This window comes from Pseudomonas sp. BN606 (genome assembly GCF_029873115.1).
Lineage (GTDB): Bacteria > Pseudomonadota > Gammaproteobacteria > Pseudomonadales > Pseudomonadaceae > Metapseudomonas.
This window is the reverse complement of the sequence record NZ_SSOF01000079.1, coordinates 164,532-220,773: the sequence shown is the minus strand read 5'-3', so window position 1 is coordinate 220,773 and position 56,242 is coordinate 164,532. Positions and strand designations below refer to the sequence as shown.

Annotated in this window: 50 protein-coding genes and 1 pseudogene (1 of these 51 running past the window's edge); 32 read left to right on the top strand and 19 right to left on the bottom strand. The window is 64.8% G+C overall.

Annotated features, from left to right (window positions below; all coding sequences use genetic code 11):
* The first annotated feature begins 18 nt into the window (after positions 1–18).
* From E8E75_RS22215 to E8E75_RS22195, 5 genes are all read left to right on the top strand, one after another.
* A complete protein-coding gene (locus E8E75_RS22215) occupies positions 19–924 on the top strand; it encodes a LysR family transcriptional regulator (protein ID WP_153917561.1) in 906 nt (301 codons plus the stop codon).
* 169 nt (positions 925–1,093) lie between these two features.
* Positions 1,094–2,608, top strand: a complete 1,515-nt coding sequence (locus E8E75_RS22210) for an MFS transporter (RefSeq protein WP_256672765.1) — start codon at positions 1,094–1,096, stop codon at positions 2,606–2,608.
* 12 nt (positions 2,609–2,620) lie between these two features.
* On the top strand, positions 2,621–3,685 hold the full coding sequence (locus tag E8E75_RS22205; RefSeq protein ID WP_120652400.1) for an HlyD family secretion protein: 1,065 nt from the start codon (positions 2,621–2,623) through the stop codon (positions 3,683–3,685).
* A gap of 133 nt (positions 3,686–3,818) precedes the next feature.
* Positions 3,819–7,823 carry an ATP-dependent RNA helicase HrpA gene (gene hrpA, locus E8E75_RS22200; RefSeq protein ID WP_153917564.1) on the top strand — a complete coding sequence of 1,335 codons (4,005 nt, stop codon included), beginning with the start codon at positions 3,819–3,821 and terminating at the stop codon, positions 7,821–7,823.
* Positions 7,823–8,359, top strand: a complete 537-nt coding sequence (locus tag E8E75_RS22195) for a DUF3087 domain-containing protein (protein ID WP_120652396.1) — start codon at positions 7,823–7,825, stop codon at positions 8,357–8,359. The genes hrpA and E8E75_RS22195 overlap by 1 nt, the downstream gene beginning before the upstream one ends.
* A 446-nt stretch (positions 8,360–8,805) precedes the next feature.
* Here the strand turns inward: E8E75_RS22195 and E8E75_RS22190 are convergent, their stop codons facing one another.
* On the bottom strand, positions 8,806–9,756 hold the full coding sequence (locus E8E75_RS22190) for a LysR family transcriptional regulator (protein WP_120652394.1): 951 nt from the start codon (positions 9,754–9,756) through the stop codon (positions 8,806–8,808).
* 178 nt (positions 9,757–9,934) lie between these two features.
* Here E8E75_RS22190 and E8E75_RS22185 point away from each other — a divergent pair, with 178 nt between their 5' ends.
* The 5 genes from E8E75_RS22185 to E8E75_RS22165 all read left to right on the top strand — a co-directional run bounded on the left by E8E75_RS22185 (position 9,935) and on the right by E8E75_RS22165 (position 15,242).
* Positions 9,935–11,443: an efflux transporter outer membrane subunit gene (locus tag E8E75_RS22185; RefSeq protein ID WP_280359790.1), complete on the top strand. Its 1,509-nt coding sequence runs from the start codon at positions 9,935–9,937 to the stop codon at positions 11,441–11,443.
* A gap of 9 nt (positions 11,444–11,452) precedes the next feature.
* Complete coding sequence (locus E8E75_RS22180) at positions 11,453–13,690, top strand: FUSC family protein (RefSeq protein WP_153917568.1); 2,238 nt, start codon at positions 11,453–11,455, stop codon at positions 13,688–13,690.
* Positions 13,680–13,880, top strand: coding sequence for a DUF1656 domain-containing protein (locus tag E8E75_RS22175; protein WP_153917570.1), 201 nt, complete (start codon positions 13,680–13,682; stop codon positions 13,878–13,880). Before E8E75_RS22180 ends, E8E75_RS22175 begins: the two co-directional genes overlap by 11 nt.
* Before the next feature lie 7 nt (positions 13,881–13,887).
* Positions 13,888–14,799: an HlyD family secretion protein gene (locus E8E75_RS22170; RefSeq protein WP_120652386.1), complete on the top strand. Its 912-nt coding sequence runs from the start codon at positions 13,888–13,890 to the stop codon at positions 14,797–14,799.
* A 179-nt stretch (positions 14,800–14,978) separates the two neighbouring features.
* Positions 14,979–15,242, top strand: coding sequence for a DUF2790 domain-containing protein (locus tag E8E75_RS22165; RefSeq protein WP_120652384.1), 264 nt, complete (start codon positions 14,979–14,981; stop codon positions 15,240–15,242).
* Between the two features lie 60 nt (positions 15,243–15,302).
* On the opposite strand, the gene E8E75_RS22160 is transcribed toward E8E75_RS22165, so the two are convergent.
* Positions 15,303–16,091, bottom strand: coding sequence for a helix-turn-helix transcriptional regulator (locus tag E8E75_RS22160; RefSeq protein WP_120652382.1), 789 nt, complete (start codon positions 16,089–16,091; stop codon positions 15,303–15,305).
* A gap of 134 nt (positions 16,092–16,225) precedes the next feature.
* Here E8E75_RS22160 and E8E75_RS22155 point away from each other — a divergent pair, with 134 nt between their 5' ends.
* The 5 genes from E8E75_RS22155 (at position 16,226) to E8E75_RS22135 (ending at position 21,421) form a co-directional block, all read left to right on the top strand.
* Positions 16,226–17,041: a carbon-nitrogen hydrolase family protein gene (locus E8E75_RS22155; RefSeq protein ID WP_120652380.1), complete on the top strand. Its 816-nt coding sequence runs from the start codon at positions 16,226–16,228 to the stop codon at positions 17,039–17,041.
* A gap of 85 nt (positions 17,042–17,126) precedes the next feature.
* Complete coding sequence (locus tag E8E75_RS22150) at positions 17,127–18,449, top strand: APC family permease (protein ID WP_120652378.1); 1,323 nt, start codon at positions 17,127–17,129, stop codon at positions 18,447–18,449.
* Positions 18,450–18,556: 107 nt separating this feature from the next.
* Entirely contained in the window at positions 18,557–18,979 is a 423-nt protein-coding gene (gene hpaR, locus E8E75_RS22145; RefSeq protein WP_120652376.1) for a homoprotocatechuate degradation operon regulator HpaR, read from the top strand.
* Between the two features lie 233 nt (positions 18,980–19,212).
* Positions 19,213–20,382 (top strand): p-hydroxyphenylacetate 3-hydroxylase oxygenase component, encoded by a 1,170-nt coding sequence (locus tag E8E75_RS22140; protein ID WP_153917695.1) that lies wholly within the window; start codon positions 19,213–19,215, stop codon positions 20,380–20,382.
* 100 nt (positions 20,383–20,482) lie between these two features.
* The gene (locus tag E8E75_RS22135; protein ID WP_120652373.1) at positions 20,483–21,421 is read left to right on the top strand and encodes a p-hydroxyphenylacetate 3-hydroxylase reductase component; all 939 of its coding nucleotides are present in this window, start codon (positions 20,483–20,485) and stop codon (positions 21,419–21,421) included.
* 267 nt (positions 21,422–21,688) lie between these two features.
* On the opposite strand, the gene hpaI is transcribed toward E8E75_RS22135, so the two are convergent.
* The 8 genes from hpaI to E8E75_RS22095 all read right to left on the bottom strand — a co-directional run bounded on the left by hpaI (position 21,689) and on the right by E8E75_RS22095 (position 29,125).
* Positions 21,689–22,489, bottom strand: a complete 801-nt coding sequence (gene hpaI / locus E8E75_RS22130; RefSeq protein WP_120652371.1) for a 4-hydroxy-2-oxoheptanedioate aldolase — start codon at positions 22,487–22,489, stop codon at positions 21,689–21,691.
* 112 nt (positions 22,490–22,601) lie between these two features.
* Complete coding sequence (hpaH, locus tag E8E75_RS22125) at positions 22,602–23,405, bottom strand: 2-oxo-hept-4-ene-1,7-dioate hydratase (protein ID WP_153917697.1); 804 nt, start codon at positions 23,403–23,405, stop codon at positions 22,602–22,604.
* Between the two features lie 11 nt (positions 23,406–23,416).
* Positions 23,417–24,727 carry an MFS transporter gene (locus E8E75_RS22120; protein WP_153917699.1) on the bottom strand — a complete coding sequence of 437 codons (1,311 nt, stop codon included), beginning with the start codon at positions 24,725–24,727 and terminating at the stop codon, positions 23,417–23,419.
* Between the two features lie 50 nt (positions 24,728–24,777).
* On the bottom strand, positions 24,778–25,170 hold the full coding sequence (locus E8E75_RS22115) for a 5-carboxymethyl-2-hydroxymuconate Delta-isomerase (RefSeq protein ID WP_120652364.1): 393 nt from the start codon (positions 25,168–25,170) through the stop codon (positions 24,778–24,780).
* A gap of 10 nt (positions 25,171–25,180) precedes the next feature.
* Positions 25,181–26,104: a 3,4-dihydroxyphenylacetate 2,3-dioxygenase gene (hpaD, locus tag E8E75_RS22110; protein WP_120652363.1), complete on the bottom strand. Its 924-nt coding sequence runs from the start codon at positions 26,102–26,104 to the stop codon at positions 25,181–25,183.
* Positions 26,105–26,215: 111 nt separating this feature from the next.
* Positions 26,216–27,676: a 5-carboxymethyl-2-hydroxymuconate semialdehyde dehydrogenase gene (gene hpaE / locus E8E75_RS22105; RefSeq protein ID WP_153918000.1), complete on the bottom strand. Its 1,461-nt coding sequence runs from the start codon at positions 27,674–27,676 to the stop codon at positions 26,216–26,218.
* A 5-nt stretch (positions 27,677–27,681) separates the two neighbouring features.
* Positions 27,682–28,455 carry a fumarylacetoacetate hydrolase family protein gene (locus E8E75_RS22100; RefSeq protein WP_153917701.1) on the bottom strand — a complete coding sequence of 258 codons (774 nt, stop codon included), beginning with the start codon at positions 28,453–28,455 and terminating at the stop codon, positions 27,682–27,684.
* 10 nt (positions 28,456–28,465) lie between these two features.
* On the bottom strand, positions 28,466–29,125 hold the full coding sequence (locus E8E75_RS22095) for a fumarylacetoacetate hydrolase family protein (RefSeq protein WP_153917703.1): 660 nt from the start codon (positions 29,123–29,125) through the stop codon (positions 28,466–28,468).
* A 168-nt stretch (positions 29,126–29,293) separates the two neighbouring features.
* On the opposite strand from E8E75_RS22095, the gene hpaA reads away from it, so the two are divergent.
* Complete coding sequence (gene hpaA, locus E8E75_RS22090) at positions 29,294–30,211, top strand: 4-hydroxyphenylacetate catabolism regulatory protein HpaA (protein ID WP_120652357.1); 918 nt, start codon at positions 29,294–29,296, stop codon at positions 30,209–30,211.
* 195 nt (positions 30,212–30,406) lie between these two features.
* On the opposite strand, the gene E8E75_RS22085 is transcribed toward hpaA, so the two are convergent.
* A complete protein-coding gene (locus E8E75_RS22085) occupies positions 30,407–31,654 on the bottom strand; it encodes an MFS transporter (protein ID WP_120652355.1) in 1,248 nt (415 codons plus the stop codon).
* Positions 31,655–31,920: 266 nt separating this feature from the next.
* Here E8E75_RS22085 and E8E75_RS22080 point away from each other — a divergent pair, with 266 nt between their 5' ends.
* A complete protein-coding gene (locus tag E8E75_RS22080; protein WP_280359785.1) occupies positions 31,921–32,292 on the top strand; it encodes a phage infection protein in 372 nt (123 codons plus the stop codon).
* A gap of 316 nt (positions 32,293–32,608) precedes the next feature.
* Here E8E75_RS22080 and E8E75_RS22075 read toward each other — a convergent pair.
* A pseudogene (locus E8E75_RS22075) lies at positions 32,609–32,770 on the bottom strand (MoaF C-terminal domain-containing protein); the annotation flags it as partial.
* A 132-nt stretch (positions 32,771–32,902) separates the two neighbouring features.
* Here E8E75_RS22075 and E8E75_RS22070 point away from each other — a divergent pair.
* A complete protein-coding gene (locus E8E75_RS22070) occupies positions 32,903–33,679 on the top strand; it encodes an SDR family oxidoreductase (protein WP_153917705.1) in 777 nt (258 codons plus the stop codon).
* Here the strand turns inward: E8E75_RS22070 and E8E75_RS22065 are convergent.
* On the bottom strand, positions 33,633–33,806 hold the full coding sequence (locus E8E75_RS22065) for a hypothetical protein (protein WP_153917707.1): 174 nt from the start codon (positions 33,804–33,806) through the stop codon (positions 33,633–33,635). The genes E8E75_RS22070 and E8E75_RS22065 overlap by 47 nt on opposite strands.
* Before the next feature lie 52 nt (positions 33,807–33,858).
* Entirely contained in the window at positions 33,859–35,196 is a 1,338-nt protein-coding gene (locus E8E75_RS22060) for an aspartate aminotransferase family protein (RefSeq protein ID WP_120652350.1), read from the bottom strand.
* Between the two features lie 332 nt (positions 35,197–35,528).
* Between E8E75_RS22060 and E8E75_RS22055 the strand changes: the two genes are divergently transcribed.
* The 4 genes from E8E75_RS22055 (at position 35,529) to feaR (ending at position 40,309) form a co-directional block, all read left to right on the top strand.
* Complete coding sequence (locus tag E8E75_RS22055) at positions 35,529–37,016, top strand: aldehyde dehydrogenase family protein (RefSeq protein WP_120652348.1); 1,488 nt, start codon at positions 35,529–35,531, stop codon at positions 37,014–37,016.
* Positions 37,017–37,159: 143 nt separating this feature from the next.
* Positions 37,160–38,659 carry an APC family permease gene (locus E8E75_RS22050; protein WP_120652346.1) on the top strand — a complete coding sequence of 500 codons (1,500 nt, stop codon included), beginning with the start codon at positions 37,160–37,162 and terminating at the stop codon, positions 38,657–38,659.
* A complete protein-coding gene (locus E8E75_RS22045; RefSeq protein WP_153917709.1) occupies positions 38,640–39,218 on the top strand; it encodes a DUF3156 family protein in 579 nt (192 codons plus the stop codon). The genes E8E75_RS22050 and E8E75_RS22045 overlap by 20 nt, the downstream gene beginning before the upstream one ends.
* 140 nt (positions 39,219–39,358) lie before the next feature.
* Entirely contained in the window at positions 39,359–40,309 is a 951-nt protein-coding gene (gene feaR, locus E8E75_RS22040; protein ID WP_120652342.1) for a transcriptional regulator FeaR, read from the top strand.
* Between the two features lie 71 nt (positions 40,310–40,380).
* On the opposite strand, the gene cra is transcribed toward feaR, so the two are convergent.
* The gene (cra, locus tag E8E75_RS22035; protein WP_120652341.1) at positions 40,381–41,370 is read right to left on the bottom strand and encodes a catabolite repressor/activator; all 990 of its coding nucleotides are present in this window, start codon (positions 41,368–41,370) and stop codon (positions 40,381–40,383) included.
* 203 nt (positions 41,371–41,573) lie between these two features.
* Between cra and ptsP the strand changes: the two genes are divergently transcribed.
* From ptsP to E8E75_RS22020, 3 genes are read left to right on the top strand one after another with little or no spacing between them, the layout of a single operon-like run.
* A complete protein-coding gene (ptsP, locus tag E8E75_RS22030) occupies positions 41,574–44,435 on the top strand; it encodes a phosphoenolpyruvate--protein phosphotransferase (protein WP_153917711.1) in 2,862 nt (953 codons plus the stop codon).
* Complete coding sequence (gene pfkB / locus E8E75_RS22025) at positions 44,435–45,391, top strand: 1-phosphofructokinase (RefSeq protein ID WP_153917713.1); 957 nt, start codon at positions 44,435–44,437, stop codon at positions 45,389–45,391. The genes ptsP and pfkB overlap by 1 nt, the downstream gene beginning before the upstream one ends.
* Entirely contained in the window at positions 45,388–47,133 is a 1,746-nt protein-coding gene (locus tag E8E75_RS22020; protein ID WP_153917715.1) for a PTS fructose-like transporter subunit IIB, read from the top strand. Before pfkB ends, E8E75_RS22020 begins: the two co-directional genes overlap by 4 nt.
* Before the next feature lie 20 nt (positions 47,134–47,153).
* Here the strand turns inward: E8E75_RS22020 and E8E75_RS22015 are convergent, their stop codons facing one another.
* Positions 47,154–47,474 carry an antibiotic biosynthesis monooxygenase gene (locus E8E75_RS22015; RefSeq protein WP_120652334.1) on the bottom strand — a complete coding sequence of 107 codons (321 nt, stop codon included), beginning with the start codon at positions 47,472–47,474 and terminating at the stop codon, positions 47,154–47,156.
* Positions 47,471–48,169 carry a CTP synthase gene (locus E8E75_RS22010; RefSeq protein WP_153917717.1) on the bottom strand — a complete coding sequence of 233 codons (699 nt, stop codon included), beginning with the start codon at positions 48,167–48,169 and terminating at the stop codon, positions 47,471–47,473. The genes E8E75_RS22015 and E8E75_RS22010 overlap by 4 nt, the downstream gene beginning before the upstream one ends.
* 100 nt (positions 48,170–48,269) lie before the next feature.
* Here E8E75_RS22010 and E8E75_RS22005 point away from each other — a divergent pair, with 100 nt between their 5' ends.
* The 5 genes from E8E75_RS22005 (at position 48,270) to E8E75_RS21985 (ending at position 52,140) form a co-directional block, all read left to right on the top strand.
* Complete coding sequence (locus E8E75_RS22005) at positions 48,270–49,163, top strand: LysR family transcriptional regulator (RefSeq protein ID WP_280359781.1); 894 nt, start codon at positions 48,270–48,272, stop codon at positions 49,161–49,163.
* 62 nt (positions 49,164–49,225) lie between these two features.
* Positions 49,226–49,753: an SRPBCC family protein gene (locus E8E75_RS22000; RefSeq protein WP_120652330.1), complete on the top strand. Its 528-nt coding sequence runs from the start codon at positions 49,226–49,228 to the stop codon at positions 49,751–49,753.
* Positions 49,754–49,943: 190 nt separating this feature from the next.
* Positions 49,944–50,321 (top strand): YciI family protein, encoded by a 378-nt coding sequence (locus E8E75_RS21995; RefSeq protein ID WP_120652328.1) that lies wholly within the window; start codon positions 49,944–49,946, stop codon positions 50,319–50,321.
* Between the two features lie 31 nt (positions 50,322–50,352).
* On the top strand, positions 50,353–51,576 hold the full coding sequence (locus E8E75_RS21990; protein WP_153918004.1) for an RNA polymerase sigma factor: 1,224 nt from the start codon (positions 50,353–50,355) through the stop codon (positions 51,574–51,576).
* Positions 51,577–51,696: 120 nt separating this feature from the next.
* Positions 51,697–52,140, top strand: a complete 444-nt coding sequence (locus tag E8E75_RS21985; RefSeq protein ID WP_153917722.1) for a nuclear transport factor 2 family protein — start codon at positions 51,697–51,699, stop codon at positions 52,138–52,140.
* Between the two features lie 58 nt (positions 52,141–52,198).
* Here the strand turns inward: E8E75_RS21985 and E8E75_RS21980 are convergent, their stop codons facing one another.
* Complete coding sequence (locus tag E8E75_RS21980) at positions 52,199–52,906, bottom strand: glutathione S-transferase family protein (protein WP_153917724.1); 708 nt, start codon at positions 52,904–52,906, stop codon at positions 52,199–52,201.
* Positions 52,907–53,034: 128 nt separating this feature from the next.
* Between E8E75_RS21980 and E8E75_RS21975 the strand changes: the two genes are divergently transcribed.
* On the top strand, positions 53,035–54,003 hold the full coding sequence (locus tag E8E75_RS21975; protein ID WP_153917726.1) for a YafY family protein: 969 nt from the start codon (positions 53,035–53,037) through the stop codon (positions 54,001–54,003).
* Positions 54,004–54,079: 76 nt separating this feature from the next.
* Positions 54,080–54,940, top strand: coding sequence for a LysR family transcriptional regulator (locus E8E75_RS21970; protein WP_120652321.1), 861 nt, complete (start codon positions 54,080–54,082; stop codon positions 54,938–54,940).
* Between the two features lie 157 nt (positions 54,941–55,097).
* Here E8E75_RS21970 and E8E75_RS21965 read toward each other — a convergent pair whose 3' ends face one another.
* A protein-coding gene (locus E8E75_RS21965; RefSeq protein WP_120652319.1) for a CBS domain-containing protein crosses the window boundary here: on the bottom strand, positions 55,098–56,242 show its 3' portion. 22 nt of this gene lie beyond the right edge of the window; the window shows 1,145 of its 1,167 coding nt (coding positions 23–1,167); its start codon lies off the right edge, out of view; the stop codon is at positions 55,098–55,100.

Genomic DNA, 56,242 nt, shown 5'->3' with positions numbered 1-56,242 from the left:
TTTGCGCTGGAGCCGGCAATGTCATTGCCCGACCTCAACCTGCTGGTGGCCCTGGATGTTCTGCTCGACGAGGGCAGCGTGGCCGGCGCCGCACGGCGCATGCACCTGAGTGCGCCGGCCATGAGCCGAACGCTGGCGCGCATTCGCGATGCGGTGGGCGACCCGATCCTGGTGCGTGCCGGGCGCGGCCTGGTGCCTACGCCACGCGCACTGGAACTGCGCGAACAGGTGCGTGAGCTGGTGGAGCAGGCCAGCGGACTTTTCCATGCCCGTGATGTGGACCTTTCGAGTCTTGCGCGACAGTTCAACGTGCGGACTAATGACATCTTCATGGTCTGCTATGGCGGCCGGCTGTTCGAGCTGATGCGCCAGGAAGCGCCCGGCGCGGTGCTGCGCTTCGTTCCGGAGATCGATGGCGACGACGATGCCATGCGCGCCGGCCGCATCGACCTGATCGTCGGCGCTTCCGACAAACTGACGCCCGAGATCAAGTCCCAGGGCCTGTTCGAATGCCGTTTCAACGGCCTGGTGCGCGAGGGGCATCCGATCTTCGACGCACCCATCACAGCGGAGCGCTTTGCCGCCTTCGACCAGATCAGCGTTTCGCGCCGAGGCCTGGCGCGCGGGCCCATCGACCAGGCGCTCGCTGATCGGGGGCTTTCACGCCGAGTCGGGCTGATCTCCCCGAGCTTCTTCTCGGCGGTGCTGGCCCTGCACGATTCCGATCTGATCCTCCCCATGCCCGACCCGGTGATCTCGGTGTGTGAGCGGCTCGGCCTGCCACTGCGCTCGTTTGCGATTCCCTTGCCGCTGGAATCGGTGCGGGTTCGCCAGTCCTGGCATCCGCGTTTCGACAACGATTCAGCCCATCGCTGGCTGCGCCGCCTGATCAAGCGCTGCTGCGAAGAGGGCCTGCGCAGCTAGTGGGGATACGTGCGTATAACGCACTGATTCATTCGCATAATTGCAGTTATCGGCATGGCAGGAGCACAAATAGACTCAGTCTCGTGCCTGCAATCCGGTAACCCGTCATGTCCGTTTACTCCACCTCTCGCGCCGGCGGAAAGGCGTCCAGATGAACGCCTCCCTGGCCATGCCGCTGCCGGTCGCCGGCCCTGTGGCGGCGCCTGTCGCTACTCCCTTCACCCCACGCCTGGTGGTCGGGATGCTCGGCGTCCTGCTGGCTGTCCTGGTCTCCGGCTTCAATGAAAACGTGATCAAGATCGCCCTGGCGGATATCCGCGGCGCCATGGGCATTGGTCGTGACGAAGGGACCTGGCTGGTGGCGCTCTATGCGGCGCCCTCGGTTTGCGCCATGGCCTTCGCGCCCTGGTTCGCGGTGACCTTGTCCCTGCGTCGCTTCACCCTCTGGGCCATCGCCGCCTTCATGCTGCTCGGGCTTTTGAGCCCGCTGGCGCCGAACCTGCAGAGTCTGATGTGGCTGCGCGGCCTGCAGGGGCTCGCCGGCGGAGCCTTGCCGCCGATCCTGATGACCGTGGCGCTGCGCTTCCTCCCCGCCAACATCAAGATCTACGGCCTCGCCAGCTACGCCCTCACCGCGACCTTCGGCCCCAGCCTCGGTACGCCGCTGGCCGCGTTCTGGGTGGAGTTCGTAGGTTGGCGCTGGGCCTTCTGGCAGATCGTTCCAACGAGCTTGCTGGCCATGGCCGCTGTGGCCTGGGGGTTGCCCCAGGACCCGTTGCGCCTGGAGCGTTTCCGTCAGTTCAACTGGCGGGGTCTGGCGCTTGGCTTTCCCGCGCTGTTCATGCTCGTGGTCGGCCTGGTGCAGGGCGAGCGGCTGGACTGGTTCGAGTCGTCTTTGATCCGCGTCCTGCTCGGTGGCGGCAGCGTGTTGCTGGTGTTGTTCCTGCTCAACGAATGGAGGCACCCACTGCCGTTCTTCAAGCTGCAACTGCTCAAGCTGCGCAACCTCAGTTTTGCCCTGTTCACCCTGGGCGGGGTGCTGTTCGTACTGCTGGCGGCAGTGATGATTCCCTCGAACTACCTGGCCCAGGTGCAAGGCTATCGGCCGTTGCAGACCGCGCCGGTCATGCTGGTAGTGGCCTTGCCGCAACTGCTGGCGCTGCCGCTGGTGGCGGCCCTGTGCAACCTGCGCTGGGTCGATTGCCGCTGGGTGCTCGCCTGCGGCCTGGTCATGCTCGCCTGTTCCTGCTGGTTGGGTTCGCAGCTGACATCGGCCTGGATCCGCGACGATTTCTATCTGGTGCAGGCGCTGCAGATCTTCGGCCAGCCGATGGCGGTGCTGCCCTTGCTGATGTTGTCCACAGGCAGCATCAAGCCCACCGACGGACCTTTCGCCTCGGCCTGGTTCAACACGGTCAAGGGATTCGCCGCGGTGCTTGCCGGCGGTGTGCTGGAGGCGCTTGCGACCCTGCGCCTGCATCTCCATTCGACGCAACTGGTCGACCGCCTGGGCAATAACCCGCTGGTCGAGGGAGGCGTTGAAATCGCCCGCCGGCTGCATCTGCAGGCTCTGGTGCTGACATCCGCTGATCTCTATTTCTGCATGTCCGCCGTGGCGGTCGCACTGCTCCTCATCATTCCCTTCGTGCCCACGCGCATCTATCCGCCGCGCGCCCCGACCTGACCGGAGTCGATCATGAACCAATCCCGCATTCTCAAACCCGTTATCCCGGTCGCCCTGCTGGTGGGCGCCGGCCTGCTGGCCTGGGGCACCTGGCACCTGCTGGGCGAAAGCACCGACCAGTACACCAACGACGCCTTCGTTCACGCTGACTTCACCTTGGCGGCACCGAAGGTGCCAGGCTTCATCCGCGAGGTGCTGGTGGAGGACAACCAGATGGTGAAGGCCGGACAGCTGCTCGCTCGCATCGATGACCGCGACTACCGTGCCGCCCTGGAAGGCGCGCGGGCGAAAGTCGCCAGTGCCCAAGCGCAACTGGAAAATGCCGGGGCCACCCTGGAGCGGCAGGATTCGCTGATCGAACAGGCCCAGGCGACGCTGGAGGCTGACCGCGCCGAGCGTGTCTTCGCCCAGCATGAACTGGAGCGCTACCAGAAACTGGTAGGACGTGGTGCCGGCACACTGCAGGCCGCGCAGTTGGCCCGCAGCCGTTTCGACAGCGTGCTGGCGCGACAGGCCGAACACAGCGCCGCGTTGCTCGCCACGCGCAAGCAGACCGACATACTCACTGCCGAACGCGATGCTGCGCAGGCTGCACTGTCCAGCGCCCAGGCGGCATTGCGCCAGGCCGAGCTGGACCTTTCCCATACCGAGCTGCGGGCGCCCATTGATGGCATGGTCGGCCGCCGCGCCGTGCGCGTCGGCGCCTTCGTCAAACCCGGCGATGCGCTGTTGGCGGTGGTGCCGCTGGAGCGTGCCTATGTGGTGGCCAACTTCCAGGAAACCCAGCTCACTCACGTGCGCCCGGGGCAGGAGGTGGAGATCGCGGTGGATACCTTTCCCGGCGAATCCCTGCGTGGCCGTGTGGAAAGCATTGCGCCGGCAACCGGCGTGACCTTCGCCGCCATCGCGCCGGACAACGCCACCGGCAACTTCACCAAGGTGGTGCAACGCATTCCGGTGAAGGTCGTGCTGGATGCCGGTCAGCCCCTGCTTGGCCAGCTGCGCGTGGGAATGTCAGTAGAGGCGAGCATCGATACGCGCAGTGAACCCGAGGCGGTAGCCGAGGTGCCCCTGTAGGAGCGGGCTTGCCCGCGAAGCTTTTGAACGCATCCTTTCGCGAGCAAGCTCGCTCCTACACAGACGCCAGCCCGCTGGGAAATCTGCGACAATTCCGCCCTTGCCGAAAACGACAGCAGAATCAGCGGAACCGATGAGCGAGCAATCTCCCAGCGCCGAACAACTCCTGAAACGCCTCGACCAGGCCATGGGCGCCGACCGCCATCGCCTGCGCCGACAGCTCCACGAGCTGCGCAAGCATCCGGACGACGCCAAGCTGGCGCAGTGGGCCGAGCGCTTCCAGGCTTCCATCGCGCGGGTCGAGGCGCGGCGCGCCAGTGTGCCGGTGATGCGCTACGACGACGCCCTGCCCATTGCCGCCAAACGCGACGAGATCAAGGCGGCGCTGGAAAAGCACCAGGTGCTGGTGATCGCGGGTGAAACCGGCTCGGGCAAGACGACCCAATTGCCGAAGATCTGCCTGGAAATCGGCCGTGGCACCCACGGTCTGATCGGCCACACCCAGCCACGCCGGCTGGCGGCGCGCAGCGTGGCGACACGCGTGGCGGAAGAGATCGGCAGCCCGCTCGGCGAGCTGGTGGGCTACCAGGTGCGTTTCGAGGACCAGTCCAACGAGCGCAGCCTGATCAAGCTGATGACCGACGGCATCCTGCTGGCTGAAACCCAGCATGACCGCTTTCTCGAACGCTACGACACGATCATTGTCGACGAGGCCCACGAGCGCAGCCTGAACATCGACTTCCTCCTTGGCTACCTCAAGACCCTGCTGCCACGCCGCCCGGACCTCAAGCTGATCATCACCTCGGCCACCATCGACCTGGAGCGCTTCTCGAAGCATTTTGGCGATGCCCCGATCATCGAGGTTTCCGGCCGCACCTATCCGGTGGATACCTGGTACCGGCCGCTGGCCGCCGAGGTGGACGAAGACGGCGAAGCACTGTTCGACGACCTGTCCGTGGACCAGGGCATCCTCCGTGCCCTGGACGAGATCACCGCCCATGAACGCGAAGTGGGCAAGCGCCCCGGCGACGTGCTGGTGTTCCTCCCTGGCGAACGGGAAATCCGCGATTGCGCAGAAGTGCTGCGCAAGGCCAACCTCAGGCACACCGAGGTTCTGCCGCTGTACGCGCGGCTGACGCCGGCCGAGCAACAGAAGATTTTTGCCCCCATGCCGGGCCGCAAGATCGTGCTTTCCACCAACGTCGCGGAAACGTCTCTGACGGTACCGGGCATCCGCTATGTGATCGACAGTGGCACCGCGCGCATCAGCCGCTACAGCTATCGCGCCAAGGTCCAGCGCCTGCCGGTGGAAGCGGTGTCCCAGGCCAGCGCGAACCAGCGCAAGGGCCGCTGTGGCCGTGTCGAACCGGGTATCTGCGTGCGGCTGTACAGCGAGGAGGATTTCATCTCCCGCCCGGCCTTCACCGACCCGGAGATCCTGCGCACCAACCTCGCGGCGGTGATCCTGCAGATGCTCCACCTGCGCCTGGGCGATATCGAGGCCTTCCCCTTCATCGAACCGCCGGACGGCAAGGCCATCAAGGACGGCTTCACGCTGCTGCAGGAACTCTCGGCGGTGAACCGCGAGTGCCAGCTCACGCCCATCGGCCGCCAGTTGGCGCGCCTGCCCATCGACCCGCGCCTCGGTCGCATGGTGCTGGAAGGCGTTCGCCAGGGCAGCCTGGACGAAGTGCTGGTGATCACGGCCGCGCTGTCGGTGCAGGACCCGCGTGAACGCCCCCTGGAGCGCCAGCAGGCCGCCGACCAGGCGCATGCCCAGTGGAAGGATGTGGACTCCGATTTCGCTGCCCTTATCAACCTCTGGCGCGGCTTCGAGGAACAGCGCCAGGCGCTGGGCTCCAAAGCCCTGCGCACCTGGTGCCGGAAGAATTTCCTCAACTACCTGCGCCTGCGCGAATGGCGTGACGCCCACCGCCAGCTGGTGCTGATCTGCCGTGAGCTGAAGCTCTTCCCCGAGGCCGGCAGGAGCCAGCTTGCTGGCGAATCTGGCAAGGCGCGGAAGGATTCCGCCGTTCGCCAGCAAGGGGGCTCCCACAAGGAGGAGACGCCCGAACGCAGCATCGACTACGCCAAGGTGCACAAGGCGATTCTCTGCGGCCTGCTGAGCCAGATCGGCCAGAAGACCGAGGACGGCGACTACCTGGGCGCCCGCCAACGGCGTTTCTGGATCCACCCCGGTACCGCAATCGCGAAGAAGCGCCCGCAGTGGATCATGGCCGCCGAACTGGTGGAAACCACCAAGCTGTTCGCGCGCATGGTGGCCAAGATCGAACCGGACTGGCTGGAGCCACTGGCCGGTCATCTGGTGAAGAAGAATCACCTGGAGCCCCATTGGGAGAAACGTCGCGGACAGGTCGTGGCCTTCGAGCAGATCACCCTCTACGGCCTGATCATCGTTGGCCGTCGCGCTGTGCACTACGGCCCGGTGGACCCGGAGGTCTCCCGCGAGTTGTTCATTCGCGAAGGCCTGGTACGTGGCGAGATCAACAGCAAGGCGAAGTGCCTGACCGCCAACCGCCAATTGCTGGAGCGGCTGGACGAACTGGAAGCCAAGGCACGCCGCCGCGACATCCTTGCCGACGAAGAAACCCTCTTCGCCTATTACGCGGCGCGCCTACCGGCAGACCTCTACCAGACGGCCAGCTTTGATAGCTGGTATGAGCGCGAGCGGGCGAAGAATCCGAACCTGCTGATCATGCGCGAAGAAGACGTGCTGGCCCGCGAAGCCAGTGAAGTCACCGCCGCGCAGTACCCGGACAAACTACGTCTGGGCGAACTGGAACTGCCGCTGTCCTACCACTTCGAGCCCGGCCACGTCCGTGACGGCGTGACCCTGCGCGTGCCCGCGCCGCTTCTGCCGCAGCTGCCGCCGGAGCGCCTTGAGTGGTTGGTGCCCGGCCTGCTGGAAACCAAGTGCGTGGCGCTGGTGCGCAACCTGCCCAAGGCCATCCGCAAGAACTTCGTGCCGGTGCCGGACTTCGTGAAAGCGGCCTTGGCCAAATTGGTGTTCGCCCAAGGCTCGTTGCCGGAAGCGCTCGGCCGTGAGCTGCAGCGGATGACCGGTGCTCGCGTGCCGGAAGAGGCCTGGGTCGAGGCGGCTGCCCAGCTGGAAGGCCACCTGAAGATGAACCTCGAAGTGGTGGACGCCCGCGGCAAGTTCCTTGGTGAAGGCCGTGAACTGGCCGAGATCACCGCGCGCTTCGCCGAAGCCAGCCAGGCTGCCCTGGCCATTCCGCAGGCGCAGAAGGAACAGAAGCCGGTGGAAGCCAAGGGCTTCGCCCAGGTCGCGGAGAAAACCCAGCAAAAGGTCGCCGGTCTTTCCATGACGGTGTACCCGGCACTGGTAGAGGAGGGCGGCACCGTCAAGGAAAGCCGCTTCCCGACCCAGGCCGAAGCCGAGTGGCAGCATCGCCGCGCACTGCAGCGCCTATTGCTGCAGCAGCTCGGCGAAAGCGCCAAGTTCCTCCGTGGCAAGCTGCCGGGTCTTACCGAACTTGGCCTGCTGTACCGCGACATGGGACGTGTCGACGCGCTGGTGGAGGACATCCTCCTGGCCAGTCTGGACAGCTGCATCCTCGATGGCGAAGCCAACCTGCCCCGTGATGGCGCGGCCCTGGCCTCGCTCGCCGAGAAGAAACGCGGCGCCTGGGCCGAGCACGCCGAGCGGCTGGCGCGACTGACTCTGGACATCCTCAAGCTCTGGCATGCCCTGCAGAAGCGTTTCAAGGGCCGGATCGACCTGGCGCAGGCAGTGGCGCTCAACGACATCAAGGCGCAACTGGGTAATCTCGTCTATCCGGGCTTCGTTCGCGAAACCCCGGCGGAGTGGCTGAAGGAACTGCCGCGTTACCTCAAGGCCATCGAGCAGCGCTTCGACAAGATTGCCGCACAACTGCAACGTGACCGTGTCTGGTCCGGCGAGTTGGCTGGCTACTGGGAGCAGTACCAGGCCCGCCTGGCCAAGCACGCCCAGGAGGGTAAGCGTGATCCCGAGCTGGTGCTCTATCGCTGGATGCTGGAGGAATACCGCGTATCGCTGTTCGCCCAGCAGTTGGGCACGAAGATGGCGGTATCCGATAAGCGTCTTAATAAACAGTGGAGCCAGGTAGAAGCGTGATGAGCGAGCCCTTCGAAATACGTCCGATGATCCCCGAGCAATATCGCCAGCAGACCCGGCGCATCACCCTGGTCATCGCAGGCCTGTTCATTGCCCTGGCGCTGCTGTTGTCCACTTTTTGCGTGCAGGTGTTTGGTACGCCTGGTGGCGACAATTTCCGCTGGAACCTGATTGGTGTGCTGGCCGGCCTGGCGCTCACCGTCGCCTTCGTGCGCCTTCAGCTCTGGCCACGCCCGTGGATGGCTCCGGCCGTCTACGGCTGGCAGCTCAAGCGCAATCTGATGCGCGTGACCAATGTCATGCACAAGGTCAAGGCAGGGGTGGCGGCCGGCGATCCGGCAGCGATGAAGCTGCTGCGCTTCTACCACCTGGGCCTGACACAGATGCACCAACTGGATGGCAACAGCGCCGACCTCAGCCACCATGTGCACGAGATCGACCGGCACCGAGAAGCGATGGAAGTGCAAGGACTGCCGGTGGAGCAGAACCGCCTCGATCCGGTCTGGCTGGAAGCGGTGAAGGGGTACGGCAAGTAGTTTCCAGAACCCGCTGAGCCAAGCTGCTGACCGAATTCTGCGGATATTTTTGGTTTCGCCTTCCCAGGTAAGTCCCTTTTCCAAACGTTGAAAAGGAAGCAAAAAACTTGCCCCTGCATTCGGCCCCGGCTTCGCCGGGGTTCCCTCCCTTCATCGTTGCGCCGGGGGCGCGGTGCGAGGGGGCATCCATGGCCCCACTCGCCTCTCGCGGCATCCATGCCGCTCGTCCTCCTCTGCAACGATTCCGCTCGGCCTGCTGAAGGGGCGGAGTCGCTGCCCCGCCTCTGTTGCTCACTATCAGGCACGTTTCGGCTTCAGGATGGCAAGGGCCTCGCTAGCGCGAGTCACCCTTCGCCTGGCTGCGGGAGAGGGGGCGGGCCGCGTTCGGAAGAGGGTTTCCTCAGGCTGGCGCAGATTGGCAATCGCTAACGCTGACAGGGCCGTCGCTAACGCACCCCCAATCGCAAGCTGTACTCCGCCACCGCCTTCTCGTCCGCCGCGACCCGCTCCGGCAGGAACTCGCGAAGGAACTCGACCCAGGTACGGATCTTCGCATCGAGGAACTGTCGCGACGGATAGAGCGCGTAGATGCCGAGGGGGAAGAGGCTGTGGTTGGGCAGCACGCGGACGAGGCTACCGTCCTTCAGGCCGCTGATGGCCGAGTACACCGGCACCACGCCCACACCTATCCCGGCCCTGATGGCTTCGGTCATGGCATCGGCCGTATTCACCTGGAAGGGCGTCTGGTTGACGCTGACCATCTCCTGTCCGTCGGGGCCTTCGAACAGCCACTTGTCCAGGGACATCACATTGTTAACCAGGCGCAGGCAGCGGTGCTTCGACAGCTCCGAAGGCATGCGCGGCGCCCCATGCTTCTCGATGTAGCCGGGGGAAGCGCAAAGCACGCTGTAGGTGGTGCCGAGCTGCTTGGAAATGAAGCCCGAGTCCGGCAGCTCCTGGGCGATCACCACGGAGATGTCGTACCCCTCGTCGAGGATATCGGTGGTGCGGTTGGCCAGGGTCAGGTCGAAGCTCACGTCCGGGTACTTCTCGCTGTATCCGGCGATCGCCTTGATCAGGTAGTGCTGACCGATGCCGGTCATGGCATGTACCTTCAGGTTGCCCACCGGGCGCGCATGGGCCTCGCTGGCCTCGGCCTCGGCTTCTTCGATGTAGCCAAGGATCTGTTCGCAGCGCAGCAGGTAGCGCTGACCGGCCTCGGTCAGGGCGATGCGGCGTGTAGTGCGGTGCAGCAGGCGCGTGCGCAGGTGGGTTTCGAGAGTGGCGACTGCGCGGGAGATGTATGAGGTCGTGAGATCCATGCGCTGGGCAGCGGCGGTGAAGCTGCCGGTTTCCGCCACACAGACGAAGGCGCGCATGTTGAAGAGGATGTCCATGGAGGGTCCTGGCCCGGAAGGGAGGCAAATTTTGTCACGAAGTATGTCCCCGGATTATGGCTGATTCAGTACACAATCCTTCATCTATCCGTCGCCTTATCCTTCACCCTGGCTGCCCCTAGAATCGCCGCCGATCCAGGCCCTGTCCCTGGCTACCCAGCATTCAGGATATGCCGCAGTGCACCGCAATCCTTGGTCCGGTTTCGCCCGCGCCAGTCTGTTCGCCGCCATTTCGTTCCTCTCCGCTTGTATCGATAGTCAGGGCATAGCGCCCCAGGCAGAACGCCTGGATGCTGCCCAACTGGACCCCGGCTCGGCCATTCGGCGCGCCGAGCGTGACGCCGCCTGGCCCGACACCCAATGGTGGCGCGCCTATGGCGACCCGCAGCTGGACGCCTGGATGGAGCAGGCGCTTGCCGGCAGCCCCAGCCTGGCCATTGCCGCTGCCCGTGTGCGCAAGGCCCGGGCGCTGGCCGGGGTGGTGGAGTCCGCTGAACAGCCCCAGGTCGCCTTCGATACCAATCTGCAGCGCAAGCGCTGGCCGGCTGACAACTTCTATGGTCCCGGCGATCTTGCCCGCAGCACCAGCTGGAACAACGCCAGCCTGCTGGGCTTCTCCTACGACCTCGACCTCTGGGGCCGCGAGCGTAGCCGCAGTCACCAGGCGCTGGACCGGGCCCGAATGGCGGTGGCCGAAGGGCGCCTGGCGGCGCTGGAGCTTCAGGGCAACCTGATGCGCAGCTACGTCCGCCTGGCCCTCTTGCATGCGCAACAGGACATAGCCCAGGCCGCTATTGCACAGCAGGAACAAATCCTGCGGTTGGCCGAACAGCGCCTGCGCGACGGTATCGGCACCCGCCTGGAAGTCAGTCGTGCCGAAGCGCCATTGCCGGAGTCCCACCGGCAGATTGACGCCCTGGATGAATCCATCGACCTTGCCCGCAACCAGCTTGCCGCCCTGGCCGGCAAGGGGCCGGGGGAGGGCGAGCACCTGCAGCGTCCGACGCTCGATCTGCAACAGCTGCCCGGCCTTCCCGCGCAACTGCCGCTGGAACTACTCGGTCGTCGACCGGACCTGGTCGCCAGCCGCTGGCAGGTGGCGGCGCAGGCGCGCGGCATCGAGGTCGCCAAGGCGGGCTTCTACCCCAACGTCAACCTGCTGGGCGGTATCGGCACCAATGCCACCCAGGGCGGCGTGCTGGATTTCCTGCGCTACGACAAGCTCACCTACAACCTTGGCCCGGCCCTCAGCCTGCCGGTGTTTGATGGTGGGCTACGCCGTGGCCAGTTGGGCGCTGCCGCCGCCGAGTACGACATTGCGGTGGAGCAGTACAACCGGACTTTGATCGGTGCGCTGCAACAGGTGGCCGATGCCCTGGTGCGCATCAGGTCGCTGCACCAGCAGCAGGCACTCGCTGCTGAAGCGGTGGCTGCCGCGCAAAAGACCTGCGACCTCGCGCTGCTGGCGCAGAAGCGCGGCCTCACCGGCTTCGACGCCGTGCTGGAAACCCAACCCGTCCTGTTCCAGCGCCAGCTCCGGCAACAGCAGGTACGCGCGGAATTGCTCGGCGCCCAGGCCGACCTGCTGCTGGCCCTTGGTGGCGGTGTGCTGCCCGAGCCCGGCGGCCCCGACGCCGCAACGCTGGCGCCGCAGGAACCTCGCCTGCGTTTTCTCCCCAAGTACTGAGGACCCGACATGGTTCGAACCTTCAACCGCGCGCTGGTCGATTGGGCGCGCAGTGACGGCCTGACCTGGGCCTTCATCTTCAAGGCCCTGCTCACCGCCTTCCTCGCCCTCTGGCTGGCCTATCGCCTGGAACTGCCGCAACCGGGCACCGTGCTGGTGACCGTGTTCATCGTCATGCAGCCGCAGAGCGGACAGGTCCTGGCCAAGAGCTTCTACCGCATCATCGGCACCTTGCTGGGGCTGGCCGTGATGGTGGCGCTGATCGCCCTGTTCAATCAGGAGCGGGTGCTGTTCATGCTCTGCCTGGCCATCTGGATCGGCCTGTGCACGGCCGGCGCCGCGCGCTACCGGGATTTCCGTGGCTACGCATGCGTACTGGCGGGCTACACGGCGGTGATGATCGGCCTGCCGGCCACCTCGCACCCGGACGATGCCTTCATGCTCGCGCTCTGGCGGGTCCTGGAGATCAGCCTGGGCATTCTTTGCACCGGCCTGGTCAACGGCCTGATCCTGCCGCAGAGCACCAGTACCGACCTGCGCAACACCTTGCATGGACGTTTCCGCGACTTCGCCGCTTTCGCCTGCGAAGGGCTGGCCGGCGGCCTCGATACCGGACGCTTTGATGCCAGCAACGCGCGCTTTGCGGCCGCCGCCGTGAATCTCGAGAACATGCGTAACGCCACCGCCTTCGAAGATCCGCACATGCGCATGCGCAGTGGGCGCCTGGCGCGCCTGAACAACGAATTCATGGTGCTTTCCACCCGTTTCCATGGCCTGCACCAGTTGCTGCGGCGCCTGGCCAACTCGCTTGCACCAGAGGTGGGAGCGAGCTCTGCTCGAGAAGGCTCGGAGTCGATGGAGTTCGCTAGCAGAGCTGGCTCCTACGGGGGCATGGTGCTCGACGCGTTGCAGCCTTGCCTCGCGGAAGTTTCACGGCTGCTCGCGCCGCTGCGTGACCGCCTGAGCAGCGAGGCTGACGCGGCCCAACTCGCCATCCGCCTGGAGGCCTGCAAGCAAGAGCTGATGCAGTTGATCCGTAGCGGTCGCGCGCAGCTTGCCGTGCAGCAGCCCAGTGAAGCCCAGAGCCTGGATTACGACACGGCTGCCGAGCTGCTCTACCGCTTTGCCGATGACCTGCACAGCTACGCTCAGACCCATGCCTCGCTGTTGGATGACCACCATGCCCGCGAGCAGTGGAAAGAAAGCTTCCGACCCCGCGCCAACGCCGTGGCTGCGGCCGTGGCGGGACTGCGCAGCAGCCTGCTGATCCTGCTGCTCGGCGCCTTCTGGATGGCCACCGCCTGGCCCAGCGGCGGTACCTTCGCCATGACCATCGGCATGGTTTCGGCGCTGGCATCATCCTCGTCCAATCCTCGGCGCCTTTCACTGCAACTCACCCTGGGTGCCAGCGCGGGCGCTTGCCTGGGCATCTTCATGACTTTCCGTGTCCTGCCCGAGATCGACGGCTTCGCGTTGCTCTGCTGTGCCCTGGCGCCGGTCGTCGCGCTGGGTGCCTACCTGCTGGCGCGACCGCAACTGGCAGGTGCCGGGCTGGGCCTGCTGATCTGGTTCTGCATGAACTCCATGCCGGCCAACCAGACACTGTTCGACCCGCACCGGGTGCTCAACGAATACCTGGCCTCGGTGATTTCCATGGCGCTGGCGACCGCGGCCGCCGCGGTGCTACTGCCGCCCAACCGGCCCTGGCTGTGGCGGCGCCTGGAGCGCGACCTGCGCATGTGCGTGGTGCGTGCCGTGAGCGGTCGGATGAAGGGGCTGGTGTCCGGTTTCGAAAGCGGCACCCGCGACCTGTTGAATCAGGCCTACCTGTATTCCGCCGGACGCCCGGACGTGCAGCGCCAGTTGCTGCGCTGGATGTTCCTGGTGCAGGAAGTGGGGCATGCAGTGATCGAGATGCGCCTGGAGCAGGCGCGCCTGCCGGCGCTCTCCTGCTATGCCGAATCCATGCCCTGGCGCAATGCCATCCGTGCCATGGGCCGGGCACTGATCCGGCTGTTCATCCAGCCTTCGGAAACCAACCGCCAGCGCGCTCTGTTCGCCGTGGAACAGGCCATCGACAGCGTGCGCAGCACCGCCGAGCCATGCGCGCCGCAGTTCGAAACCTCGCCCCTGCGACGCTTGCAGAGTTACCTGCACTTCATCCGTACCTCGCTGCTGGACCCTCAGAATCCGCTGGGCGGCGATGCAGCGACGACGTATCCGCAAGGAACCGTCCATGCCGCGTGAAATCGCAATGCACGGTGTCTACCTGCCGAGCCTGACCCTTTTGTTCCTGGTGGCGTTCCTGCTCGGCTGGGCGCTGGATCGACTGTTCGCCTGGTGTGGCCTCTACCGCCACGCCTGGCACCCGGCGCTGCTCCGTGTCGGCCTGTTCACCTGCCTGTATGGCGCCCTGGCGCTGACCATCTACCGTTGAGGCTTCCATGTCCCTGAAACGAATCATCAGTGTCGGCGCGACCCTGCTCATCCTCGCGCTGGCGGTCGTGCTGGTGCGCACCCTCTGGCAGCACTACATGGACTCGCCCTGGACCCGCGACGGTCGCGTGCGCGCCGATGTGATCAACATCGCCCCGGACGTGGCCGGCCTAGTGGTGGACGTGCCGGTACGCGACAACCAGCAGGTAGAGGCCGGTGACCTGCTGTTGCGCATCGACCCGTCCCACTACGCAGTAGTAGTGGAGCAGGCCGAAGCCCTGGTGGCGGCCCGCAAGGCGGCGCTCGCCATGCGCAAGGTCAATGCCGACCGCCGCGCCGAGATGGACGACCTGGTGGTATCCCGCGAGAGCCGCGAAGACGCCGGCCACCTGGCCGCCGCCGCCCTGGCTGAATACCAGGAGGCTGTCTCCGCCCTGGATGCCGCCAAGCTCAACCTGGCGCGAACCGAAGTCCGGGCGCCGGTGGCTGGGCATATCACCAACCTCAACGTCTACAAGGGCGACTTCGCCGAGCGCGGCGAAGCCAGCATGGCCCTGGTGGACGAGCAGTCCTACTACGTCAACGGCTACTTCGAAGAGACCCGCCTGCCACGCATCAAGGTAGGGGATCTTGCCGAACTCAGGCTGATGAGCGGCGAGCGCCTCACCGGGCGAGTGGACAGCATCGCCCGTGGCATCTACGACCGCGATAACCCGGAAAGCCGCGAGCTGATCGCCGACGTGAACCCGACGTTCAACTGGGTGCGACTGGCCCAGCGGGTGCCGGTGCGCATCCACCTGGACGAGGTTCCCGAAGGCGTGCTGCTGGCTGCCGGCATGACCTGCACCGTGGTGATAGGGGAGAAGGGCGCCAGGCCGGAAACTACCGGCTGGCTCGATGGATTGCTGTTCGCACAGTAAACAGTCCTTGTTGTATCCGGCGCTGTTTGTGAAGTTTCCCGAATATTAAAATTATCCCGCCTCCCACGATGAGGCACTTGCTGCCGTAAACATCACCGAAAGGTGTTGCGCTGTACCTTCGGCCAGTTCGTGGAGAGCTGGCCGAAGTTCCAAACTCCAAGCACTCGGGAAACAATCCAATGAAAGCTCTTGCCTTGCTGGTTCTTGCCGGCATGTCTGCCTTCGCCTTGGCTGAAGAGCCGGCAGAATCCACTGTCGCCGGGGAACCCGTGATCGAGCAGTATCACTACGGGATGGAACTTGATATCGCCAAAGTTCTTTCTCGAAGTGAAATTTCCGATGTCTGCGGCGTGGTTCCGGCCTATATGACCTACGAAGATCATCAGGGCAAAGTTCATCGCCTGGAATATGTGGTTTTTGGCCAGGGTTGCAGTAACGGTTGATTGGCAGGATGTCATTCATCAAACCGAATTATCACTCTGCAAGCAGAATACCGAGCCCGCTTACCCCTCCTGCGCCTTCAGGAACAGGCGAAACAGCTCTGACTGAGACTTGATCCCCAGCTTGCTGTAGATGTGCTTGCGGTGGACCTTCACCGTCTCGGCGGAGATATCCAGCTTGCGTGCGATCTCCTTGCTCGAACAGCCGCTCAGCATCAGGCGGCCGACCTCCAGTTCGCGGGCGGTCAGGGCGCTTTCTACCTTCTGGCCGGCGGCTTCCAGCTGTTCCTGCCAAGCTGGGGCGGGTGGAGGCGGGTTGGCCATCAGCTCTTGCTCGAAAGCCAGGCGCTGGCGCATCAGACCGGCAACCCAGGGCTGGATCAGGCCGAGCAAGGCGATTTGCTCCGGGCTGAAGCGCTGCCGCGAGCCCAACGAAAGGCATAGCGTCCGCCCGCCATCGAGCGGCACGTTCAGCTGCACCTCGTCGGCTACGACGTTGAGCCGGAAGTAGCGCTGGTAGTAATCGGTCTGCTCGAAGCATTCCGGCGCCACGTCAGCGAGACGGAACAGGCCGCCGGTGTTGTGCTCGCGGCTGGCGATGTAGAAGGGGTCCAGCAGGTAAAGGCCGCGCAGGTAATCCTGGAACAGCGGGTCAGGTCCGCCATCCGCGCCCGGACATTCGGCGAGCACCTGGGGGCGTCCATGACTGAAGAGCAGGGCGACCCAGCTATCGAAAGGCACGTACTGCTCCAGCTGGCGAACCAGGGCGATCCAGAAGCCTGGGCGATCGAGCTGTTCGATCAACCGCCCGACGGACTGGTGCCAGGCGATGTCCTGCAAGGTAAGACTCATGTTTCTACCCCCGATGGGTTACCACACCCGCGTAATTACTCCAGGCCCTGTCGCGTTCCATACTCCGGACATGCCAGGGCGGGTGCAGAGCATTCTGACGTCTGCTCGCCCGCTGACAAGAACCAGGAGCACCCATGAAGGTCGAACTCGTCCAACTCGCCGGCCGTGACGGCGACACTGCCTACAACCTCGAACGTACCCTCCAGGCCATCTCCGCCTGTGCTCCGGGTACGGACCTGGTGGTTTTTCCGGAAACCCAATTGATGGGTTTCCCCACCGAAGCCAACGTCGCCGCCGTTGCCGAGCCGCTGGATGGCCCCAGCGTGCAGGCCGTCCAGCGCGCTGCGCGTGAGCGCAATGTGGCGGTGGTCGTCGGAGTGGCGGAGAACGATGCCGGAACCTTCTACAACACCACGCTGCTGATCACACCGGACGGCATCGCCCTGCGCTATCGCAAGACTCACTTGTGGGCATCGGATCGCGGCATCTTCACGCCCGGGGACCGTTACGCCACCGCGCTGTGGAAAGGCATTCGCGTCGGCATCCTGATCTGTTTCGACATCGAGTTTCCGGAGAGCGCCCGCGCCCTTGGCCAATTGGGTGCAGAGCTGATCCTGGTGACCAATGGCAACATGGACCCCTATGGCCCCACCCACCGTACCGCGATCATGGCCCGTGCCATGGAGAACCAGGCATACGCCGTGATGGTGAACCGCGTGGGCGAGGGTGATGGCAGCCTGGTGTTCGCGGGTGGCAGCGCGGTGGTCGACCCCTTCGGCCAACTGCTCTGCGAGGCCGGGCGGGAGGAGTGCCGGCAGATCGTAGAACTGGACATGACCCGACTCGAATCTGCGCGCCGCGACTATCGCTATCTGGACGAGCGCCGGTTCGTGCTGCCGGGCGAGCGTATCGACCACGCAGACGGTCGTCGCGAGCTGCTGATTTCCTGACCCCTTTGGCCGCCCCATCCGCAGGGCGGCCGCTTCACGCCGACTTCGGCTCTGTCACAACAACCAACAATTCGGAGTAGCGGTAATGGCTCATCTTCAGCGCACCTTGTCGCTGGGGTCGGTGGTGCTTTTCGGCATCGCCTACATGACCCCGATCATCGTTCTTGGCACCTTCGGCATCCTCGCCGACACCACTGGCGGTGTGGTCCCGGCCGCCTACGTGGCGGCTTCCGTGGCCATGCTCTTCACTGCGTTCAGCTATGCCCGGATGGCCGCTGCCTTCCCGGTGGCCGGCTCGGCCTACAGTTATGTCCGCAAGGCCATCAACCCCAAACTGGGGTTCCTTGCCGGCTGGGCGGTATTGCTGGATTACCTCTTCTTGCCGATGGCCATCTGGTTGATCGGTGCGGCGTACCTGCACTCGGCGTTTCCCAATGTGCCCCAGCCCGTCTGGGTGCTGGCGTTCATCGGGGTGACCACTGCGATCAATGTGGTGGGATTGCGCCTGGCGAAGAACGTCAACGGCGCACTGATGCTGGTGCAGTTCCTGGTATTGGTCGCCTTCGTCGCGCTCTGCGTGCACTACGTGCTGGGTGATGCGAGCAAGCCGCTGTGGTCGCTGGCCCCCTTCATCAAGGAGGGGATGCAGCTGCCGCTGATCATGAGCGGCGCGGCCATCGCCTGCTATTCCTTCCTCGGCTTCGATGCCGTGAGCACCCTGACCGAGGAAACCCGTGACCCGCGTCGCACCATCCCCAAGGCAATCCTGCTGATTACCCTGATCGGCGGGCTGATCTTTATCACCACCTCGTACTTCGTGCAGCTGGCGCACCCGTCGACCGAGTTCCAGAGCGCCGATTCGGCGGCCTACGAAATTGCCCGCAACATCGGCGGCGATGTGTTCGTCTCGATCTTCCTCATTGGCCTGATCGTCGGGCAGTTCACCTCGGGCCTGTCGGCCCAGGCCAGCGCCTCGCGCCTGCTGTTCGCCATGGGGCGCGACGGCGTGCTGCCGCCATCCCTGTTCGGTCGCCTGAGCGAGCGCTTCGGCACGCCGGTTGGGAGCATCGTGCTGTGTGGCGTGGTAGCCCTGCTGGCGCTGCAGATGGACGTGACCACGTCCACGTCCTTCATCAACTTCGGCGCCTTCCTGGCATTCACCCTGGTGAACCTATCGGTGATATTCCACTACTGGCTCAACGGTGATCGCCGCGGCCCGCGCGAGCTGGTGCAGTTCCTGCTGTTCCCGCTGACAGGTATGGTGGCGACCCTCTGGCTGATGGTCAGCCTGGACCACCTGGCAATCATCCTCGGCCTCTCCTGGCTGGCGCTGGGGGTGATCTACCTCGGCTGGTTGACCGGTGGCTTCCGACGCCAACCACCTGAACTGAGCTTTGAAGAGGCCTGATGCGTCAACGGGCGGACGTCGGACGTCCGCCCGCTCCACTTGCCGGGCTGCAGTGCCGGGGATATTTTCGTTAAAATATTCACGATACTTCCCGGACCACAGCCGCCATGCCCGAAACCCGCCCCTCCCTGACCCTCACCCTGTTGCAGGCGCGCGAAGCGACCATGAGTTTCTTCCGTCCCCTGCTCAACCAGCACGACCTGACCGAACAGCAATGGCGGGTGATCCGCCTGCTGCGCCAGCACGGTGAACTGGAGAGTTACCAGCTTGCCGACCTTGCCTGCATCCTCAAGCCGAGCATGACCGGCGTGCTGGCGCGTCTGGAGCGTGATGGCATGGTGGTGCGCCGCAAGGCCCCGCAAGACCAGCGCCGTGTGTTGGTGAACCTCACCGAAAAGGGCCAGCAGTGCTTTGTCTCCATGAGCTCGGGGATGGAAGCCAATTACCAGAAGATCCAGGATCAGTTCGGCGAGGCGAAGCTCAAGCAGCTCTTCGAATTGCTCAACGAGTTGAAGCAGATCAAGCCCTGATCGCACCAACGGCATCCTAGGGGATATGCCGGGTGTGCAATGCACCCGGCGCGCCATGAAAAGTGCAATCGAGAGACCGTAACGTCCATTTTTGGGGCCTACGCCCCGTCCCATAATCGCCCTGCATTCACTTCGGTTACCCGTTTCAGGCTCCGGCGTCCCGTGCCGTTACGCATCGAGATGAGCCATCCGCCTGGCCTTTTCCAAGTACTTACAATAAGCAGGGCCTCGACATGAAAAAGCCAAATCCACTGCTCGATGACCTCAGGGCGATCCTGCCGGCCATCGCAGCCAACGCCGCCAGGGCCGAGCAGCTTCGCAAGGTCCCGGACGAGAACATCGCCATCCTCAAGGGCATTGGCCTGCACCGCGCGCTGCAACCGAAGAAGTACGGCGGCATGGAAATCTCCCTGCCGGAGTTCGCCGATTGCGTGGTTGCCCTGGCCGGTGCCTGCGCCAGCACTGCCTGGGCCTTCAGTTTGCTGTGTACCCACAGCCATCAGTTGGCGATGTTCTCCGCACGCCTGCAGGAGGAAGTCTGGGGCGAGGATTCCGACGCCACTGCCAGCAGCTCCATCGCACCATTCGGCAAGGTGGAAGAGGTCGAGGGCGGGGTTCTGTTCAGCGGCGAAATGGGCTGGAGCAGTGGTAGCGACCATGCCGAGTGGGCCATCGTCGGCTGCCGCCGCAAGAGCACCGAAGGCGAACTGGTCTACTGCTTCGCCGTACTGCCGCGCAGCGACTACGAGATCCGCGACGACTGGTACGCCGCCGGCATGAAGGGCAGCGGAACCAAGACGCTGATCATCAGGGACGCCTTCGTGCCGAACTACCGCATCCAGGCGGCCAAGGACATGATGGAGGGCCGTTCCGACGGCTTCGGCCTGTACCCGGACAGCAAGATCTTCTACGCACCCTACCGTCCGTACTTTGCCAGCGGCTTTGCTGCCATCAGCCTGGGCATCGCCGAGCGCATGCTGGAGGCTTACAAGGAGAAAACGAAGAACCGCGTGCGCGCCTATACCGGCGTGAGTGTGGGAACCGCCACGCCGGCGCTGATGCGCCTGGCCGAATCCACCCACCAGGTCGCCGCCGCCCGCGCCTTCCTGGAAAAGACCTGGCAGGAGCACGCCGAACACGGTGAGCGCCACCAGTACCCGAGCCGTGAGACCCTGGCCTTCTGGCGCACCAACCAGGCCTACGCGGTGAAGATGTGCATCCAGGCCGTGGACCGTCTGTTCGAGGCCGCCGGCGGTACCAGTTGGTTCGAGAACAACGAAATGCAGCGCCTGTTCCGCGACTCCCACATGACCGGCGCCCATGCCTACACCGACTACGATGTTTGCGCGCAAATCCTCGGCCGCGAGCTGATGGGGCTGGAGCCAGACCCCAGCATGGTCTGAGCCCGGCTCTCCATCCCCTTGCGTGCGGGGCGGCCTCGCGCCGCCTCGATCCTCTACTCACGCGCGGCCGTCCCGGAAGGCGGCCGCCAGGAGTTGCGTCATGTCCTCTCAAGAAACTCTCTTCGATTCCCGTGCCTTCCGTCGCGCCCTGGGCAACTTCGCCACCGGTGTCACGGTGGTGACCGCCACTGCACCTGATGGCACTCGCGTGGGTGTCACCGCCAACAGCTTCAACTCGGTGTCGCTGGAGCCGCCGCTGATCCTCTGGAGCATCGACAAGCGCTCCAGCAGCCTGGCCGTGTTCGAGCGGGCCAGCCATTTCGCGGTGAACATCCTCGCTGCCGACCAGATCGACTTGTCCAACCAGTTCGCTCGCCCGCGTGATGACAAGTTCGAGGGCGTGGCGGTGGAATCCGGCGTTGGTGGCGCGCCGCTGCTGCCCGACTGCGCCGCGCGTTTCGAATGCGAGATGCACCAGTGGGTGGAAGGCGGCGACCACTGGATTCTCATCGGCAAGGTGGTCCGTTTCGATGATTTCGGTCGCTCGCCGCTGCTGTATCACCAGGGCGCCTATTCGATGGTCCTGCCGCATACCCGCATGACTCGAAAGTCCGAGGGCCAGCCCGCTTCCAGCGCTTTTCAGGGGCGCCTGGCGCACAACCTCTACTACCTGATGACCCAGGCGGTACGTGGCTACCAGGCCGATTACCAGCCGAAACAGCTGTCCACCGGCCTGCGCACCAGCGAGGCGCGGATGCTGATGGTGCTGGAGAATGACGCCGGCATGGGGCTCTCTGACCTGCAGCGTGAAGTGGCAATGCCCATGCGCGAGATCGAGGAAGCCGTGGCCATTCTCAAACGCAAGGGGATGGTGGTCGATTCCGATGAGCGCTACGTCCTGACACCGCTCGGTGTGCAGCAGGCGGAGGAACTCTGGCGTATCGCCCGTGAGCAACAGGAAAAGGTCTTCGCGCAGTTCAGCGAAGAGCAGCAGTCGACTTTCAAGGCCATGCTCAAGGCGGTGATTGCGCTGGGTTGATCGAGCACCCGTGCAGTGAAAATGGCGCCCAAGTGGCGCCATTTTCGTTTGCGCGTGAAACCAGCTCCTGATGACGTGGTCATCAGTCGTCGGCTTTCGAGTCGGCGAACCAGCAGGTTGAGGCAGGTGCCGTAGGGTGCGCCATGTGTCCCGGCTGAACACACAGCGCACCCTACGATGGGGACTGCACTCCACGCCTATCGGAGCCAACAAACAGGCACAAGAAAGCCGGCTCCTTGAGCCGGCTTTCTGTCATGACCGGGGCAATCAATACACGCCGCCTCCGCTCACCGGCGCCGCAGTGCCCTTGAAAGTCGCGGCCAGGCTCTGCAGGCCACGCATCAGCACCGTGGTATCCACGCCAACAGCGGCGAAGGCGGCGCCCAGTTCGATGTAGCGGCGCGCCAGGGCCTGGTCGGCAGAGAGGATGCCGGCAGCCTTGCCGGCGTTGCGGATGCGCACGATGGCGTCCTCGATGGCGGCCTGGACCTCCGGGTGACCGGGGTTACCGCGATGCCCCATGGCGGCGGAGAGGTCGGCCGGGCCAATGAACACACCGTCCACGCCTTCCACCGCAGCGATGACATCCAGGTTGGCCAGACCGTCGAGGTTCTCGATCTGCACCAGCAGGCACATCTGCTCGTCGGCGTGATTCAGATAGCCGGGAATGCTGTTCCAGCGGGAGGCTCGGGCCAGGGCGCTGCCCACGCCCCGAACGCCAAACGGCGGGTAGCGCATGGCTCGGACCAGCTCGGCGGCCTGCTCGGCGGATTCCACCATGGGCACCAGCAGGGTCTGGGCGCCTATGTCCAGTAGCTGCTTGATCAGCACCGTGTCGCCGATGGGCGGACGGATGATCGGCTGGGACGGGTAGGGCGCAATGGCCTGGAGCTGGGCGAGCAGACTGCGCAGGTCGTTGGGGGCGTGTTCACCGTCCAGCAGCAGCCAGTCGAAGCCAGCGTTGGCCGCCAGTTCCGCGCAGTAGGCATCGGCCAGGCCCAGCCAGAGGCCGATCTGCGGCTGGCCGGATTGCAGGCGCTGTTTGAAGGTATTGATCGGCAGGTCCATGGAGGACTCCTTGGCAGGCATTGAATGTAGGAGCCAGCTCTGCTGGCGAATGCTCTTTGCCCGGGCACTTCGCGAGCAGAGCTCGCTCCTACGGTTCAACGGTGGGTGGTGGTCAGACGAAACGGCAGGCGATAGAGCCCAGCTGGTCGTAGTCGACGTGGAAGGTGTCGCCGGGATTGGCCGCCACCGGACGGGTGAAGGAGCCGCCGAGGATGATCTGCCCGGCTTCCAGGGTGACGTCGTAGGGCGCCAGCTTGTTGGCCAGCCAGGCCACGCCCTTGGCCGGGTGGTTGAGCACGGCGGCGGAAACGCCGGATTCCTCGATCACGCCATTGCGGTAGAGGATTGCCGGCACGCGGCGCAGGTCGATCTCGGTCGGGCGCACGGCGCGCCCACCCATCACCACGCCGGCGTTGGCGGCGTTATCGGAGATGGTGTCGAACACCTTGCGGGTGACCTTGGTGTCGGGGTCCACCTGCTGGATGCGCGCGTCGATAATCTCCAGCGCTGGAATCACCCACTCGGTGGCCTCCAGCACGTCGAAGACGGTGCAGTTCGGGCCACGCAGGGGCTTTCCGAGGATGAAGGCCAGCTCCACCTCCACACGCGGGACGATGAAGCGCTCGAAGGGAATGTCGCTGCCTTCCTCGAACAGCATGTCGTCCAGCAGTGCGCCGTAATCCGGCTCGGTGATGTTGGACGACACCTGCATGGCGCGGGAGGTGAGGCCAATCTTGTGACCCACCAGCTTGCGACCGTCCTTGATTTTCTGCGCCACCCAGGCGCGCTGGATGGCGTAGGCGTCGTCAATGCTGATGGACGGGTAGTCGAGGGAGAACTGACGCACCTGCTCGCGGGAGCGCTCGGCGGCGTCGAGGCGAGCGGCGGCCTGTTGGATCAGAGTAGGGTCGAGCATGACGGGTCTCTCTAGCGGGGATTGACGAGATCGGCGGGAGTGCGAAGCACCAGCGCGGCGCCGAAGGCGATAAGTACGGCCAGGACGAACAGCGCGAGACTGGCGCTCTGGGTGGTGTCGCGCGTCCAGCCGATCAGGTAGGGCGCGAGGAAAGAGGCAATGCTGCCGAAGGAACTGATCAAGCCGATTCCGGCAGCCTGGGTGCGGGTGGAGAGAAAGGCCGGCGGCAACTGCCAGAACATCGGCAGGGCAGCACTGGCGCCCATGCCGGCGATAATCAGCCCGGCCAGCACCGGGACGGTGCTGGTAGGTAGGAGCCCGCTGAGGGCAATGCCTGCGGCGCACATCAGTAGAGGCACGCACAGGTGCCAGCGGCGCTCGCGGTGGCGGTCCGAGGAACGGCCGCAGGCCAGCATGTAGCAAACACCCGCCAGATAGGGTATGGCGCTGAGCAAGCCAACCTGGCTGTCGCGGGCGACGCCGGCACCGTGGATCAGGGTGGGCATCCAGAAGGCCAGGGTATTAACGGCCAGCATCACTGCGAAGTAGATGGCTACCAGGAGCCACACCCAACGATCGCGCAAGATGCCAGCGAAGGAGGTGATGGGCTTGCGCTGCTCCTCGATCGTCATGTCCTCCCGCAAGCAGCGCTTCTGTTCCTCGCTCAACCACGCAACCGCATCAAAGCGCTCCGGCAGGTTGAACCACACAACCAGGCCAAGGAGGATCACCGGGGCACCTTCGAGCAGGAACATCCACTGCCAGCCGCGCAGGCCAAGATGGTCGTGGAAGCCTTCGAGTATGGCGCCAGACAGCGGCCCCCCTATTACCCCGGCCATTGGCACGGCGATGGCGAACAGGGCGGTAACCTGGGCGCGCCGGCGGGCTGGGTACCAGCGGTTGAGGTAAACCAGGATGCCGGGGAAGAAACCGGCCTCGGCCACGCCAAGAAGGAAACGCAGCGCGTAGAAACCGGTGGCGTCCTGGATCAGGAACATGCCGGTGGACAACAGGCCCCAGACCACCATCAGGATGGCAATCCAGCGACGCGGGCCGACCCGTTCCAGAGCGAGGTTGCTGGGCACGCCAAACAGGGCGTAGGCGACGAAGAACAGGCCGGCGCCGAGGCCGTAGACGGTGTCGCTGAACTGCAGGTCAGCGCTCAGCTGCATCTTGGCGAAGCCGATGTTGATCCGGTCAAGGTGGGCGAACAGGTAACACACCAGCAGCAGGGGCATCAGCCGCCAGGTGACGGCGCGATGGGTCGCATCACGGGCTGCGTTCTCGGCGTCGGCAGGACAAGCAGTATTGACTGTGCTCATGGTCTTGTACTTTTTGTGAATGAGGCAGAGCGGCGGAAGGTGGGGCGACTTCAGCCGCCCTGGCCCTTCAGGAAGGCATGCACGTTGTTGAGCTTGTAGTTGAGCTCGGCATCCAGCTCGGTCATCTCGAAGGAGAGGGCCAGCAGACGACGCGCCTGGAGCTCGGCGAAGTGCCGGGTGATCGTCTCGAACAGCTCGTCGGCCACCTTGCGCCGGGTCTCCAGGTCACGGCCGGCACCGACCTTCAGGGTCATGTGGACGAACGCGTAGTCGTGCTTTCCGTCAGCCATGCGCCAGGTATCCAGGCGTATGGCGCGGCTGCGGATGCCTCCGAGGGGAAAGACCCCCGAGGCGCCCAGGCAGGCATGGACCTTCTCGAAGAGGCCCGGCAGGTCCGCCTCGGTTTCGATGTTGTGGGTGTACTCGGCGATGAAATGTGGCACGGCGGGGCCCTCAGAGACGGCTGTTAGAGGCGACGCCGGCCGGATTCGAGGCTTGGGCCGCGGGGATGGCGGAGCCGTCCTGCGGCGTAACCGGGAAGATCGCGTTGATCTGGCCGGTGCCGGAGGAGCCGAAGTAGGGGGTGACGACTTCGGCCTTGCCGTCGTACTTCGACCAGCCCAGCGCGCCTAGCAACATCGCGGTGTCGTGCATGAAGCCTTCGCCGTGGCCCTTGACCGCGTACTCCGGAAGCATGGCGCAGAAATCCTCCCACTCGCCGCCTTCCCACATCTGCACGACGCGGTGGTCGAGGTTTTCCAGGAAGGGGCTCCAGACCCTGGTGGCAAAGTCCGGGGCCTGACCGTTCTGGGCGAAGCGGTGGGACAGCGAACCGCTGGCGAGGAAGGCGACGTTGCCGTCGTAATGGTCTTCCACGGCTTTGCGCATGGCCCAGCCGAGACGGGCGCTGTCGTTCAGGTAGTGGGAGGTGCACAGCGCCGAAACCGAGACCACCTTGAAGTGGCGGTCGGTGTTCATGTAGCGCATGGGCACCAGGGTGCCGTACTCCGGCGCCAGGGTAGTGGCGTCGTGGGCCATGGTTTCCACGCCGAAGCGATTGCACTCCTCGGCCAGCAGGCGGCCCAGTTCGGGATTGCCCGGGAAGCCGTACTCCATGTTGGCGATGAAGTGCGGCAGCTCGTTGCTGGTGTAGAGGCCTTCGAAGTTCAGCGCGCAGTTGATGTGGTAGTTCGCGTTGACCAGCCAGTGGGTATCGAACACGACGATGGTATCGACGTTCAGCTCGCGGCAGCGGCGGCTGATCTCGAGGTGCCCGTCGATGGCGGCCTGGCGAAAGCCCTGGCGCGGGCCCGGCAGTTCGGACAGGTACATGGAGGGGACGTGGGTGATCTTGGCAGCCAGAGCAAGTTTGCCCATGACGGTAACTCCTCGTGTCATTCCCCTCTTGGGGAACCTTGTTATCGGGTCGGTTGCACACCGGCACGGGGAGGGGAGCAGTGCTCCCCTCTTCATGGATTAGCAGTTATCTCACAGGCCCCAACGGGGGATGTGGTGGCTGCCCATGGAAATGCATACGTTCTTGATCTCGGCGAAGACCTCGAAGCTGTACTGGCCGCCTTCGCGACCGGTGCCGGAGCCTTTCACGCCGCCGAAGGGCTGGCGGAGGTCGCGTACGTTCTGGCTGTTGATGAAGACCATGCCGGCCTCGATGCCACGGGCCAGGCGATGGGCCTTGCCGATGTCCTGGGTCCAGATATACGAGGCCAGGCCATATTCGGTGTCGTTGGCCAGGCGCAGGGCTTCGGCTTCGTCCTTGAATTTCATCAGGCAGACCACCGGGCCGAAGATTTCTTCCTGGGCGATGCGCATGCGGTTATCCACATCGGCGAACACCGTGGGCTGGATGAACTGGCCACGGGACAGGTGCGCCGGCAGGTTGGCCGGTCGCTCCAGGCCGCCCGCGAGCAGGGTGGCGCCTTCCTCGATGCCGATGCGGATGTAGCCGGTCACCTTGTCGTAGTGCTGCTGGGTGATCATCGAACCGACCTGGGTCTTCGGGTCCTGCGGGTCGCCGACGATCAGGCGTTTGGCTCGGGCGGCGAACTCGGCGACGAATTGGTCGTAGACGGACTCCTGGATGAATATCCGGCTGCCCGCGGTGCAGCGCTCGCCGTTCAACGAGAAGATGGTGAACAGCGCGGCGTCCAGGGCGCGGTCGAGGTCGGCGTCATCGAAGATCAGCACCGGGGACTTTCCGCCCAGTTCCATGGAGTATTTCTTCAGGCCGGCGGTCTGCATGATCTTGCGCCCCGTGGCGGTGCCGCCGGTGAAGGAGATCGCGCGCACGTCCGGGTGACGAACCAGGGCGTCACCAGCGGTGGCGCCGTAGCCCTGCACCACGTTCAGCACGCCTTTCGGGATACCGGCTTCCAGCGCCAGACGGCCCAGTTCATTGGCAGTCAGAGGCGACAGCTCGCTCATCTTCAGCACTGCGGTGTTGCCCAGCGCGAGGCAAGGCGCGGTCTTCCAGGTGGCGGTCATGAAGGGCACGTTCCACGGGGAGACCAGGCCGCACACGCCTACCGGCTGGTAGAGGGTGTAGTTGAGCATCTGATCGTCCACCGGGTAGCTGTGGCCGTCCATGCGGGTGCAGACCTCGGCGAAGAACTCGAAGTTGTGCGAGGCGCGGGGGATCAACACGTTCTTCGTCTGGTGAATCGGCAGGCCGGTGTCCAGGGTCTCCAGTTCGGCCAGGTGCGGTACGTTCTGGTCGATCAGTTCACCCAGCTTGCGCATCAGCTTCGCGCGCTCTTTCGCAGGGGTGTTGGCCCACTTGGGGAACGCTTCCTTGGCGGCGGCCACGGCAGCGGCGATTTCCTCGGCACCGCCGCTGGCGACTTCGCCAATGGGGTCCATGGTGGCGGGGTTGTAGTTGACGAAAACTTCTTTGCTCTCGACTTCCTGGCCGTTGATCCAGTGCTTGATCATGCTGCTCATGCCTCTTGTTGCTTGCGGGCGAAGAAGGCCTCTTCGCTGACGATTCGGTTGACCAGGCGGCCCACGCCTTCGACTTCCACCACCACTTCATCGCCAGGCACCACGTCGGCCAGGCCTTCCGGCGTGCCGGTGGCGATCATGTCGCCCGGTTGCAGGGTCATGAAGCTGGAGAAGTATTCGATCAGGTAGGGGATGTCGAAGATCATGTCCGCGGTGGTGCCTTCCTGCTTCAGCTCACCGTTGATCCAGGTGCGCAGCTTGAGCTTCGAGGGATCGGGCACGTCGGCGGCGTCGACTATCCACGGGCCGACCGGAGTGGTGGCGTCGCGGTTCTTCACCCGCAAGTTGGGCCGGTAGTAGTTCTCCAGGTAGTCGCGGATGGCGTAGTCGTTGCACACCGTGTAGCCGGCCAGGTAGGCGAGGGCGTCCTCGCGCTTCACATTGCGCGCCGGCTTGCCGATCACCGCCACCAGTTCGCACTCGTAGTGCATGTAGGCAACGTTGTCCGGGCGCCAGGTGACTTGGTTGTGGCCGGTATAGGTGCCCGGCGACTTGATGAAAGCCAGTGGTTCGGTGGGCGCCTTGAAGGACAGCTCGGCGGCGTGGTCGGCATAGTTCAGGCCCAGGGCGAACATGCTGCCGGTGGCCGGTGGCAGCCACTCGACCTGGTTTTCACCAAGCAGACGGCCATCGGCGAGCCGGATCGCATTTTCGCCTTCCACGGTAACGGCGTGGACTTCGCCCTGGTAACGGATGCGTGCGTGTTTCATCTCGGGCTCCTTATTCCGCAACCACGGTGTTGGCGAGGCGGCCAAGGCCGCTGATTTCCACTTCCACGAGGTCACCGGGATGCACGTCGACGCGACCTTCCGGGGTGCCGGTGATCAGCACGTCGCCCTCGTGCAGGGTCATGAACTCGCTGATTTCCTCGATCAGTCGCGGGATGCCGCGCACCAGGTTTGCGGTGCTGTTCTCCTGACGCAGTTCGCCGTTGACGAACAGCTTCAGGGTCAGCGCGTGCGGGTCCTGCACATCGGCAGCGGGAACGAGTTCCGGGCCGAAGGGGCAGAAGCCGTCGCGGCATTTGGCTTTCACCGCCGGGCGGTAGTAGCTCTCTTCTGGCAGGCTGAATTCGTTGACGATCACATAGCCGGCGACATGGGTCAGGGCGTCTTCGGCGCGCACGCGGCTGGCGCGCTTGCCGATCACCACGCCCAGGGCCGGGCCTGGTTGCAGGCGTTCGACGCCTTGCGGGTAGACCACCGGCTGGCCGTGGCCATTGCGGGTGTTCGGGGTCTTGATGAACAGCACCGGCTTGACCGGCGGCTTCTGGTAGGGCGGCTGCTGGAATTCGTCCAGACGGCTTTCCAGCAGGCCCCGGTAATTCAGCGCAACGCCGAACAGGGTACCGGTGGCGACGTGGTCGAGTGCGGGGCGCATGGTCGTCTCCTGTGGATAAAAAACGGGTGGGGCCGTGACAGGAGCGCCACCCGTAACGAGGATTTCGTTAATGTGTTAACGTTATATTTAACATGTTAATGATCGTCAAGCCTTGCGTCTTCGCCTTTCGTCATCGAAGGTGTGCGAAGGCAGCGGAGAAAGGTCGCCATGGCAGAGCGCCAGCCCATTCCCAACATCAACATCGGCCAGGTCTACGACCAGCGTTACGCCGATGCCGAGGTGCACTACGAAGCCCTGGGCAAGCTGGCGGACTTCTTCGGTCGCAACATGCCGGTGCACCGCCACGACCGTTTCTTCCAGGTGCATTACGTGAAGAGCGGTTCGGTGCGGGTCTACCTCGATGAGCAGCAGTACCGCCAGGAAGGGCCGCTGTTCTTCCTCACGCCACCGACCATTCCCCATGCCTTCGTCACCGAGCAGGACGCCGATGGCCACGTACTCACGGTTCGTCAGCAACTGGTATGGCCGCTGCTGGAAGCTGAGCAGGGTCTGGCCGATGGCCCGCAGATTGCGCCGGTTTGCGTAGCCTTTTCGGAACTGGGGCAGGAGTATCGCGAGGAGGTGCAGCGTCTCGACCTGCTGTTCGACCAACTGCGCAGCGAGTTCACCGCCAGCCGGCCGGGGCGCGAGGCCAGCCTGTCGGCGTTGACCCGGTTGATCTTCATCAGCCTGTTGCGCCTTTCGGCCCGTTCGCTGAAGGCGCAACCGGCACGGCATGAAGACTTGCAGGTGTTCCACCGTTTCAACGGTTTGATCGAGTCGCACTACCGCGAGCACTGGTCCCTTGGGCAGTACGCGGAGCAGATGGGTGTGACCGAGGCGCGCCTGAACGACATCTGCCGACGCATCGCTGACCTGCCGTCCAAGCGCCTGATCCACGACCGGGTGATGCAGGAGGCCAAGCGCCTGTTGTTGTTCACCGGCAGCTCGGCCAATGAGATCTGCTACCTGCTGGGCTTCAGGGACCCGGCTTACTTCAGCCGCTTCTTCGCCCGTAACGCCGGCATGACTCCGGGCGAGTACCGCCAGCGCCGCGCCGCCGACAAGGAAGATGCGTGGCGTTGATTCATCTGCCACATGGAAGGACGGCGTTGGGGTTGAGCTGTAGGTTGGGTAGAGGCACGAAACCCAACGAGCGAAACCCTGCTCAACACGGCCGGTAGTTAGATGAAGCTACGACCCTATCTCTGCGTTGCAGGCCGGTAGGTTGAGTCGGCGTTGGGCGAGTCTATGCAACACATCGATCCGACAGCATGGGGATCAATGGTCCTCCGTCGGCGAGTCGGCAATCTCCCGGCCCAGCCGACGCTGGCGCGGTAGCAACCAGGCGCAATAACCGAGCAGCAGCACCCCGGCGCTGGCCATGGCCCAGGGGGCGCCAAGATGTTCGGCCAACACTCCCACCAGCAGGCCACCAATGGCGTCGAAGCCGAAGCGCGTCGAGGTATAGAGCGATACCACGCGGCCACGCAGATGCTCCGGGGCAAGGCTCTGCAGGAGGATGTTGGTGCCGACGTTGCAGTTGGTGATGGCGAAGCCGAGCAGTGCCATGGCCAGCAGCGAGATCACCAGTCGTTCGCTGAAGGCGAATGCCAGCAGGCCGGCACCGCCAGCCATGGCGCAACCCATGATGGTGTTTGCCAGCCCCGCAAGGCCGCGACGATTGGCGAGGAACAGCGTACCGAGCAACGAGCCGAGCCCGGCGGCGCCCCAGAGCCAGCCAAGGGTGCGCGCGTCGCCAGCGAAGATGTCCTTGGCGAACACCGGCAGCAGCACTGCATAACTGGAAGCGGTGAGGTTGACCACCAGTACACTGAGCATCATCAGGCGAATGGTCGGCCGTCCGGCAACATACGCGAGCCCTTCGCGGAATACGTCTCCAGTGGACCCGCTGGCACGCGGTGTCGGCGCCATGCGGATGATCAGGAGTCCAACGGCCAGGCCGATGTAGGAGAGGGCGTTGAGGGCGAAGCAGGCAGCTTCGCTGGTGAACCCCAGCAACAGTCCGGCCAGCGGCGGGCCAATGAAGCGCGAACTGTTGAAGAGCATCGCGTTCAGTGCAAGGGCGTTCGGCAGATCCTGCTTGCCGCTGACGAACTGGCTCAGCAGGGACTGCCGCAATGGTGTGTCGAAGGCATTGAGCACCCCCAGCAGCGCGGCCATGGCGACGATTAGTACGGGGCCGATGCTGCCGGTCGCAGTCAACAGCGCGAGGCTGAGGGCCTGGAGTCCAAGCAGCCCCTGGACGCCGATCAACAGGCGGCGCTTGTCATGCCGGTCGATCCAGGCGCCGGCCAGTGGGCCTACGAGCAATTGCGGCAGTAAAGACGCAAAGGTGGTGATGCCCAGCAACGCGGCCGAACCGGTCAGGCGGTAGATCAACCAGGCCAGCGCGACCTGCTGCAACCAGCTACCCAGGGTGGAGATGGCCTGGCCGGCGAAGTACAAGCGGAAGTTGCGATGGCGCAGGGCGCGGATGGCGACGGGCCAGGGGCGAGGATCAGGCATTCGGATAAGTGCGGAAAGCGGCGATGGGGAAAGGTTAATATGTTAACTTAATCCGGGTTTGCCCGGGCCTGCTCGTGGCGACTGAGGTGCGGAATCTGACCTTGAACGGTCTGTTCTATATCGATAAGTCATTGATATTTATTAGGTTAATTGACCATTAACGGCGTCGATGTTCTCTATCGGGAGTGATCACTTTTTAATCGAATCTCCATCCGTAATATGGGCTCCGTACTCAGTTTCCAGCCCCCATCGAGGAGCCCACGATCATGAAAACCCAAGCCTTCGCCGCCCTGTTCATCGCCAGCCTGAGCACCAGCGTCTTCGCCTTGCCGTCCGACTTCCAGCCGGTGTTGGGCGAGTCGAAGGAAGGCGCCTACATCCAGGTTATCGATCCGGTTGCAGTCGAAGGCAGCTTCATGGTCCTGGATCGCGTGGCCGAAGGTGGTTCTGATCGCACTGGTGCCAACCGTATCGCCGAAGGTGGTTCCGACCGTACCGGTGCCAACCGCATCGCCGAAAGTGGCTCGGATCGCACCCATGGCTTCCGCGTAGCTGAAGGCGGCTCCGATCGCTCCAAGGCACTGCGCGTCGCCGAAGGTGGCGCCGACCGTCTGCCGCAAGCCCAGCGCATCAGCTGATCGCAATTCGCTGCAAGTCCTCAAAGCCCGGCAGATGCCGGGCTTTTTGTTTGTGGGTGCAAATTCATTCGCACATGGCCGCACAGCGGCCCGTAGGTTGGTCCGGGATACGCTGGTCGAGCGGGGCGAGGCCCGACGAAGCAACGCTCCACCCCGCACCGTTGGGCTTCGTTCCTGTGCCCAACCTACAAGGGCGGCTTCATCCGCGTCATGATCAGAACAGGCTCAACCGATCCTGTCCGTAGTTCGCTATATGTACCGTCGCCAGTAGGTTGTTGGCCGGTGCCGCCGCTGGTAATCAGCACGGCGAGGCCTTTCACAGCGGGTACTCCGTACGACTGAGCGCGCTGCAATGGGAACTGATCGGGACGTGCGACAGCTGGCCAGAATCGCCGCTGGCGTAGCCGAGGATCTTGCCGTCGCTGCGATGGTTCTCCAGTTCGATCAGGACCAGGCCAAGCGTCGGGACGATCTTTTCTCCATCGCATGTTTCCAGTGGGTTGGGGTGTGTCGATGGTGGGTGGGATAGGGGCGGTTCGGTATCAGCCGGATGTGGGAGCCGGCTGGACTACGCTGGTCTGAACGTCCCCATGCAAACGAGGTGTACGCCATGCACTTAGCAAGACCCCGGCTGCTCGACAAGGTTGCTGTCATCAGCGGTGGTGCGGGTGGCTGTGGTGAAGCCGCCAGTCGTCTGTTCGCTGCCGAAGGTGCCAGGGTGGTGATCATCGACCGCAACGGTGATGCCGCCGAGGACCTGGCCCGGCAGATCAAGGCGGCCGGTGGTGAGGCGATTGGCATCGGCGCCGACGTTTCGAAGGCCGACCAGGTGAACGCGGCCGTGGCGAAAGCGGAGGCGACCTTCGGTGGCGCGGATGTGCTGTTCAATCACGCCGGAACCCTGATCGTGAAGCCGTTTCTCGACGTTGAGGAAGATGAGTGGGACTGGCTGATGGCGGTCAACGTCAAGAGCATGTACCTGATGACTCGTGCCGTGCTGCCGCAGATGCTCGCCAAAGGCAAAGGCAGCATCGTCTGCACCTCGTCCATTTCCGCCGAATACGCGACGCCTGGCGAAGTGGTCTACAACGCCACCAAGGGCGCCTGCCAGATGTTCGCCAGGGCCATCGCCGTGGAGTTTCGTGACCGGGGAATCCGCTGCAATGCGGTGGCGCCGGGCTTCATCCGCACGGCTCATGGCGTTCGCGAGATGAAGGAGTTGCAGGCTATGGGCGTGGACGCCAGTGAGGCGGCCATCTCGTTGCAGCAGGGGCGTTTGTGCGAGCCGGAGGAAGTGGCCCGTGCCGCGTTGTTCCTGGCATCGGACGAGGCATCCTTCGTCAGTGGGGCGCATCTCTTTGTGGATAACTGCTTCTCCTCTGTCTGAGGACTGGCGCAAGCAACTGGAAATCATGGGCCTGAAACTGGTCGTCGACCCGGTAGAAGGCGAGGAAGGTGGCCGGGACGGCCTTGCTGAAAGCCGTCAGGCACTGCTGGTCGAAGTTGTCGCTCATGGTTGGCTCCCGACGGGGGACGGAGCGCGGAATTCCGCGCTCCGGGTCGAGCTTACCGATGCGCTTCCTGGAAGCCGATCGCCAGCGCATTGACGATGGTATCGATCTGCTCCTGCTCGATGACCAGCGGCGGCGACAGGATGATCTTGGTGCCTACCGGGCGCACCATCACGCCGTTGGCGCGGGCGATTTCGGCGACTCGGTTGGCGTAACCGCCCATTGGGTCGATGGGCTCGCGGGTGGTTTTGTCGCTCACCAGGTCCAGCGCCACCATCAGGCCCTTGCCGCGCACTTCGCCCACGGCGGCGAAACGCTCGGGGAAGGTGGCCAGGCTTTTCAGCAGGTAGTCGCCCTGTTTCGTTGCGTTGGCCGGCAGGTTTTCCTTCTCGACGATGTCCAGGTTGGCCAGCCCGGCGGCGCAGGCCACCGGGTGCCCGGAGTAGGTGTAGCCGTGCATGATCGCGCCGGTGAAGTTGCCGTTGTTGGCAAAGGCCTGCTCGATGCGCTCATTGACCACGGTGGCACCCAGCGGGATGTAACCCGAGGAGATGCCCTTGGCCAGGCACATGATGTCGGGTTTGACGCCCCACAGGCGGCTGCCGAACATCGAGCCTGAACGGCCGAAGCCGGTAACGATCTCGTCGGCGATCAGCAGCACGCCGTACTTGTCGCAGACCTTGCGGATCAGCGGCCAGTAGTTTTCCGGCGGCACGATCACGCCGCCAGCACCCTGGATCGGCTCGGCGATGAAGGCGGCCACGGTGTCCGGGCTCTGGAACTGGATCTCCCGCTCCAGCAGGTCGGCGCAGATCTGTGCCAGTTCTGCCGGGTCCTGGCTGTAGGGGTTGCGGTAGAGCCAGGGCGTATCGACATGGAAGCAGCCCGGCAGCAGCGGCTCGTAGTTGCGGCGGAATACGGTGTTGCCGTTGACCGAGGCGCCGCCGAAGTGGGTGCCGTGGTAGCCCTGGCGCAGCGAGATGAACTTGGTGCGGTCGGCCTGGCCCTGCAGCTTCCAGTACTGGCGGGCCAGCTTCAGCGCGGTTTCCACGGCATCCGAGCCGCCGGAGCTGAAGGCGACACGGCGCATGCCTTCGGGTTCAAGCATGCCGATCACCTTGGCGGCCAGTTCTTCGGCGCGGGGGTGGCTGATGCCGTCGAACAGTTGGAAGTATTCCAACTCGTCGAGCTGGGCGGCGATGGCCGCCTTGATCTCCTTGCGGCCGTGGCCGACGTTGACGTTCCACAGGCCGGCGACGCCGTCCACCAGACGGTTGCCCTTGTCATCGAAGACGAAGCAGCCCTCGCCACGGAGGATGCGGATGGGCTCGCGCTGCTTCATTTCGTTGGGGTGCAGCATGGGGTGCCAGAAGGCATTGTCGCGGGTGGTCATGTGAATTCTCCTCCAGGCCTTGTACGAAAAGTGCCTATGCATCGGTGATGCTTCGTTAAAAGTCGGCTCGCCTGACCGTCGCTCGACGACTTTTCGAACATCGCCAAGGGCAGCGGTGCAAGCTGCGTGGCTACATTTGTGCCTCAAGCCGCCGCTGATTACTTGCACCTGCCTGCCAGCGGGTTTGCCTTTTCCTGCCAGTGTGCCTGGCAGCCATTGGCAAGTCCGGCGGCAGCCAGGATCAAGATCGCGCCACGGGCCTGGCGCACAGTGCCTCTCGACTATCCGAGATACCCGGTCGCCCCAGCGGCCGAGCGAGAAGAGGAACCGAGATGAGCATTGCCCTTGACCCCCGCGTGACCGCCTTTGTCGAGGCCCGCCACGGCCTGTTGATCGACGGCCAGTCCCGTCCTGCTCTGTCCGGTGCCGAGATGCCGGTGCATAACCCGGCTACGGGCGAAGAACTGGCGCGTGTGGCGGTGGCCGGCAAGGCCGATGTGGACCTCGCAGTGGCCGCGGCGCGCCGTGCCTTCGATGGAAGTTGGGCGGCACAGCGCCCGGCCGACCGAGAACGCCTGCTGCTGAAGTTGGCCGACGTGCTGGAGGCCCACGGCGAAGAGCTGGCACAGCTGGAAACCCTGAACAATGGCAAGTCCATCAACCTGTCGCGCGCCATCGAAGTGGGGGCAGGCGTGGAGTACACCCGCTATATGGCGGGTTGGGCCACCAAGATCGAGGGCAAGAGCCTGGATGTCTCGATCGGAGCGATTCCCGGCGGCAAGTTCCGCGCCTACACGGTGCCGGAGCCGGTGGGGGTGGTGGGGGCCATCGTGCCCTGGAACTTCCCGCTGATGATGGCCTTGTGGAAGATCGTGCCGGCCCTGGCCTGTGGCTGCACAGTGGTGCTCAAGCCAGCGGACGAAACCCCGCTTACTGCCCTGCGCTTGGGCCAGTTGTGCCTGGAAGCGGGCATTCCTGCCGGCGTGGTGAACATCGTCACCGGTGTGGGCGCCGAAGCGGGCGCCGCGCTGGCGGCCCATCCGGGGATCGACAAGCTGGCGTTCACCGGCTCCACCCCGGTGGGCAAGCTGATCGGCCATGCGGCGGTTGAGAACATGACCCGCTTCACCCTGGAACTGGGCGGCAAGTCGCCGGTGATCGTGCTCGACGACATCGCTCTGGATAACGCCGCTGCTGGTGCCGCCGGGGCGATTTTCTTCAATCAGGGCCAGGTCTGTACCGCCGGTTCGCGCCTCTATGTGCAGCGCAAGTCCTTCGACCAGGTGCTGGAGCGCCTGCAGGGCATCGCTGGCTCCCTGAGCATTGGTCCGGGTCTGGATCCGAGCGCGCAGATCAATCCGCTGATCTCCGCCAAGCAGCAGCACCGGGTGCTGGGCATGATCGAGAGCGGTCGTGCCCAAGGCGCCAGTGTCATCTGCGGTGGCGAGGCCCATGGCGAGCGAGGCTTCTTCGTCAAGCCGACGGTGATCGCCAACGTGCGCTCGGACATGCAGGTGGTGCGCGAGGAAATCTTCGGTCCGGTAGTGGTCGCCACCGCCTTTGACGAAATCGATGAAGTGGTGCACCAGGCCAACGATAGCCCCTACGGCCTGGCGGCGAGCATCTGGTCCAACGACCTGAAGCAGGTCATGGGCCTGATCCCGCGCCTGAAGGCCGGCACCGTGTGGGTCAACGCCCACAACCTGCTGGACCCGTCCATGCCTTTCGGCGGGTTCAAGCAGTCCGGCATCGGCCGCGAGATGGGGCATGCCGCCATCGAAGCCTTCACCGAAAACAAGTCGGTCTGCATCGCCTACTGAGTTCCGTACCAGGAGCACACCCGTGCGGGCGTCGCTCCGAAGACCTTTCGCCTGCTGCGGCGAAGCCGGGCCCTTGTGGAGGTCCGGCCTTTTACATGCCTTGAACCAAACAACGACAACATCCGCCTTCGAGGTTCACCACCATGTCCATCAACGCAAGACTCACCGCACACCTGGATCGCGGTACGGTCGGATTTCCCACCGCGCTCGCCAGCACCATCGGCCTGATCATGGCGAGCCCGGTGATCCTCACCGCCACCATGGGTTTCGGCATCGGTGGCAGTGCCTTCGCCGTGGCCATGCTGATCGCCGCCGTGATGATGCTGGCGCAATCCACCACCTTTGCCGAGGCGGCATCGATCCTGCCCACCAGTGGTTCGGTATACGACTACATCTCCTGTGGCATGGGGCGCTTCTTCGCCATCACCGGCACCATTTCCGCCTACCTGATCGTGCATGTGTTCGCCGGCACCGCCGAGACCATCCTCTCCGGGGTCATGGCCCTGGTGAACTTCGAGCACCTCAACACCCTTGTCGAGTCCGCCGGTGGCTCCTGGCTGTTGGGTGTCGCCTTCGTGATTACCTTCGGCATCCTCAATGCGTTTGGCATCAGTGTGTTCAGCAAGGCCGAAGTGATCCTCACCTTTGGCATGTGGACGACGCTGATGATCTTCGGTGTGGCTGGCCTCATTGCCGCGCCCAGGGTGGAGCTGGACGGCTGGTTCGGCGCCTCGCTGATCGGTACTGACCTGACCACCATCCTGTCCCTGGTGGGCATGGCGATGTTCATGTTCGTCGGCTGCGAGTTCGTCACCCCGCTGGCTCCGGAAGTACGCCGTTCGGCCCGGACCCTGCCGCGCGCGATGGCCCTTGGGCTTCTGGGAGTGGCGTCCTGCATGTTCATCTACGGCGCGGCCATGAAACGCCAGGTGGAAAACGTGCTGCTGGACGAAGCGACCGGCGTGCATCTGCTGGACACGCCCATGGCCATTCCTCAGTTCGCCCAGGCCGTGATGGGCGATATCGGGCCGATCTGGCTGGGTATCGGCTTCCTGTTCGCCGGTGCCGCCACCATCAACACGTTGATGGCCGGCCTTCCGCGCATCATGTACGGCATGGCCGTCGATGGCGCGCTGCCCAAGGCCTTCACCTACCTGCATCCGCGCTTCAAGACCCCGCTGTTGTGCATCGCCGTGGCGGCAGCGATTCCCTGCATTCACGCCTGGTGGCTGGGTGGCAATACCGATGACATCTTCAATCTGGTTCTGGCCGCCGTCTGCGCCTGGAGCACCGCCTACCTGCTGGTGACCCTGTCGGTGGTGATGCTGCGCATCCGTCGTCCGGACCTGCCGCGCGCCTATCGCTCGCCCTGGTTCCCGCTGCCGCAGATCGTCTCCAGCGTCGGCATTCTCATCGGTCTCTGGTACATCACGCCGCCGGGCATGAACCCCCGTGACGTGTACATCCCCTTCGGCGTGATGTTGGGCCTTACCGCTGCCTATGCGCTGTTCTGGACGCTGGTGGTTCAGAAGGTCAATCCGTTCCTTCCGGTTCCGGTGGAAGAAGTGCTGGAAAAAGAGTTCAGCCACGAACCTGTTGCCCACGCCGTGGAGAATTTCAGCCATGTTTCCAAGCCTGTCTGAGTACTGGCGGCGGCCGCCTCCCGGCTACCGGCCGGGGGCGACGCTGTTGAAGGTGATGCGCGACCTGCAAGGCTTGCACGCCGAAACGCTGGAGGGGGCGGTCACGCGCTTCTCCAGCGATGACGGGGACCTGGTTTTCGATGTTCGTGAACGGGTCCAGGCGCAGTTCCTCATGCACCTGGTGCTCACCGAGTTCGTCTTGCAGGTCCCTTCGACCGGAGTGGGACCAGTGCGTATCGAACTGAGCCATCGTGGGGCGATTCGCCGCCAAGGAGTCACCTGCAATGTGCGTGCAGGCGATGCACGCGCGCTGGGCGAGTTGCTGGGGCGCCTGGAAAGCGACCAGGTGTTGCGGGCGGCACTGATGCCGCTGGATTTCAAACGTCTGGTGATCGAGCGGGAAGGGCGGCAGTGGAGAGTCCGCCTGGAACACATGGGGGCCAGCGAAGTGGTCAACCGGATGCCCGGCTTCCGCCGCTATATCCGTCTCGTGCCCGAACAGCGGCAGTTGCTGTTGCAGGCGTTGCGCGCATTCAAGGACGTTCTTGGTAACCACTGAACGAGCTGGACGGGTACACCTCTTGCTTAGGCATTAACGATCTATTCGGGCCTGGCAGCTTCCTTGTCGGCAAAATAGATAACATGTTAATAATGTCGCCATAACAACAATGTGGCGTCAGCCCGATCCGGAGGTTCCCGATGGTTGCCCAAGCTGTCCGCTCCCATGATTTCGATTCCTGGCTCCGTTCTCTGCAAGGCGTTTGCGGCCGTTTCGAGTCGCGTCCCGCACTCAGCCATGGGCTGTTCATCGGTGAAATCTCCCGCCAGGACCTTGCCGGCCTGGAAGTCGCCCAGATCCGCACCAATGCCGGCATGATCAGCCGGCAGCGCACCTCAATCGACCACGACGATGACCGCCACTGTTTCCTGATCGTCCAGCGCAGAGGTCGTGCGCAATTGCGCCAGAATGGCGAAAGCGTGGAGCTTGCTCCGGGTGAGATGGCCTTGATGGACTCGGCCCGCGGTTGCGAGATCGTCCCCCACGGGCTGATCGAACACGCCTCCTTCCACCTGTCCCGCGAGGATGTCTGCCGCCATTTGCCGGAAGGCCGGCCGACCTTCGGCAAGCTCTCCCAGCACTGCGCCAGCGGCCGGGTCTTGCGAACCCTGGTGGAGCAGATATGCGGCGGTGAGCTTGACCATTGCGCTGGCCTCGAAGAGGGCGAGGCTCTGCAGGAAGCGCTGATCGCCCTGTTGGCGCCGACCCTGCGCCTGCAACCCGGACAAACCACCAGCGAACAGGATGGCTGCCACAATGCCGGCCTGCGCAGCATGGCCCAGCAACTGATCGACCAGTCCCTGTCAGAGCCCGGACTGACACCGCTGTCCCTGGCCAGGCAACTGAACATCTCCGTGCGCCAGCTCTACCGGCTGTTCGAGGACCAGGGCGACAGTGTCTGCCGGTTCATCCAGCGCGCTCGCCTGAAACGCAGCGCCGCTGACCTTTCCAATCCGCGTCTGCGTAATGAGTCCATCACCGACATTGCCTTTCGCTGGGGCTTTACCGATTCGGCGCATTTCAGCCGGACCTTCAAGAAGCACTTCGAGCAGTCGCCGCGGGATTACCGCGCAAACGCGTTCATCGGTTGAGGTGGCGGTTCTGTAGGAGCGGGCTTGCCCGCGAAGCTCTTCCGGCGCAGTTCTCGCGAGCAAGATCGCTCCTACCGGGCAATCCTCTGTTTCAACTTCCGCGCCACGCCGCGCACGCCCGGCTCGTAAACGTCCCGCTCAACCGCCGCCAGGGCCAGCCCCAGGACCTGTTCGGCGATCAGTTCGTGCTGCTGGTACATGGAGTTCACCGGTAGCGGCAGGAAGTCCAGCAACTGGGTATCGCCGAAGGTGCCCACACGCATCCCCTGTGGCCAGGCGCCGTGTTCGCGCAGGGCATCCAGCACGCCTGCCAGCAGGACGTAGGCGGTGGTGATCAGCACATCCGGCAACTCGCCCTGTCCGAGCAGGTCGGCCATCAGGCGCTGGCCGCACTCGCGACTGAAGTCTTCGCCCTGGAGTTCCAGCACTTCGCACTTGAGCCCTTTCAAGGCGTCATGGAAGCCCGCGCTGCGTTCGGCGCTGATGGGCAGGTCTGGCCGCGCACCGAGCAGGGCGACGCGGCGGGGAGCGGGGCTCAAAAGGCTGCGGGTGAGCTGCAGGCTGGCCTGGCGGTCGTCGCTGACCACCGCACAGAAGCGCGCCGGATCGCGCACCCGGTCGACAGCGATCACCGGCAATCCTTCGTCCAGCAGACGAGCGAGGCTGTCGTCTTCCGGCGGCAGGCAGCTGGCGACTATCAGCGCATCGCAGCGCCGCGCGCGGAACAGCTTGAGCAGCTGCCGCTCGCTTTCCGGCTCGTCGTCGGAACTGGCGATCAGCAACTGATAGCCCCGCGCCCGCGCGGCCTGTTCGAGCAGCTTGGCCAGGCGTGCGTAGCTGGGGTTTTCCAGGTCTGGAAGGATGAAACCCAGGGTGCGCGTCTGTCGGCTGCGCAGGCCGGCGGCCTGGGGATTGGGCTTGAAACCATGCTCATCCACCACCGCCTGCACGCGCTCCACGGTGGCCGGGCTGATGCGCTTCTCCTCGGCCTTGCCGTTGATCACGTAACTGGCGGTGGTCACCGAAACACCGGCCAGGCGGGCGATATCGCTGAGTTTCAAGTTCACGACTCCTGTTATGCGGATGTGTTTCATCGGGCGGGCTTCAAGAATCGAAGATTATCGAGTAACGTGCCAGCTCAGTTTAGTGAAACGATTCAGCAAGCGCTCTGTCTACGCTTTGACCGATCCAACCGACGTTCGGTGGCGCTGCTGATGGCAAGTGACAACGATAAGAAGGGCGCAAGGCCCGAAGAGGTGATGCGATGCTCGAACTGACCGCAGAGCAGATTTCCATGGGCCTGGTCGCGGCGGACAAGGCGGGTGCGTTGCGCATGCTCGCCGAGCTGCTCGAGGGCGATGGCCTGGTGGCGGCGGGGTACCTCGCCGGTCTCGAGGCTCGCGAGGTCCAGGGCTCCACCTTCCTTGGCCAGGGCATCGCCATTCCCCATGGCACGCCGCAGACCCGCGAGCTGGTATTCAGCACCGGCGTACGCCTGATGCAGTTCCCCGAAGGGGTCGACTGGGGCGGTGGACAGATCGTCTACCTCGCCATCGGCATTGCCGCCAAATCCGATGAACACCTGCGCCTGCTGCAGATCCTCACCCGTGCCCTGGGTGAAGCTGATCTCGGCAGCGAATTGCGACAGGCGCAAACCCCGGAAGACATCCTCAAGCTGCTGCAGGGCGCTCCCCAGGAGCTGGCGCTGGACGATCAACTGATCGGCCTTGGCGTGGCAGTGGAAGACTATGACGAGCTGGTGCTGCAAGGCGCTCGCCTGTTGCGTCGCGCCGAGTGCGTTGGCGGCAGCTTTGCCGCCGCGTTGCTGCAGGGCGAACCGCTGCCCCTGGGCGAGGGCCTCTGGTGGCTGCACAGCGACCAGGCAGTGCAGCGTCCCGGCTTGGCCTACCTGACGCCGGAAAAACCCCTGCGCCTTCTCGACCAACCCCTCAACGGACTGTTCTGCCTGGCCAGCCTGGGCGACGCCCACCTGGCGCTGCTGGAACGCCTATGCGCCCTGTTGATCGAGGGGCGGGGCCGCGAGCTCGCCCGCGCCACTCAACGTCGCGCGGTACTTGAGGTCCTGGGTGGAGACATCCAGCCCGACTGGCCGAGCCTGCGTCTACCCCTGGCCAACGCTCACGGTCTGCACGCGAGGCCGGCCAAGGAACTGGCGCAACTGGCCAAGACCTTCGATGGCGAGATTCGTCTGCGGCTTGCCGACAGCGCCACGGCCGCCGTGTCCGCCAAGAGCCTGAGCAAGCTCCTGAGCCTGGGCATCCGCCGTGGTCAGCTCATCGAGGTCATTGCCGAACCGGCTATCGCCGATGCCGCTTTGCCGGCGCTGAAAGCCGCCATCGAGCAGGGTCTGGGCGAAGAGGTCGAACCCTTGCCGGTCAGCGAGCAGGCCACTCCGGAGGACGAAGCGGAGGCGCAACCCATCGCCGCCCCGACGCCTGGCAGCCAGCTCCACGCGGTACCCGCCGCCCCCGGTATCGCCGTTGGGCCTGCACATATCCGTCTGCACAAGGAGTTCGACTATCCGCTGCGTGGCGAGTCCCCCGACGTCGAGCGCTCGCGCCTGCAACAGGCCATCGGCCATGTGCGTGGCGAGATCGAGGCGCTGGTGCTGCGCAGCGAGGCGAAAGCCATCCGCGAAATCTTCATCACCCATCTGGAAATGCTCACCGACCCGGAACTGGGCGACGAGGTGGATGCCCGTCTGAAACAGGGCGAAAGCGCAGCCGCTGCCTGGCTGGCGGTGGTGGAAGGAGCCGCCGCCCAGCAGGAAAGCCTGCATGATGCGCTGCTGGCCGAGCGTGCCGCCGACCTGCGGGATATCGGCCGCCGCGTGCTGGCCCAGCTCTGTGGCGTGGAGGCGGCCTCCGAGCCGGACGAGCCCTATGTCCTGGTGATGGACGAGATGGCGCCTTCCGACGTTGCGCGCCTTGACCGCGACCGCGTGGCTGGCATCCTCACCGCCCGTGGCGGTGCCACTTCCCACAGCGCCATCGTCGCCCGTGCCCTGGGCATTCCCGCACTGGTTGGGGCCGGAGCCGGTGTGCTGCTGCTGGAACCGCTTACACCGCTGCTGCTGGACGGCCAGCGCGGCCGACTGGTCGTTGCTCCCGATGCCGAACAGCTGCAACGGGCCCGTCAGGAGCAGGAAGGGCGCCAGCGCCGCCTGCAACTGGCCGATGCCGACAAGCTGCAACCGGCCCTGACGCGCGATGGCCACCGGGTGGAAATCTGCGCCAACCTGGGCGACTGCGCGGGAGCCGCCAAGGCGGTGGCGCAAGGTGCGGAAGGCGTCGGCCTGCTGCGCACCGAGTTCATCTTCATGGCTCACCCGCAGGCGCCCGACCTGGCCACCCAGGAAGCGGAGTACCGCCGGGTATTCGACGCCCTCGAGGGCCGCCCGCTGGTGGCCCGTACCCTGGATGTCGGTGGCGACAAGCCATTGCCTTACTGGCCGGTGCCGGACGAGGAGAACCCTTTCCTTGGCGTGCGCGGGGTGCGCCTGACCCTGCAGCGTCCGAAGCTGATGGAGACCCAGTTGCGTGCGCTGATGCGTGCCAGCGAAGGGCGGCCGCTGCGCATCATGTTCCCCATGGTCGGCACGGTCGAAGAATGGCGTCAGGCCCGCGACATGGCGCTGAAAGTTGCCGCGGAGATTCCCCAGGCCGACTTGCAACTTGGGATCATGGTCGAGGTGCCGTCCGCGGCTCTGATTGCCCCCGTGCTGGCCCGCGAGGTGGACTTCTTCAGCATCGGCACCAACGACCTGACCCAGTACTGCCTCGCCATCGACCGTGGCCACCCGACGCTTTCCGCCCAGGCCGATGGCCTCCACCCGGCAGTGCTGCAACTGATCGCCCTCACGGTGCGCGCAGCCCACGCCCAGGGCAAATGGGTGGGCGTGTGCGGCGAGCTGGCGGGCGACCCGCTGGCGGTGCCACTGCTGGTGGGGCTGGGCGTGGATGAATTGAGCCTGTCCACGGGTGGCATTGCCGAGGTCAAGGCACGGGTGCGCGAGTTCAACCTGAGTGCTGCCCGTGAGCTGGCTGAAGGTGCACTGACCCTGGAAAGCGCGGCGGCGGTCCGCGAACTGGCGGAGCGTTTCTGATGGCTCGCATTCTCTGCATCACCCTGAACCCCGCCCTCGACCTGACCTTGCGCCTGGATCGCCTGGAACCCGGCCGGGTGAATCGCAGCCTGGCCCAAGCCAGCCATGCTGCCGGTAAAGGCGTGAACGTCGCCCAGGTGCTGGCTGACCTCGGTCACGACCTGACGGTGTCCGGCTTTCTCGGCGCGGACAACGCCGAAGCTTTCGAGGCGTTGTTCGCCCGGCGTGGTTTCTCCGACGCCTTCGTTCGTGTACCGGGGGAAACTCGCAGCAATATCAAGTTGGCCGAAGCCGACGGGCGCATCACCGATATCAATGGCCCGGGTCCGATGGTGGATGCCTCCGCCCAGGCTGCGCTGCTGTCGCGACTGGATGCCGTTGCGCCGGGGCATGATCTGGCCGTGGTGGCCGGCAGCCTGCCTCGAGGTGTGGCGCCGTGTTTTCTCGCCGAACTGATCACGCGGCTCAAGGGGCATGGCCTGAAAGTGGCCCTGGATTCCAGCGGCGCAGCCTTGCGTGCCGGCCTGCAGGCCGCGCCCTGGCTGATCAAGCCGAACACCGAAGAGCTGAGCGAACTCTGTGGCCGGTCGCTGACCGATATCGCGGCACAACGCGAAGAGGCTGGCCAGCTACAGGCACAGGGGATCGAGCAGATTGTGATTTCCCAGGGCGCAGACGGCGTTAACTGGTTCGGCCCCGGTTTCGCCCTGCACGCCCAGCCGCCAAGGGTCAGCGTGGCCAGCACCGTGGGTGCCGGCGATTCCCTGCTGGCCGGCATGGTTCACGGCCTGCTCTGGGACTGGCCAGCCGCTCGCGCCCTGCGCCACGCCACCGCCATCGCCGCCCAGGCGGTGACCCAGGTGGGCTTCGGCATCAGCGATGCCGCGCAACTGCAACAGCTCGAAGGCGCCGTAGAGATCCGGGCGCTGGAAGAACAACAAGAGGTGTCCCGATGAAACTCGCCATAGTCACTGCCTGCCCCAATGGCATGGTTACCAGCGTGCTCTGTGCGCGCCTGCTGGACGCCGCCGCACAGCGCCTGGGCTGGAGCACCAGCGTCGAAATCGTCGACCCGCAGCACCCGGAAAACCAGTTGTCGGCCGCTACCCTGGAAGCCGCCGACTGGGTGCTGGTAGTCAAGAGCGGTGCACTGGACCTGACCCGCTTCACCGGCAAGCGCCTGTGCATCGCCAGCCCCGCCGAAGCCCTGCGCGACAGCGAGTCCTTCCTTCTGCGCGCCGCCGTAGATGCGCGGGAGCAGGCAGCCGAAGCACCGACTGCCGCTCCCGTCGCGGGTTCACGGCCACGCATCGTCGCTGTCACCGCCTGCCCGACCGGTGTGGCGCATACCTTCATGGCGGCTGAAGCGCTGAAGCAGGCGGCGCAGCGCCTGGGCATCGACCTCCAGGTGGAAACCCAGGGCTCGGTAGGCGCCCGTGATCCGCTGACGCCCGAAGCCATCGCCGCCGCCGACGCCGTGCTGCTGGCTACCGATATCGAAGTGGACACAGCCCGCTTTGTCGGCAAGAAGGTCTTTCGCTGCGGCACCGGCGTTGCCCTCAAGCAATCCGAAGCCACCCTCAAGCGTGCCCTGAGCGAAGGCCAGTTGCTGGACACCAAGGCTGGTACTGACGCCCAGGCAGGCAAGGCCAAGGCCGAACCCAAGGGCGCCTACAAGCACTTGCTCACCGGCGTCTCCTACATGCTGCCGATGGTGGTCGCGGGCGGGCTGTTGATCGCCCTGTCCTTCGTCTTCGGCATCGAGGCGTTCAAGGAGGAGGGCAGCCTCGCTGCCGCACTGATGCAGATTGGTGGCGACGCGGCCTTCAAGCTGATGGTGCCGCTGCTGGCCGGCTACATCGCTTATTCCATTGCAGACCGTCCCGGCCTGGCGCCAGGCATGATCGGCGGCCTGTTGGCCAGCATCCTCGGCGCCGGGTTCATTGGCGGCATAGTCGCGGGCTTTCTCGCGGGCTACTCGGCGCGGGCGATCAATCGCCATCTGAACCTGCCGCAGAGCGTCGAGGCGCTGAAGCCGATCCTGATCATCCCGTTGCTCGCCAGCCTGTTCACCGGCCTGGTGATGATCTACGTGGTGGGCAAGCCTGTGGCGGGAATGCTCGCCAGCCTTACCCACTTCCTCGACAACATGGGTACGTCCAACGCCATCCTCCTTGGCCTGCTGCTGGGCGGGATGATGTGCGTGGACCTCGGGGGGCCGATCAACAAGGCCGCCTACGCGTTTTCCGTGGGGCTGCTGGCATCGCAAAGCTATGCGCCGATGGCCGCCACCATGGCCGCCGGCATGGTGCCGCCCATCGGCATGGGCATCGCCACCCTGCTGATGCGTCGCAAGTTCGCCCAGGGCGAACGCGAGGCTGGCAAGGCGGCGCTTGTGCTGGGGTTGTGCTTCATCTCCGAAGGCGCCATTCCCTTCGCTGCCAAGGACCCGTTGCGAGTGATCCCGGCCAGCATCGCCGGCGGTGCCCTGACCGGCGCGTTGTCCATGTACTTCGGCTGCAAGCTGATGGCACCCCATGGTGGCCTGTTCGTGCTGCTGATCCCCAACGCGATCAACCACGCGATGCTTTACCTGCTGGCGATAGTCGCCGGCAGTCTGGTGACCGGAGTGATCTACGCGCTGCTCAAGCGTGGAGCCGAGCAGGAGCTGGTGCTGGAGTCGCAGCGCGTGGCCTGACCCCTGGTCGTGCACCGCGCTCAGGCCTTGCCGTAGTCCCGCTCGACGTGGGCCACGCGGGTGCGGAATGCCCGGTACCACTCTTCCCGTCCACGCCGCTGCGCCTCACGGTGCTCGGCCTGGAGACGCCAGGTGCGGATGTCTTCTTCGCTGCGCCAGTAGGACACGGTTATCCCCAGCCCGTCGGCACCACGGGCGGATTCCACGCCAAGGAAACCGGGCTGGTCACCGGCCAGTTCCAGCATGCGCTCGGCGGTGGCGGCGTAGTCCTGCTCGGTCTCACTGCGCAGCGAGGTGAAAATCACTGCGTAGTAGGGCGGCTCCGGCGTCTGGGCAATCATCGGGCATTCTCCTGGCAGGCATTGACGAAGGCGTGTACCAGCGGTGGCAGGCGGCCGATCAGCGCAGCACGTTCCGGCTGGAAGAGGGTGGCGATGAAGAACGGGTGGTCGTCCAGTTCCACTGCGCGCACGGCCCCGGCGGGGTCCTGGGCGGAAACGCGCAGCGGACCTTGGGTGAGGGCTTCGCGGAAAGTCGGGTTGAGTCCATATCCGCAGAAGTAGCCCTCGAACGCATCCTCGGCGCCGTAGGCTTCGGCCACGCGCGAGCCGGGGGTCAGTCGTACGCGCTCCAGGGTATCCCGCAGGGCGCATGCAAGTGGGCTGATGACGGCGCGCGATGCATGGGGCACTTCTTCGGCGTGCTCGGCATCGGACCAGCCCAGCACATTGCGCGCGTACTCCAGCAGCGCGTGCTGGAAGCCACCGCAGGTGCCGAGAAATGGCTGGGCGTTGCGGCGCGCGTGGGTAATCGCTTGCAGAGCGCCTTCGGTGCTGCGGTAAGGAGTGGCGGGAATGCACCAGAGGCCATCGAAGCCGTCGAGCCGAGTCTGGCCAATGCGTTCCGTAGCCAACCAGATGCCTTCCACGTCTTTCCCGGTGGCCCGTGCGGCGAGCTCAAGGGCGTGGGGAATGGCACGGTGTGCGGTGATGTTGTCGTCCCTGTCGCCGACCAGGCCGATGCGCAGTTGCTTCATCTCTGTCCTCCATTGCCAGGCGCGGCTTGCGCCCGCTCCGGTCGACTATATAGTTGCGAAAAAGCAATCAATATTGGCGATTTGGCAAGGTGGGATTGCAGTGACGCAATACAAGATCGACCACGCCGACCTGGCCCTGGTCCTTGCGCTGGTTCGTGGTGGCACCCTGGCTCGGGCCGCTGAGCAGCTCAAGGTGGATGTCTCCACGGTATTCCGCGCCCTCCGGCGCCTGGAACAGGCGCTCGGCAGCGTGCTGTTCGAGAAAAGCCGCGCCGGTTACCTCCCCAACATGGCGGCGCAACTGCTGGCACAGCAGGCCGAGCTGGCGGAGAAGGCGCTGGAAGCGGCGCGATTGGGCCTGGAGCAGGGTAGCGAGGCTATCAGTGGCACCCTGCGCCTGACCTGCACCGACGCCGTACTCCACGGGCTGCTGTTGCCCGCACTCGCGCACTTCATGCCCGCTTATCCCGCGCTGGAACTGGAGCTGACCACCTCCAACGACTTCGCCAACCTCAGCCGCCGCGACGCGGATATCGCCCTGCGCCTGACCACCTCTCCGCCCGGCCACCTTGTGGGCCGCTGCCTGGGCCCGGTGCCCTACGTCCTCTGCGCGGCGGATGCATATCTGGCGCGCTGGCCCGAACGCGATCCGACGCGCATGGCCTGGATAGCCCCTGACGATTTCCTGCCCAACCATCCCAGCCTGGTCTGGCGTCGCCAGCGCTTCCCCGACGTGCAGCCCATGCATCGCTGCAACAGCATGCTGTCGGTGGCGCAACTGGTGCGTGCCGGCCTCGGTGTGGCGGCGCTGCCGGAATTCCTGGTGCGTGGCGAAGCGGGACTCACGGTTCTCGAAGGCGACCTGCCCGGCTGCACCAGCGCGCTCTGGCTACTGACCCGGCCGGACTGTCGTGCGCTGCGTTCGGTCATCACCCTGTTCGAAGAGTTGGGGCGACACATCCGGCTGCCAGGCGTCGCGGCGCAGAGCGGCTAACCTTGTTCTGGCAATGCTGCCCAAGTGCCAGTCCACCTGCCTGCAAGCCCCGGGAGGGCGCTATGTTCAAAGCCATACTCGCCATCATCGTCATCGCGTTACTCGGCGTGCTGGGGTACGCCGCGATCAGCCCGGATCATTTCCGCATCGAACGCACGACCACCATCGCGGCGCCACCGGAGAAGGTCTTCCCGCTGATCAACGACTTGCGCCAATGGACGTCCTGGTCGCCCTGGGAAAAGCTCGACCCGGCACTCAAGCGCAGCTACAGCGGCCCGAAGGAAGGCGTCGGCGCCGCGTATGCCTGGCAGGGCAACAACGAGGTGGGCACCGGGCGCATGGAAATCACCCAGAGCGAGCCGGCCTCGAAGGTGGAGATCAAGCTGGACTTCCAGATGCCCTTCGAAGCCCACAACACCGCCGAATTCATGTTGCGGCCGCAGCACGGCGGCACCCAGGTCACCTGGGCCATGTACGGGCCTTCGCCCTATACCCATCGCCTGATGCAGGTGTTCTTCGACATGGATGACATGGTCGGCAGCAAGTTCGACCAGGGCCTGGTGAACCTCAAGGCCGCCGCCGAGAAATAACCTGAAACGGACCGCTCGGCTCGTCAGCGGGCCGGGCGGCCAGGCAGAGCTATCCTCAGTTCCTCCCCCGTGGGGGCGAATTCATTCGCGAATGAATTCGCCACGACATTTTCTCGCGCCGCTGTCGATTCCCGTTGGCGCCGAACGACCAATGGGTGTCAGTACCCCGCAGCCACCCGAGGAGCCCATCATGAAATACCTGTGCCTGATCTATATCGAAGAAGCCAAGCTCGCCACCCTGACCGACGCCGACTACCAGGCGATCGCCAGTGAGTGCGTGGAATACACCGAGCAACTCGCCGCCAGCGGCCACTACCTGGCGTCCAATGCGCTGGAGTCGGTACGGACCGCCACCACACTGCGCCTGCAGGGCGGTCGCGTATCGATGACCGACGGCCCCTTCGCGGAAACCAAGGAGCAGCTCGGCGGCTTCTACCTGATCGAGGCGCGCGACCTCAACGAGGCGCTGCAGATCGCCGCGAAGATCCCGCCGGCACGCCTGGGCTGCATCGAGGTGCGACCTGTGCGCGAGCCCGAGGTCCGGCCGACCCTGGGTGCCGTTTCCTGATGCAACGGGGGGCCTGATGGACGAGGCCGAACTGCACAAGCGGGTCGAGGCGATCTATCGCAGCGACTCGCGCCGCGTCCTCGCAACGCTGATCCGTCTGCTGGGGGATTTCGACCTGGCCGAGGAAGCCCTGCACGATGCCTTCATCGCCGCCGTGCAGCAGTGGCCGCGGGACGGCATTCCGACCAATCCGCGCGCCTGGCTGGTTTCGGCCGGCCGCTTCAAGGCCATCGACGGCCTGCGCCGGCGCGCCCGCTTCGACGCGTCGAAGCGTCACCTGCTGGCCGAACTTGAAGAGGCTGCCAGTGAGTTCGAGGAGGGCGAGGATGTGGAGGACGACCGTCTGCGGCTGATCTTCACCTGCTGCCACCCGGCACTGCCCGCCGATGCCCAGGTACCGCTGACCCTGCGTGAAGTCTGTGACCTGAAGACCGAAGAAATCGCCCGCGCCTTCCTGAGTACGCCATCCACCATTGCCCAGCGCATCGTCCGCGCCAAGACGAAGATCCGCGACGCGCGCATTCCCTATCAGGTGCCGTCGCTGGCCGAGTTGCCGGAGCGGCTGGATAACGTCCTGCGGGTCGTCTATCTGGTGTTCAACGAGGGCTATTCGGCGTCCTCCGGCGACTCCCTGACCCGTACCGATCTTTCGGCCGAAGCCATCCGGCTGGCGCGGCTGCTGCTGGAGTTGCTGCCGGACCCGGAAGTGATGGGCCTGCTGGCGCTGATGCTGCTGCACGACTCGCGCCGTTCCGCCCGTGCCACCGACAACGGCGACCTGATCCTGCTGGATCAACAGGATCGCTCCCTGTGGGACCGGGCGCAGATAGCCGAAGGCCTCGCCCTGGTTACGCAAGCCCTGGCCAGCCGGCGCGTCGGCGTCTATGTGCTACAGGCCGCGATCAGCGCCGTGCATGCCCAGGCGGCGAGCGCCGCGCAAACGGACTGGGGACAGATCGTCGGGCTCTACGATGTGCTGCAACGGCTGGTCCAGTCGCCGGTAGTGGCGCTCAATCGCGCCGTGGCCATTGCGATGCGCGATGGTCCCGAAGCGGGGCTTGCCGAGGTGGACGCCTTGTTGGATGCCGGCGAGCTCAGCGACTACCACCTGGCGCATACCACCCGCGCTGACTTCTGCCGTCGTCTCGGACGCAAGGCCGAGGCGCGTGCGGCGTACCAGAACGCACTGGCGCTGGTACGCCAGGAACCCGAGCGGCGCTTCATCGAGATGCGCCTGCATGAACTGGAGGAGTGACGTCACCGTTCGTCGATCCCGGCGAGCGCATTGTCGAAGCCGGACAGCGGCCCACGACCAAGGGTGAACCCACCGGCAAACCGCCGACGGAACCCCTTTTCGGAACCAAGGAGACGCACCATGAGCAGCGAAACCCTCAAGGCCACCGCAGAGCTGGAAGTCCACGAAGTCTTCAACCAGTGGCTGAAAGCCGCCCGCGCCAAGAACGTGGACGCCATCCTGACCTGTTATGCGGACGACGTGATCGCCTATGACGCGATCCTCAAGTTGCAGTTCAAGGGACTCCAGGACTACGGCCAGCACTGGCGTTACTGCATGGAGATGTGTGCTGGCGACGGCATCTTCGAACCGGCCGACCCGACCATCCAGGCCGATGCCAATGTCGCCTTCCTGCACTGCCTGGTGCGCTGCGGCGGTGAGCAGGACGGGGAAGTGAAGACCAGCTGGATGCGCGGCACCCAGTGCTATGTCAAGCGTGGCGGACAGTGGAAGATCGTCCACGAGCACTTCTCTGCGCCCTTCGATATGGAAAGCGGCAACGCACTGTTCGATCTGCAGCCCTGACCGCCATCCCCTGCAGGAGCGACCTCTGCTCGCGAAGGCTCGCTCCCGCCAGGGTGGATCAGGCCGCCAGGCGTGGCGCCAGTTGCTCCAGCGTCACATGCCCCTTGAAGCCTCCATCGCTGAGCGCCGGCTCGCCGTCTTCGATGGCGCGGGCGAAGGTGATGGCCGGGTCGGCCTTCAGCTTCAGCAGGTAGCGTTGCAGGTGCGGGCACTCCCGGCCAAGGTCGAACAGCTTCATGTACTCCACCCAGCGGCTGACACCGGCGAAGTAAGCGTCCACCAGGCTGCGTTGTTCACCTAGCAGCCAGTCCCGATCCTGCAGCAGGCCATCCAGATAAGCGCATTGCACTCTCACGTCCGCAGTGCCTTTCTTGCGTAGCACGGCCTTGGTGGTGTCATCGCCATCGGCCATCTCGTAGGCCGCCCAGAGCGGTGCGAACGAGCCGAAGAAATCAGTCACCAGGTAGGCCAGCATCTGGCTCAGGCGGTCGTATTCCGGACTGCCCTGGATCGGGCACAGCTCGCTGCCCGGATTCCGACCGGCAAGGCTGAGCAGGATGGCCAGGCTTTCACTGACCGGCTGACCGCTTTCGGTCAGGAGGGCGGGTGTCTTGTTCAACGGATTGATGCGGGCGAACAGCGGGTCCCAAGGCTGCTCCAGCATCTCCACGCGGCACAGGCGGTAGGGCAGGCCGAGCCACTCGAGGGCCACGATCGAGCCGAACGAACAACCTTGCGGTACGCCATAGAAGAGAACGGGTTCCATAGTCTTGCTCCTTGTAGTGGGGGGTGAAAGGCCTTGCTGAGCGGCCGTGGAACCACCTTAGGAGTGAATCAGGCTATATTCCGCCCTAATTAATTTCGTGCCTGGAACTTTTTTCATGGAGCCTGGCCATGCCTAATCCAACCACCCGCGTGCTCGCCGTACTCGAGCTGCTGCAGACCCACGGCCAGCTCAGTGGCAGCGAACTGGCCCGGCGACTGGAGGTGGATAGCCGCACCCTTCGGCGCTACATCGCCACCCTCGAGGAAATCGGCATTCCCCTGACCGCCGAGCGTGGCCGCCATGGTGGCTACCGTCTGGTAGCCGGTTTCAAACTGCCACCCATGATGTTCACCAACGAGGAAACCCTGGCCCTGTCCCTCGGTCTGCTGGCGGTGCAGAACCTTGGTCTGGATCAGGCGGCGCCAGCGGTGGCCAGCGCCCGTGCAAAGCTGGAGCGGGTGATGCCGGCCAACCTCAAGCCACGGCTGCGGGCCCTGGGCGAAGCCGCCACCCTGGACTTGCCGGGATCGCGCGCCAATGCCAGTGAGCGCTGGTTGCTGGATCTCGCGGCCGCCACGCAGATGCGCCAGCGGGTGCGTTTCACCTACAGCGCCAGCGATGGCGAAAGCAGCGAGCGCGAGGCCGATCCGTATGGCCTGGTCTATCGCGCCGGGCGCTGGTACATGAGCGGCTACTGTCATCTGCGCCGGGATCTACGCAGCTTCCGCCTGGACCGGATGCAGGCTCTGCTGCTTCTGGACGCCCGCTTCGAACGTCCGCATGACTTCGACGCCGCCGCCTTCCTCACCGGAAGCATCGCCCAACTGCCCCGTTCGACGGCGGTCGAAGTGCTGCTCAAGTGCGACCTTGCCCGTGCCGCCGAGGAGCTAAGCAGCGGTATGGGCCTGCTGGAGCCGCAGGAGGAGGGCGTGCTGTTGCGTACCCGCACCGACAGCATGAGCTGGTTCGCCCGACAGCTGATGAAGCTGCCTTGCGATTTCGAGGTGCGCGAACCTGAGGCCTTGCGTGAGGAAGTTCGCGCCAGTGCCTTACGGTTGCTGAGGCTGGTGGAGACGGGGACGCCCACTGGCGAATGAACTCGCCCCCACAAGTCGACGCGAGGCGCTTCGTCAGCCGTTAAACTCGGCCATTCTTTCCGCACCGAGCACACCCATGGATATCGACCTGGCGCGCACCTTCCTGGAGATCGTTCGTACCGGCAGTTTCGTCGCCGCGGCCGAGCGCCTGCACGTCACCCAGACCACAATCACCGCGCGGGTGCACAACCTCGAGCAGCAACTGGATTGCCGGCTCTTCGTGCGCAATCGCGCGGGGGCGCGGCTGACCGCCGATGGCGAAGTGTTCGTTGCCTATGCCAGCCAACTGGTGCAGACATGGGAGGCTGCCAGGCGCGATTTGCCGCTGCCCGAGGGTTTTCGCGACGTGCTCAACCTGGGCGGCGAAGTCAGCCTGTGCAGTCCGCTGGTGCTCAGTTGGGTAATCCGCCTGCGCGAGCGCATGCCATCCCATGCGGTCCGTGCGGAAGTCGGTGAGGCGGGCCACCTGCAACAGCAACTGCAGCGCGGCCTGCTGGATGCCGCGCTGGTCTACCGCCCGGATTACTGGCCGGGCCTGCAAGTGGAGTTGCTGCTGGAAGAGAAGCTGATCCAGGTGCGTTCGACGACCAATCCCGAGCCCTACATCTACAACGACTGGGGCCAGGAATTCCGCCAGCGCCATGACGCCGCGCTACCGGAAAAGGCCAGCGCCGTGCTGTCCACCAATCTCGGGCCGCTGGCGCTCCACTACATCCTCCAGTGCGGCGGTTCCGGCTACTTCCGGGCCCGCGTGGTGCAGGGGCACCTGGAGAATGGCGAGCTGGAACGGGTGGAGAAGGCGCCGGAATTCACCTATCCCACCTACCTGGTCTACTCCCGCGAGAAGGATTCCCCGGCCCTGCGCCAGGCCATCGACGTGCTGCGCGACGTGGTGACCGAGGACATCGACTGGTCCCGGCGCTGGGACCCGATCTGAGCCGATCCCGCCAAGGTCAATCCGTAGGGTGCGCCATGCGCACCAGTGTTCCAGCACGGGATTGTTGGTGCGCGCGGCGCACCCTACGGAGCTGGGCAGCGATTGTGGGAGCGAATTCATTCGCGATTGAAATCGCTCCCACAGGTGTGTGCGGGACTCAACTCGCCAGCTGCAGTACCGGCTGCTGTTGCAGGTCCTGCAGCCAGTTGCGGTAGAGCGCAGCGATCAGGTCGCTTTGGCTGATGATCCCGACCACGCGGCCACTGTCGTCCAGCACCGGCAGGCAATGCAGGCCCTGGTCGGAAAGCAGCGACACCAACTCCACCAACGGCGTGTCCACGGTCACGCAGCGCACCGGCCGGCTCATCAGCCGCGACACGGGCGCTTCGCGGCGGGCGCGGAAGCGTTCGGCGAGGCTGCGGGGTGCCGTGCTGGCCGCGTGACCGAGCAGGTCGGAGAGGGTCAGGATGCCCACCAGGTGCTGCTTGTCGTCCAGTACCGGCAGGGCTTTCAGATGATGCTGGTCAAGCAGGCGCCAGGCCTCGCTGACTGGGGCCTCGGGGCCGATGGTGCGCAGGTCGCGGGACATGATCCGTGCCGCTCGCAGGTCGCCCATGGTGCGGCGCAGCGCGTGCTTTTCGGCGAGCTGGAGCAGGCGCTGGAGATCATCGCGGGTGACGTCGACGAAGCTGCCGAACTCAGCCAGTGCGCGGTCCAGATCAACCTCGGCGATGCCATTGCGCTCGCCGGGCAAGGGGTCGGCGGTCAGGTGCGGGCCGCTGGCAGGGTGCGCGACCTTGCGCGGGTAGGGGACGCCGCTGAGGTTGTTGAACAGCAGTGCGGTGTTCACCAGTACCAGCGACCCCAACAGTACGGGCAACAGCAGATGCCAGCCGAGCGCGGAGAAGACTGGTCCACCGAGCGCGGCCCCCAGGGCGATGGCGCAGCTGGGGGGATGCAGACAACGCAGCGCCTGCATACCCACCAGGGCCAGGCCGAAGGCGGTAGCAGCGGCGGCCAGCGGGGGCAGGCCCCAGTGGCTGACCAGCAAGCCGATGGCTGCCGCCAGCACATTGCCGGCGACCACTGGCCATGGCTGGGCAACCGGACTGGAGGTGACGGCAAACAGCAGCAGCGCGGAGGCGGAGAACGGTGCGATCAGGCGCAACGCCAGGTCGGTACCGAAAAGCTGATTGCAAACCAGCGCGGCGAGAAAGACGGCGATGCAGCCACCAATGGCAGCGCGCAGCCACTCCCGTGGAGGGGCATTACTGGCGTCCGGCAGCAGTCGCTGCAGCCAGA

Excerpts from the sequence above, each read along its gene's own strand:
- E8E75_RS22215 (WP_153917561.1), top strand. The coding sequence starts at position 19 with ATGTCATTGCCCGACCTCAACCTGCTGGTGGCCCTGGATGTTCTGCTC.
- E8E75_RS22210 (WP_256672765.1), top strand. The coding sequence starts at position 1,094 with ATGCCGCTGCCGGTCGCCGGCCCTGTGGCGGCGCCTGTCGCTACTCCC.
- E8E75_RS22205 (WP_120652400.1), top strand. The coding sequence starts at position 2,621 with ATGAACCAATCCCGCATTCTCAAACCCGTTATCCCGGTCGCCCTGCTG.
- hrpA (WP_153917564.1), top strand. The coding sequence starts at position 3,819 with ATGAGCGAGCAATCTCCCAGCGCCGAACAACTCCTGAAACGCCTCGAC.
- E8E75_RS22195 (WP_120652396.1), top strand. The coding sequence starts at position 7,823 with ATGAGCGAGCCCTTCGAAATACGTCCGATGATCCCCGAGCAATATCGC.
- E8E75_RS22190 (WP_120652394.1), bottom strand. The coding sequence starts at position 9,756 with ATGGACATCCTCTTCAACATGCGCGCCTTCGTCTGTGTGGCGGAAACC.
- E8E75_RS22180 (WP_153917568.1), top strand. The coding sequence starts at position 11,453 with ATGGTTCGAACCTTCAACCGCGCGCTGGTCGATTGGGCGCGCAGTGAC.
- E8E75_RS22175 (WP_153917570.1), top strand. The coding sequence starts at position 13,680 with ATGCCGCGTGAAATCGCAATGCACGGTGTCTACCTGCCGAGCCTGACC.
- E8E75_RS22170 (WP_120652386.1), top strand. The coding sequence starts at position 13,888 with ATGTCCCTGAAACGAATCATCAGTGTCGGCGCGACCCTGCTCATCCTC.
- E8E75_RS22165 (WP_120652384.1), top strand. The coding sequence starts at position 14,979 with ATGAAAGCTCTTGCCTTGCTGGTTCTTGCCGGCATGTCTGCCTTCGCC.
- E8E75_RS22160 (WP_120652382.1), bottom strand. The coding sequence starts at position 16,091 with ATGAGTCTTACCTTGCAGGACATCGCCTGGCACCAGTCCGTCGGGCGG.
- E8E75_RS22155 (WP_120652380.1), top strand. The coding sequence starts at position 16,226 with ATGAAGGTCGAACTCGTCCAACTCGCCGGCCGTGACGGCGACACTGCC.
- E8E75_RS22150 (WP_120652378.1), top strand. The coding sequence starts at position 17,127 with ATGGCTCATCTTCAGCGCACCTTGTCGCTGGGGTCGGTGGTGCTTTTC.
- hpaR (WP_120652376.1), top strand. The coding sequence starts at position 18,557 with ATGCCCGAAACCCGCCCCTCCCTGACCCTCACCCTGTTGCAGGCGCGC.
- E8E75_RS22140 (WP_153917695.1), top strand. The coding sequence starts at position 19,213 with ATGAAAAAGCCAAATCCACTGCTCGATGACCTCAGGGCGATCCTGCCG.
- E8E75_RS22135 (WP_120652373.1), top strand. The coding sequence starts at position 20,483 with ATGTCCTCTCAAGAAACTCTCTTCGATTCCCGTGCCTTCCGTCGCGCC.
- hpaI (WP_120652371.1), bottom strand. The coding sequence starts at position 22,489 with ATGGACCTGCCGATCAATACCTTCAAACAGCGCCTGCAATCCGGCCAG.
- hpaH (WP_153917697.1), bottom strand. The coding sequence starts at position 23,405 with ATGCTCGACCCTACTCTGATCCAACAGGCCGCCGCTCGCCTCGACGCC.
- E8E75_RS22120 (WP_153917699.1), bottom strand. The coding sequence starts at position 24,727 with ATGAGCACAGTCAATACTGCTTGTCCTGCCGACGCCGAGAACGCAGCC.
- hpaD (WP_120652363.1), bottom strand. The coding sequence starts at position 26,104 with ATGGGCAAACTTGCTCTGGCTGCCAAGATCACCCACGTCCCCTCCATG.
- hpaE (WP_153918000.1), bottom strand. The coding sequence starts at position 27,676 with ATGATCAAGCACTGGATCAACGGCCAGGAAGTCGAGAGCAAAGAAGTT.
- E8E75_RS22100 (WP_153917701.1), bottom strand. The coding sequence starts at position 28,455 with ATGAAACACGCACGCATCCGTTACCAGGGCGAAGTCCACGCCGTTACC.
- E8E75_RS22095 (WP_153917703.1), bottom strand. The coding sequence starts at position 29,125 with ATGCGCCCCGCACTCGACCACGTCGCCACCGGTACCCTGTTCGGCGTT.
- hpaA (WP_120652357.1), top strand. The coding sequence starts at position 29,294 with ATGGCAGAGCGCCAGCCCATTCCCAACATCAACATCGGCCAGGTCTAC.
- E8E75_RS22085 (WP_120652355.1), bottom strand. The coding sequence starts at position 31,654 with ATGCCTGATCCTCGCCCCTGGCCCGTCGCCATCCGCGCCCTGCGCCAT.
- E8E75_RS22080 (WP_280359785.1), top strand. The coding sequence starts at position 31,921 with ATGAAAACCCAAGCCTTCGCCGCCCTGTTCATCGCCAGCCTGAGCACC.
- E8E75_RS22070 (WP_153917705.1), top strand. The coding sequence starts at position 32,903 with ATGCACTTAGCAAGACCCCGGCTGCTCGACAAGGTTGCTGTCATCAGC.
- E8E75_RS22065 (WP_153917707.1), bottom strand. The coding sequence starts at position 33,806 with ATGAGCGACAACTTCGACCAGCAGTGCCTGACGGCTTTCAGCAAGGCC.
- E8E75_RS22060 (WP_120652350.1), bottom strand. The coding sequence starts at position 35,196 with ATGACCACCCGCGACAATGCCTTCTGGCACCCCATGCTGCACCCCAAC.
- E8E75_RS22055 (WP_120652348.1), top strand. The coding sequence starts at position 35,529 with ATGAGCATTGCCCTTGACCCCCGCGTGACCGCCTTTGTCGAGGCCCGC.
- E8E75_RS22050 (WP_120652346.1), top strand. The coding sequence starts at position 37,160 with ATGTCCATCAACGCAAGACTCACCGCACACCTGGATCGCGGTACGGTC.
- E8E75_RS22045 (WP_153917709.1), top strand. The coding sequence starts at position 38,640 with ATGTTTCCAAGCCTGTCTGAGTACTGGCGGCGGCCGCCTCCCGGCTAC.
- feaR (WP_120652342.1), top strand. The coding sequence starts at position 39,359 with ATGGTTGCCCAAGCTGTCCGCTCCCATGATTTCGATTCCTGGCTCCGT.
- ptsP (WP_153917711.1), top strand. The coding sequence starts at position 41,574 with ATGCTCGAACTGACCGCAGAGCAGATTTCCATGGGCCTGGTCGCGGCG.
- pfkB (WP_153917713.1), top strand. The coding sequence starts at position 44,435 with ATGGCTCGCATTCTCTGCATCACCCTGAACCCCGCCCTCGACCTGACC.
- E8E75_RS22020 (WP_153917715.1), top strand. The coding sequence starts at position 45,388 with ATGAAACTCGCCATAGTCACTGCCTGCCCCAATGGCATGGTTACCAGC.
- E8E75_RS22015 (WP_120652334.1), bottom strand. The coding sequence starts at position 47,474 with ATGATTGCCCAGACGCCGGAGCCGCCCTACTACGCAGTGATTTTCACC.
- E8E75_RS22010 (WP_153917717.1), bottom strand. The coding sequence starts at position 48,169 with ATGAAGCAACTGCGCATCGGCCTGGTCGGCGACAGGGACGACAACATC.
- E8E75_RS22000 (WP_120652330.1), top strand. The coding sequence starts at position 49,226 with ATGTTCAAAGCCATACTCGCCATCATCGTCATCGCGTTACTCGGCGTG.
- E8E75_RS21995 (WP_120652328.1), top strand. The coding sequence starts at position 49,944 with ATGAAATACCTGTGCCTGATCTATATCGAAGAAGCCAAGCTCGCCACC.
- E8E75_RS21985 (WP_153917722.1), top strand. The coding sequence starts at position 51,697 with ATGAGCAGCGAAACCCTCAAGGCCACCGCAGAGCTGGAAGTCCACGAA.
- E8E75_RS21980 (WP_153917724.1), bottom strand. The coding sequence starts at position 52,906 with ATGGAACCCGTTCTCTTCTATGGCGTACCGCAAGGTTGTTCGTTCGGC.
- E8E75_RS21975 (WP_153917726.1), top strand. The coding sequence starts at position 53,035 with ATGCCTAATCCAACCACCCGCGTGCTCGCCGTACTCGAGCTGCTGCAG.
- E8E75_RS21970 (WP_120652321.1), top strand. The coding sequence starts at position 54,080 with ATGGATATCGACCTGGCGCGCACCTTCCTGGAGATCGTTCGTACCGGC.